The 55,773-nt window shown below is 71.2% G+C and carries 52 protein-coding genes, 1 tRNA gene and 3 pseudogenes (2 of these 56 only partly in view); 34 read left to right on the top strand and 22 right to left on the bottom strand.

All coding sequences use genetic code 11. The features are described from left to right. Window positions 1-98: the 5' end (the start) of a response regulator gene (locus tag ACZ5VC_RS08260; protein ID WP_469119292.1), read on the bottom strand. The gene continues 436 nt to the left of window position 1, outside the view; only the first 98 of its 534 coding nucleotides appear in the window; its start codon is at window positions 96-98; its stop codon lies off the left edge, out of view. A 275-nt stretch (window positions 99-373) separates the two neighbouring features. Between ACZ5VC_RS08260 and ACZ5VC_RS08255 the strand changes: the two genes are divergently transcribed. Further along, a tRNA-Arg gene (locus ACZ5VC_RS08255) sits at window positions 374-445 on the top strand. Between the two features lie 206 nt (window positions 446-651). Here ACZ5VC_RS08255 and ACZ5VC_RS08250 read toward each other — a convergent pair. After that, window positions 652-963 (bottom strand): annotated as a pseudogene (locus ACZ5VC_RS08250) (tyrosine-type recombinase/integrase); the annotation flags it as partial. Window positions 964-1,004: 41 nt separating this feature from the next. Between ACZ5VC_RS08250 and ACZ5VC_RS08245 the strand changes: the two are divergent. The 3 genes and pseudogenes from ACZ5VC_RS08245 to ACZ5VC_RS08235 form a co-directional block, all read left to right on the top strand. Continuing rightward, a pseudogene (locus ACZ5VC_RS08245) lies at window positions 1,005-1,664 on the top strand (IS481 family transposase); the annotation flags it as partial. A gap of 108 nt (window positions 1,665-1,772) precedes the next feature. Further along, a complete protein-coding gene (locus tag ACZ5VC_RS08240) occupies window positions 1,773-2,036 on the top strand; it encodes a CopG family transcriptional regulator (RefSeq protein ID WP_469119291.1) in 264 nt (87 codons plus the stop codon). Next, the gene (locus tag ACZ5VC_RS08235; protein ID WP_469119290.1) at window positions 2,033-2,446 is read left to right on the top strand and encodes a type II toxin-antitoxin system VapC family toxin; all 414 of its coding nucleotides are present in this window, start codon (window positions 2,033-2,035) and stop codon (window positions 2,444-2,446) included. The genes ACZ5VC_RS08240 and ACZ5VC_RS08235 overlap by 4 nt, the downstream gene beginning before the upstream one ends. Window positions 2,447-2,654: 208 nt before the next feature. Here ACZ5VC_RS08235 and ACZ5VC_RS08230 read toward each other — a convergent pair. Then, window positions 2,655-3,216: pseudogene (locus ACZ5VC_RS08230) on the bottom strand (IS701 family transposase); the annotation flags it as partial. Window positions 3,217-3,347: 131 nt separating this feature from the next. Between ACZ5VC_RS08230 and ACZ5VC_RS08225 the strand changes: the two are divergent. Continuing rightward, window positions 3,348-3,587 carry a hypothetical protein gene (locus ACZ5VC_RS08225; RefSeq protein WP_469119289.1) on the top strand — a complete coding sequence of 80 codons (240 nt, stop codon included), beginning with the start codon at window positions 3,348-3,350 and terminating at the stop codon, window positions 3,585-3,587. Window positions 3,588-4,264: 677 nt separating this feature from the next. On the opposite strand, the gene ACZ5VC_RS08220 is transcribed toward ACZ5VC_RS08225, so the two are convergent. Further along, window positions 4,265-5,050, bottom strand: coding sequence for a hypothetical protein (locus tag ACZ5VC_RS08220; protein WP_469119589.1), 786 nt, complete (start codon window positions 5,048-5,050; stop codon window positions 4,265-4,267). A gap of 176 nt (window positions 5,051-5,226) precedes the next feature. On the opposite strand from ACZ5VC_RS08220, the gene ACZ5VC_RS08215 reads away from it, so the two are divergent. The 7 genes from ACZ5VC_RS08215 (at window position 5,227) to ACZ5VC_RS08185 (ending at window position 9,122) form a co-directional block, all read left to right on the top strand. Further along, on the top strand, window positions 5,227-5,658 hold the full coding sequence (locus ACZ5VC_RS08215; protein ID WP_469119288.1) for an Asp23/Gls24 family envelope stress response protein: 432 nt from the start codon (window positions 5,227-5,229) through the stop codon (window positions 5,656-5,658). 38 nt (window positions 5,659-5,696) lie between these two features. Further along, the gene (locus ACZ5VC_RS08210; RefSeq protein ID WP_469119287.1) at window positions 5,697-5,924 is read left to right on the top strand and encodes a hypothetical protein; all 228 of its coding nucleotides are present in this window, start codon (window positions 5,697-5,699) and stop codon (window positions 5,922-5,924) included. Further along, complete coding sequence (locus tag ACZ5VC_RS08205; RefSeq protein ID WP_469119286.1) at window positions 5,921-6,373, top strand: Asp23/Gls24 family envelope stress response protein; 453 nt, start codon at window positions 5,921-5,923, stop codon at window positions 6,371-6,373. The genes ACZ5VC_RS08210 and ACZ5VC_RS08205 overlap by 4 nt, the downstream gene beginning before the upstream one ends. After that, window positions 6,370-7,050, top strand: coding sequence for a DUF6286 domain-containing protein (locus tag ACZ5VC_RS08200; protein WP_469119285.1), 681 nt, complete (start codon window positions 6,370-6,372; stop codon window positions 7,048-7,050). Before ACZ5VC_RS08205 ends, ACZ5VC_RS08200 begins: the two co-directional genes overlap by 4 nt. A 10-nt stretch (window positions 7,051-7,060) precedes the next feature. Further along, the gene (gene amaP, locus ACZ5VC_RS08195; protein ID WP_469119284.1) at window positions 7,061-7,657 is read left to right on the top strand and encodes an alkaline shock response membrane anchor protein AmaP; all 597 of its coding nucleotides are present in this window, start codon (window positions 7,061-7,063) and stop codon (window positions 7,655-7,657) included. Between the two features lie 120 nt (window positions 7,658-7,777). Further along, window positions 7,778-7,933, top strand: a complete 156-nt coding sequence (locus ACZ5VC_RS08190; protein ID WP_469119283.1) for a DUF6131 family protein — start codon at window positions 7,778-7,780, stop codon at window positions 7,931-7,933. 373 nt (window positions 7,934-8,306) lie between these two features. Continuing rightward, a complete protein-coding gene (locus ACZ5VC_RS08185; RefSeq protein ID WP_469119588.1) occupies window positions 8,307-9,122 on the top strand; it encodes an ATP-grasp domain-containing protein in 816 nt (271 codons plus the stop codon). Window positions 9,123-9,191: 69 nt separating this feature from the next. On the opposite strand, the gene ku is transcribed toward ACZ5VC_RS08185, so the two are convergent. Next, window positions 9,192-10,244, bottom strand: coding sequence for a non-homologous end joining protein Ku (gene ku, locus ACZ5VC_RS08180; protein WP_469119282.1), 1,053 nt, complete (start codon window positions 10,242-10,244; stop codon window positions 9,192-9,194). 50 nt (window positions 10,245-10,294) lie between these two features. On the opposite strand from ku, the gene ligD reads away from it, so the two are divergent. The 5 genes from ligD (at window position 10,295) to ACZ5VC_RS08155 (ending at window position 16,840) form a co-directional block, all read left to right on the top strand. Next, window positions 10,295-11,179: a non-homologous end-joining DNA ligase gene (gene ligD, locus ACZ5VC_RS08175; protein ID WP_469119281.1), complete on the top strand. Its 885-nt coding sequence runs from the start codon at window positions 10,295-10,297 to the stop codon at window positions 11,177-11,179. Continuing rightward, the gene (locus tag ACZ5VC_RS08170; RefSeq protein WP_469119280.1) at window positions 11,176-12,273 is read left to right on the top strand and encodes an ATP-dependent DNA ligase; all 1,098 of its coding nucleotides are present in this window, start codon (window positions 11,176-11,178) and stop codon (window positions 12,271-12,273) included. Before ligD ends, ACZ5VC_RS08170 begins: the two co-directional genes overlap by 4 nt. 108 nt (window positions 12,274-12,381) lie before the next feature. Then, window positions 12,382-14,490: a HEAT repeat domain-containing protein gene (locus ACZ5VC_RS08165; protein WP_469119279.1), complete on the top strand. Its 2,109-nt coding sequence runs from the start codon at window positions 12,382-12,384 to the stop codon at window positions 14,488-14,490. Window positions 14,491-14,744: 254 nt separating this feature from the next. Further along, the gene (locus tag ACZ5VC_RS08160) at window positions 14,745-15,473 is read left to right on the top strand and encodes a hypothetical protein (protein WP_469119278.1); all 729 of its coding nucleotides are present in this window, start codon (window positions 14,745-14,747) and stop codon (window positions 15,471-15,473) included. Between the two features lie 152 nt (window positions 15,474-15,625). Next, window positions 15,626-16,840 carry an ATP-binding protein gene (locus ACZ5VC_RS08155; RefSeq protein ID WP_469119277.1) on the top strand — a complete coding sequence of 405 codons (1,215 nt, stop codon included), beginning with the start codon at window positions 15,626-15,628 and terminating at the stop codon, window positions 16,838-16,840. Window positions 16,841-16,976: 136 nt separating this feature from the next. On the opposite strand, the gene ACZ5VC_RS08150 is transcribed toward ACZ5VC_RS08155, so the two are convergent. From ACZ5VC_RS08150 to ACZ5VC_RS08125, 6 genes are all read right to left on the bottom strand, one after another. Beyond that, window positions 16,977-18,221, bottom strand: a complete 1,245-nt coding sequence (locus ACZ5VC_RS08150) for a hypothetical protein (RefSeq protein WP_469119276.1) — start codon at window positions 18,219-18,221, stop codon at window positions 16,977-16,979. Window positions 18,222-18,672: 451 nt separating this feature from the next. Next, window positions 18,673-19,953, bottom strand: a complete 1,281-nt coding sequence (locus tag ACZ5VC_RS08145) for an NlpC/P60 family protein (protein WP_469119275.1) — start codon at window positions 19,951-19,953, stop codon at window positions 18,673-18,675. A gap of 67 nt (window positions 19,954-20,020) precedes the next feature. Then, window positions 20,021-20,866 (bottom strand): hypothetical protein, encoded by an 846-nt coding sequence (locus ACZ5VC_RS08140; protein ID WP_469119274.1) that lies wholly within the window; start codon window positions 20,864-20,866, stop codon window positions 20,021-20,023. Between the two features lie 253 nt (window positions 20,867-21,119). Continuing rightward, a complete protein-coding gene (locus ACZ5VC_RS08135) occupies window positions 21,120-21,437 on the bottom strand; it encodes a hypothetical protein (RefSeq protein ID WP_469119273.1) in 318 nt (105 codons plus the stop codon). A 10-nt stretch (window positions 21,438-21,447) separates the two neighbouring features. Continuing rightward, complete coding sequence (locus ACZ5VC_RS08130) at window positions 21,448-21,630, bottom strand: hypothetical protein (RefSeq protein ID WP_469119272.1); 183 nt, start codon at window positions 21,628-21,630, stop codon at window positions 21,448-21,450. A gap of 1,189 nt (window positions 21,631-22,819) precedes the next feature. Continuing rightward, window positions 22,820-23,791 (bottom strand): helix-turn-helix transcriptional regulator, encoded by a 972-nt coding sequence (locus ACZ5VC_RS08125; RefSeq protein WP_469119271.1) that lies wholly within the window; start codon window positions 23,789-23,791, stop codon window positions 22,820-22,822. A gap of 215 nt (window positions 23,792-24,006) precedes the next feature. On the opposite strand from ACZ5VC_RS08125, the gene ACZ5VC_RS08120 reads away from it, so the two are divergent. The 3 genes from ACZ5VC_RS08120 (at window position 24,007) to ACZ5VC_RS08110 (ending at window position 28,399) form a co-directional block, all read left to right on the top strand. Then, entirely contained in the window at window positions 24,007-25,062 is a 1,056-nt protein-coding gene (locus ACZ5VC_RS08120; RefSeq protein WP_469119270.1) for a helix-turn-helix domain-containing protein, read from the top strand. A 500-nt stretch (window positions 25,063-25,562) separates the two neighbouring features. After that, window positions 25,563-26,939, top strand: a complete 1,377-nt coding sequence (locus ACZ5VC_RS08115) for an FtsW/RodA/SpoVE family cell cycle protein (RefSeq protein ID WP_469119269.1) — start codon at window positions 25,563-25,565, stop codon at window positions 26,937-26,939. Beyond that, window positions 26,936-28,399: a penicillin-binding transpeptidase domain-containing protein gene (locus ACZ5VC_RS08110; RefSeq protein WP_469119268.1), complete on the top strand. Its 1,464-nt coding sequence runs from the start codon at window positions 26,936-26,938 to the stop codon at window positions 28,397-28,399. The genes ACZ5VC_RS08115 and ACZ5VC_RS08110 overlap by 4 nt, the downstream gene beginning before the upstream one ends. 157 nt (window positions 28,400-28,556) lie before the next feature. On the opposite strand, the gene ACZ5VC_RS08105 is transcribed toward ACZ5VC_RS08110, so the two are convergent. Together ACZ5VC_RS08105 and ACZ5VC_RS08100 are read right to left on the bottom strand one after the other, a co-directional pair. Continuing rightward, entirely contained in the window at window positions 28,557-29,438 is an 882-nt protein-coding gene (locus tag ACZ5VC_RS08105; RefSeq protein ID WP_469119267.1) for a hypothetical protein, read from the bottom strand. A 64-nt stretch (window positions 29,439-29,502) separates the two neighbouring features. Next, complete coding sequence (locus ACZ5VC_RS08100) at window positions 29,503-30,438, bottom strand: ADP-ribosylglycohydrolase family protein (RefSeq protein ID WP_469119266.1); 936 nt, start codon at window positions 30,436-30,438, stop codon at window positions 29,503-29,505. A gap of 82 nt (window positions 30,439-30,520) precedes the next feature. Between ACZ5VC_RS08100 and ACZ5VC_RS08095 the strand changes: the two genes are divergently transcribed. Further along, a complete protein-coding gene (locus tag ACZ5VC_RS08095; protein ID WP_469119265.1) occupies window positions 30,521-31,246 on the top strand; it encodes a FadR/GntR family transcriptional regulator in 726 nt (241 codons plus the stop codon). Window positions 31,247-31,412: 166 nt separating this feature from the next. Here the strand turns inward: ACZ5VC_RS08095 and ACZ5VC_RS08090 are convergent, their stop codons facing one another. Next, window positions 31,413-32,522: a ferritin-like domain-containing protein gene (locus ACZ5VC_RS08090; RefSeq protein WP_469119264.1), complete on the bottom strand. Its 1,110-nt coding sequence runs from the start codon at window positions 32,520-32,522 to the stop codon at window positions 31,413-31,415. Window positions 32,523-32,693: 171 nt separating this feature from the next. On the opposite strand from ACZ5VC_RS08090, the gene ACZ5VC_RS08085 reads away from it, so the two are divergent. The 5 genes from ACZ5VC_RS08085 to ACZ5VC_RS08065 all read left to right on the top strand — a co-directional run bounded on the left by ACZ5VC_RS08085 (window position 32,694) and on the right by ACZ5VC_RS08065 (window position 38,861). Then, window positions 32,694-33,629 (top strand): AurF N-oxygenase family protein, encoded by a 936-nt coding sequence (locus tag ACZ5VC_RS08085; protein ID WP_469119263.1) that lies wholly within the window; start codon window positions 32,694-32,696, stop codon window positions 33,627-33,629. A 30-nt stretch (window positions 33,630-33,659) separates the two neighbouring features. After that, window positions 33,660-34,394, top strand: coding sequence for a TetR/AcrR family transcriptional regulator (locus tag ACZ5VC_RS08080; protein WP_469119262.1), 735 nt, complete (start codon window positions 33,660-33,662; stop codon window positions 34,392-34,394). Between the two features lie 31 nt (window positions 34,395-34,425). Next, on the top strand, window positions 34,426-34,701 hold the full coding sequence (locus ACZ5VC_RS08075) for a hypothetical protein (protein ID WP_469119261.1): 276 nt from the start codon (window positions 34,426-34,428) through the stop codon (window positions 34,699-34,701). Window positions 34,702-34,736: 35 nt separating this feature from the next. Continuing rightward, the gene (locus tag ACZ5VC_RS08070; protein WP_469119260.1) at window positions 34,737-37,421 is read left to right on the top strand and encodes an outer membrane protein assembly factor BamB family protein; all 2,685 of its coding nucleotides are present in this window, start codon (window positions 34,737-34,739) and stop codon (window positions 37,419-37,421) included. Window positions 37,422-37,574: 153 nt separating this feature from the next. Beyond that, complete coding sequence (locus ACZ5VC_RS08065; RefSeq protein WP_469119259.1) at window positions 37,575-38,861, top strand: C40 family peptidase; 1,287 nt, start codon at window positions 37,575-37,577, stop codon at window positions 38,859-38,861. 31 nt (window positions 38,862-38,892) lie between these two features. On the opposite strand, the gene ACZ5VC_RS08060 is transcribed toward ACZ5VC_RS08065, so the two are convergent. From ACZ5VC_RS08060 to ACZ5VC_RS08040, 5 genes are all read right to left on the bottom strand, one after another. Further along, a complete protein-coding gene (locus tag ACZ5VC_RS08060) occupies window positions 38,893-40,128 on the bottom strand; it encodes a styrene monooxygenase/indole monooxygenase family protein (protein WP_469119258.1) in 1,236 nt (411 codons plus the stop codon). 81 nt (window positions 40,129-40,209) lie between these two features. Continuing rightward, entirely contained in the window at window positions 40,210-40,833 is a 624-nt protein-coding gene (locus ACZ5VC_RS08055) for a GTP-binding protein (RefSeq protein ID WP_469119257.1), read from the bottom strand. Further along, window positions 40,814-41,227 (bottom strand): DUF742 domain-containing protein, encoded by a 414-nt coding sequence (locus tag ACZ5VC_RS08050; protein WP_469119256.1) that lies wholly within the window; start codon window positions 41,225-41,227, stop codon window positions 40,814-40,816. The genes ACZ5VC_RS08055 and ACZ5VC_RS08050 overlap by 20 nt, the downstream gene beginning before the upstream one ends. Continuing rightward, entirely contained in the window at window positions 41,224-41,706 is a 483-nt protein-coding gene (locus tag ACZ5VC_RS08045; RefSeq protein WP_469119255.1) for a roadblock/LC7 domain-containing protein, read from the bottom strand. Before ACZ5VC_RS08045 ends, ACZ5VC_RS08050 begins: the two co-directional genes overlap by 4 nt. Beyond that, on the bottom strand, window positions 41,703-44,663 hold the full coding sequence (locus ACZ5VC_RS08040; RefSeq protein ID WP_469119254.1) for a nitrate- and nitrite sensing domain-containing protein: 2,961 nt from the start codon (window positions 44,661-44,663) through the stop codon (window positions 41,703-41,705). Before ACZ5VC_RS08040 ends, ACZ5VC_RS08045 begins: the two co-directional genes overlap by 4 nt. Window positions 44,664-45,028: 365 nt before the next feature. On the opposite strand from ACZ5VC_RS08040, the gene ACZ5VC_RS08035 reads away from it, so the two are divergent. From ACZ5VC_RS08035 to ACZ5VC_RS08025, 3 genes are all read left to right on the top strand, one after another. Next, window positions 45,029-45,811, top strand: a complete 783-nt coding sequence (locus ACZ5VC_RS08035) for a hypothetical protein (RefSeq protein WP_469119253.1) — start codon at window positions 45,029-45,031, stop codon at window positions 45,809-45,811. Between the two features lie 84 nt (window positions 45,812-45,895). Beyond that, entirely contained in the window at window positions 45,896-47,119 is a 1,224-nt protein-coding gene (locus ACZ5VC_RS08030; protein ID WP_469119252.1) for a cytochrome P450, read from the top strand. Between the two features lie 29 nt (window positions 47,120-47,148). Then, window positions 47,149-47,703, top strand: coding sequence for a cupin domain-containing protein (locus tag ACZ5VC_RS08025; RefSeq protein ID WP_469119587.1), 555 nt, complete (start codon window positions 47,149-47,151; stop codon window positions 47,701-47,703). An 86-nt stretch (window positions 47,704-47,789) separates the two neighbouring features. Here ACZ5VC_RS08025 and ACZ5VC_RS08020 read toward each other — a convergent pair whose 3' ends face one another. After that, window positions 47,790-48,275 carry a MarR family winged helix-turn-helix transcriptional regulator gene (locus ACZ5VC_RS08020; RefSeq protein WP_469119251.1) on the bottom strand — a complete coding sequence of 162 codons (486 nt, stop codon included), beginning with the start codon at window positions 48,273-48,275 and terminating at the stop codon, window positions 47,790-47,792. Between the two features lie 220 nt (window positions 48,276-48,495). Here ACZ5VC_RS08020 and ACZ5VC_RS08015 point away from each other — a divergent pair, with 220 nt between their 5' ends. Next, window positions 48,496-49,311, top strand: a complete 816-nt coding sequence (locus ACZ5VC_RS08015; protein WP_469119250.1) for a lysozyme — start codon at window positions 48,496-48,498, stop codon at window positions 49,309-49,311. A gap of 98 nt (window positions 49,312-49,409) precedes the next feature. Then, window positions 49,410-50,195, top strand: a complete 786-nt coding sequence (locus tag ACZ5VC_RS08010; RefSeq protein WP_469119249.1) for a trypsin-like serine peptidase — start codon at window positions 49,410-49,412, stop codon at window positions 50,193-50,195. A 72-nt stretch (window positions 50,196-50,267) separates the two neighbouring features. Here ACZ5VC_RS08010 and lon read toward each other — a convergent pair whose 3' ends face one another. After that, the gene (gene lon, locus ACZ5VC_RS08005; RefSeq protein WP_469119248.1) at window positions 50,268-52,676 is read right to left on the bottom strand and encodes an endopeptidase La; all 2,409 of its coding nucleotides are present in this window, start codon (window positions 52,674-52,676) and stop codon (window positions 50,268-50,270) included. Between the two features lie 166 nt (window positions 52,677-52,842). Between lon and ACZ5VC_RS08000 the strand changes: the two genes are divergently transcribed. Beyond that, window positions 52,843-53,379, top strand: coding sequence for a hypothetical protein (locus ACZ5VC_RS08000; RefSeq protein WP_469119247.1), 537 nt, complete (start codon window positions 52,843-52,845; stop codon window positions 53,377-53,379). On the opposite strand, the gene ACZ5VC_RS07995 is transcribed toward ACZ5VC_RS08000, so the two are convergent. Next, entirely contained in the window at window positions 53,297-54,064 is a 768-nt protein-coding gene (locus ACZ5VC_RS07995) for a rhomboid-like protein (protein ID WP_469119246.1), read from the bottom strand. The genes ACZ5VC_RS08000 and ACZ5VC_RS07995 overlap by 83 nt on opposite strands. Before the next feature lie 273 nt (window positions 54,065-54,337). On the opposite strand from ACZ5VC_RS07995, the gene ACZ5VC_RS07990 reads away from it, so the two are divergent. Both ACZ5VC_RS07990 and ACZ5VC_RS07985 read left to right on the top strand, forming a co-directional pair. Next, the gene (locus ACZ5VC_RS07990) at window positions 54,338-55,003 is read left to right on the top strand and encodes a spermidine synthase family protein (RefSeq protein WP_469119245.1); all 666 of its coding nucleotides are present in this window, start codon (window positions 54,338-54,340) and stop codon (window positions 55,001-55,003) included. Window positions 55,004-55,116: 113 nt separating this feature from the next. After that, window positions 55,117-55,773, top strand: the 5' portion of a protein-coding gene (locus ACZ5VC_RS07985) for a response regulator transcription factor (protein WP_468707138.1). 87 nt of this gene lie beyond the right edge of the window; the window shows 657 of its 744 coding nt (coding positions 1-657); it begins with the start codon at window positions 55,117-55,119; the stop codon falls past the right edge of the window.

Below are 55,773 nucleotides of genomic sequence, written 5' to 3'. Positions count from 1 at the left end.
CGGTTGTCATCGACAACGAGCACCCGCCCGGACGCGCCTGACACCCCTCGAGAGTAGGTCGAGGGAAGTGGCTGCGTCCGGGTTTTCCCCACTTCCACCCCGTGCGGGGGACGAGGGAGGGGCCGGGCGGGGGAAGGGGGTGGCGGAGGGGGTGGGGGAAGGGCGGGTGGGGTGGCGCAGCGGTCCTCCTCGCACCTCCCTCCCAGAGCAACCCAGCCAGGCAGACACCCACCGTCCACGAGCGCCCGCGTCGCACGGAACCGGCACAAATGGAGGAGCCCCCGGCCCGGCGTGGAACCGGCGTAAATACCTGTTCACGGCCACCCTGCGGGAGCTGGTAGGGTTCTACCCGTCGCCGCCGAAAGCGGCGGACGCCCCCGTAGCTCAGGGGATAGAGCAACGGCCTCCGGAGCCGTGTGCGCAGGTTCGAATCCTGCCGGGGGCACTTCGCAGGAAGTGCCCAAAGACCCCGCCACCAGCGCTTTCGCTGAGGACGGGGTCTTGGCGTATGTGCAGCCGTGTGCGGCTCGGAGCAGCCGTATGTCGGAGTCCGTGGACTATTCGTGGACAGGATCTTGCGGCATCGACGCAGGCAGTCCCGGAGAACGGCGAAGGCCTCCGATCAGGTCCAGGGGCCGTGGAGGGTAACGCTCAACAGGTCTCACAGGTACTCGTGAGCAGGTCTTCGATACGCCGATTCGCCACTTCCTGACGGCCATCGAGGCACTTGGCGTACCAACGCGGCAGCACCTCCACGCTGTTACCTGCCCGCTAGGCGACCTCGGTCGGGTCCACACCGGCGTTGAGCCGTGTGGAGAGCGCCGAGTGCCGCAGGTCGTACGGTCGTGGGGCGAGCGGGGAGGCGAACGCGGCCGGCGGGAGCGCGAGTGTTCGGGCTTCCTGCCAGGCGCGGTAGGACGTCGAGGAGGAGACCACTCCCCCGTCCTCGCTGAAGAACAGCCGGCACGGACCTTGATGATGCGGCGTTCGGTGCGGGTCGGTGTCCGGCGCGGGCAGTTCACCGCGTCCTGACCCGCTTCGGGCTGGCCCGCCTGAGCCACCTGGACCGGGCCACCGGCCGCGTCATACGCCGCTACGAACGCGACAAGCCGGGTGAGCTCGTGCACGTGGACATCAAGAAGCTCGGCAACATCCCCGACGGCGGCGGCCACAAGACCCTCGGCCGCCAGGCCGGCCGCAAGAACCGTGCCAATGCCGGCTACAGCTACATCCACACCGCCGTCGACGACCACTCCCGCCTCGCCTACAGCGAGATCCACGCCGACGAGAAGAAGGAAACCGCCACCGCCTTCTGGCACCGCGCGCATGCCTACTTCACCAGCGCCGGGATCACCGTCGAACGTGTCCTGACCGACAACGGCGCCTGCTACCGCTCCCGCGACTGGCGCGACGCCCTGGCAGCATCCGGGATCGCACACAAGCGAACCCGGCCCTACCGGCCCCAGACGAACGGCAAGGTCGAACGGCTGAACCGGACCCTGCTGGACGAGTGGGCCTACGCCCGCCCCTACCGCTCAGAACAGGAACGACGCGACGCCTTCCCCGGCTGGCTGCACACCTACAATCACCACCGCGGACACACCGCCCTCGCAGGCAAACCACCCGCCAGCCGCGTCCCCAACCTCACAGGGCAATACACCTAGGGCTCCCGCTGCTGGGCGGCGCGGCATTCCGGCGCGGACCCGGCGAAGAGCTCCGAGGGTCGTCGAGTACCCGACGGGACATGGCGGATTCTGGGTAGGATAAGTAGCATGAGTGAGCCTACCGGCAAGTACTCGATCACCATGCCGCGCGACATCGCCGAAGCCGCCAAGGCCCGCAGCGGCCCCTCGGGCCTGTCTGCATATGTGGCTGCGGCCGTCGCTCGCCAGATTGAGCGGGACAACCTCAACGAGCTGATCCAGGTGGCCGAGGCCGAACACGGTCCCATCGCGGATGAAGAGGTCCAGTCCCTACGCGATCAGCTCGCTCAGGCACGACACGAGCAGACGCGGGGCGGAGCGAGCGCCGCGTGACTCGCTTCCCCGCCAAGCCCGGCGGCACCCTCGTCCTCGACAGCGAAGGGCTGGCCAAGGCCGTCCTGCGCGACCGCACCGTCACCGGCTGGCTCGCCTTGGCCCGCGCCGACGACCTGCGCGTAATCACCTCAGCAGCCACTTTGGTCGAAGTCGTTCACCCTCGCATCAACCGCCCGGCCCTGGAGTGGGCGCTCTCCCGGCTGGTTGTCGAACCGGTCACCGAACCGCTCGCTCGGCACGCCGCCACCCTCCTCGCCGATGCCGGCCTTCACGGCCACAAGTACGCCATCGACTCAATGCTCGCCGCAACTGCCCTGGCCGTCCCGGGACCGGTCACGATCCTGACTTCGGACCCCGAAGACCTCACCGCTCTGTGCCACGGACGCGCCACCATGATCAAGATCTGACCAGATCCTCGTCGCTCCGCCTCAGCCATGCCAAGGTCAGATCCTCAAACGCTTCCCGTCCAATCACTGCGACGACAACTAGCTGGACCAGTAAGGGCTTTGTTAAGTGGTGTCGTAGGGCCGCCAGGGGTGGGTTGTCGGCAGGTGGGGCAGGTGCCGGTCCAGGTGGCCAGTAGGTGTCGCAGGAGGTCCAGGGCCTGGTAGAGGGTCAGGCCCTGGCAGCGGCTTTTGGGCAGGTCCGCTGCTCGGTCGGGAACAGGTGGGCGGCGGTGACCAGGGTGACGTGCCGATGCCAGCCGGTGAACGAGCGGCCTTCGAAGTGGTCGAGGCCAAGGGTGGTCTTCAGTTCGCGGTAGTCGTGCTCGATGCGCCACAGCAGGTTCGCGATGCGGACCAGATCGCGGGCGGGGATGTTGGCGGGCAGGTTGGATTATCCAGTACATGACCGGCTCGTCCTGGCCTTCGGGCCACTGGGCGATCAGCCAGGTCAGCCGGATCGTGCCGTCGGCGGCGGGTTTGGGGCGGCGGCCGGCGAGCCGGACCCGCAAAGGAACGAAGTGCGAGCTCATCGCCGCTTTGGAACCCTTGCGCCAGGTCATGGGCCCGTCCCTGACGTCGTCCCGCGGCCAGCACGTGGTCCCGCATGGTCACCGGACGGGTGCGGCAACGGGGAAGAGGCCTTGCCCAGGCTGCCATAGGCAGTGGTGGGGTTCGGCATCCTCACCGTGGGCAGTCATCTCGGCCTTGGCCTGCAGGACACAGGCCACGCCGATCGGGACGTATGGGGATGCGACGGGGTCCGGTTGAGGTCGAGGAAGTGCTTGCGTGCCGCGTCATACACAGGCACGGGGAACTGGATACGGATCAGCTTCTTCGCGACCCACAGCCTGTTTATGACGTCTTGGGTCGTGAGGAGCCAGGCCGCTTCACCGCCGGCCCGGCCTGGGAGGGCATCCGGCCCATCGTCGACGAGTGGACCAAGGCAACGCTGGAGGCTGACGCCTCAGACATCCTCCGCATCCCGCGCGCACGGCAGGCGGTCGAGAATCTGGGCCTGGCCCTTGTTCCGCTCGACGGTGGACCAGCGATCAAAGGCTTTCTCTTGCACGTCGAGGGTGGTACGGCTCGCTTCCACTACTGACCACCTGCGACGCCGGGCCAGCTCTCCGGCGTCCGTCTCAGTTTCCGTCTCGTTCAGCCCGGTTGGCGGCCGTCCAGACGAGACCGAAGCCGGTAGCCGCACCCGCGGCCGACCGCTCGTGAACGTAGGTGAACGGCCTGGTTCGCGGCCCAGGGCCGCCAACACGGCTGGAAATTCCGGTGCGTTCTCTGTTCACCGAGACTCCGCGAACTGTCCGTATTGAGGCATTTTGAGCAGTTCATCTAGCCTGATTGAACGTACTGGACTCCGCGGCACTTTGCACCGAGACGGGGTCAGACACGGCCCGAGAGGGCAAGCCTGGGAAGGAACAGAAATGGAAGTTCCCCTCGCGCAAGATGAGCCCCAACGTGACGAAGTGTCCCGCCTCATCAAAGTGACGGCCACGATCATGATGGGGGTGGGTTCGCTCCTCATGGGTATAGGCGCGGTCATCGCTGCCTTGAGGTGAGCGCTGCTGTACAGCAGCGCGATACGCAAGGCTCAGGAACCGGCAACCGCGCCGTCACTGGAGAGCCCGTTACGGGGAATCTCGTACGGCGGGTTCGGAGGGGGCCGTGCGGAAAAGAACCTGCAGGGGAGTCCGGGTTCCTCCTCGAGTAGGACTCGGAGTCCCAAGGCCGGCGGTTTGGTTTTTCCAGCGTTGAGCTGCCTTACAGCTAGGCCGCGGTTTCTGTGACGAGGACGGCGGCGGTGACCGGGCCCGGGGTGTCCCTCGTGGCTGCGTCGGTTACCGCTGCCCGGACGGCGCGGGCGACTTCCAGTGGATGGTGCCCGTGGGCGACCGCGAGCTGGACCTCAATGCGCCGGCCGGGGGGATGGTCATGGTGCTCCACCTTGACCGGACGGCTTCCCAGCACGGGGGTGAGGCGGGCGACGCCCGGAACAGCCGCCGCGACGTCGGCCAACTCCCCGATGAACCCCCGCATGGGTGCTGTTCCGGTTGTTGAAGGCGAGCGTTCGGCGACTGCGGCTTCCGGCGGGGGCATGGCCCTCTCCGCGGTTTGCGAGCTGACGCCTGTCTCCGGGCCGCCGAGGAGATCGGTGACGCGCAGATCAACTGCCACGGTGGCCAGGCCGAGCCGTTCACTGGCCACGTTGAGCAGTGTGCTTCTCAACTGTTCGGCGGTTTGAGGCAGTGGCTGCCCCATGGTTGCGGTGAAGGACGCCTCGATCCTGAGCGGGCCGGGCGGTAGTGCGCTGGCCGGCGGGCGGACGGTCGGCTCGGAGACAGGCCCAAACGGTGCCAGCCCGATGCGCAGGCTCTCCAGCCGAGCACCGGGAATCTCAGCGGCCGTGCGCCTGAGGGCCCGGACGGCCGCTTGCTCGGTGATCCACGTCCCGTCGTCGGGCCCGCCCAGCGGGAGCAGCCGGCCCAGGTCGAGCTGGCGCCGTACTGCCTGCATCCACGCCTCAGTCTTCACCGGCCTCTCGCCCCCTTCCATGGCCGCGATTCTCTTCATGCCGCACCGTGCCCGAAGTGCCGCAGGGGCTCCGGGCGGAGGCGCTCGTGCCACTCGTCCGATCCTCCGGCCAGGTCCGCATCTCGGTACATCACTTACTAATTCGAATATAATTCGAATGAAGGGCTAGGTGAACTCGTTCAGGGAGGAATGGCCCGATGACTGAGAACACCGGCGTGAAGCACGGTGGTGCGCCCGGCTCTCGCGGCAGGACGGCCGTCGCCGATGTGGTGGTGGAGAAGATCGCCGGGATGGCGACACGCGACGTGCTCGGCGTCCATGCCCTGGGCAGTGGATTCGCGCGCTCAATGGGAGCCATGCGGGAGCGGATGCCCGGCGCCGGTAGCGGCAAATCCGCCACGCGTGGGGTCAGCGTCGAGGTCGGAGAGGTACAGACGGCCATCGATCTGGAGATCATCGTCGACTACGGCGTCTCGATCACGGACGTGGCCAGTGACGTACGCGAGCACGTGATCTCCGCGGTGGAGCGGATGGCGGGCCTGGAAGTCGTGGAAGTCAACATCGCGGTCAGCGATGTGAAGCTGCCCGACGAGGAGGACGAAGAGGACCAGCGGCAGCGGGTCCAGTAGCCGGGGCCGAGTCGGCTGCTTGAGTGAAGGAGCGCGTGATGAGCAAGGCCGTGGTCGGCTTGATTGCCGGAATGGCACTGGGTTTCGCCGCGTATTTCGGTGACTTCTGGGCTTTCCTGCTGGTGCTGGTCCTGGGCGCCGTCGGACTTGTGGTCGGACTCTTGATGGAGGGTGATCTCGAACCGGGTGACTTCTTCCGCCGCCGTGACGACCACCAGCGGATCCGCGATGACCAGCGACGGGTTCGAGGGGACTGGCGGCAGTGACCAGCGAGGCCGATCGCCGCCCGGGCATTCCCGGTGGGGAGCAGGAGCGGGGTGCGACCACAGTCGCCGACCGGGTCGTTGCCAAGATCGCTTCCCAGGTGACCCGCGAGGCGCTGAGCCGATTCACCGAGTCGGCCGGCCGCGTACCGCCCGGCCGTCGGACGCCACGCGTGACGACATCCGTGCGGAGGGCACCCGAGCGGAACGACACACGGCGGGACGGCGAGTCTGCCGCCGGACGGTCGGCCGTACTCGGCGAAGCACGGATGGGCATCGCCGTGGAGCTGGGCTATCCGTCCGACATCGGGGCGCAGTGCGCCGCGGTCCGCCGAGAGGTCACCGAACAGCTCCGGAGATGGGCCGGCATGGACATCTACGAGCTCGCGGTGTCGGTCGAGAGGCTGCACTCGGCGCACTCGCGGCACACAGACCGAGGGAGGGTGAGATGAGCGCCGACACCCGGTGGCAACCGACCGGCGACAGCGACCTCCCCTCCGATCCTGGACAGGCAGCTTCCTCCGGTGACCCCCCGGACAAGGGCGCGACGACAGGGGCCCATGAACCCGGCCGGTCGGCCCACCGATTCTGGTCCGCGCGGCGGATCCCCGCGGCCGTTGTGGCCCTGCTGGCCGTCGCGGGTACCGGACTGCTCCTGTACGACGTGGTCTCGGTGCGGGCAGGCCAGCCCGGGATGCGCTGGCGACGGCAGCTCGCCGACGAGCTGGCCACACGACCCTTGGACGACATCTGGGTGATCGTCGGAGCCGCAGTGGCAATGGCCCTCGGCCTGTGGCTCCTCCTGCTGGCGTTCACACCGGGACTGCGCAGACTGCTGCCCATGCGGCAACCCATCGGTACCCGAGGACCAGGGGAGGTCCGCGCCGGACTCGACCGCCGCGCAGCCGCCCTGCTCCTGCGCGACCGGGCCATGCGGGTGTCCGGTGTCCAATCGGCACGGGTCGATGTCGGCCGCCGGAAGGTCAAAGCCCAGGCACAGGCGCATTTCCGCGATCTCGACGAGGTCCGCGCAGACCTGGAAAGGGCGCTGGGCGAAGCCGTGCCGACCTTGGGTCTCGCCCGGCAACCCACGCTGGCCGTGCGTGTCCGGCGCCCGAAGAAGCGCTGAGGTGATCCCGATGCTCAAGACGGTTAACCGGGTCCTGCTGGGACTGCTCGGCCTTGGCCTGTTCGCCCTGGGCGGCGGCGTGCTCCTGGGCAGCCTGGATCTGCAGCGCCACTGGGGGTTCGACGTGCCGGGCTGGTGGCCCTTTCGCGGTCCGGCCGATGTAGTGCTGGGCGTCGGGGGACGCACCCGGTGGAGGGAAGAGGGCTGGTGGTGGCCGGCCGTCATCGCGGCGCTCTCCGTGCTGCTGGTGCTGCTGCTGTGGTGGCTTCTCGCGCAACTGCGTAAGGACCGGCTGGGCCAGCTCCTCGTCGACAGCGAAGACGGCACGGCGGCCCACCTCAACGGCCGCGCGCTGGAGGACGTGATCGAAGAAGAGTCACAGGCTCTGGACGGAGTCTCGCGGGCTCACGTGCAGCTGACAGGCCGGCGTACTGCTCCGGTCGCACGAGTGCGGCTGTGGCTGGAGCCTCACGCGGAACCAGAGCAGACCCTGGGCCGAGTCAGCCGGGAAACGCTCGCACGCGCACGAGACTCGGCAGGCCTGGACCGTCTCCCGTCGAACGTTCGCCTCCGGGAAGTCCGCCACGGCGCCCATCGCGTCGACTAGAAATCCGTCGCCGCACACCAGGACGGAATCTCGCCGAACCGTTCGCTCGGGGGCTGCCTGGCGACCACCACGAGTTGCGCCTACTCTGAGATCGAGGTACCCGCGAGGCCGGAGGTCATCATGATCATTCTCGGGGTCATCCTGCTCGTCATCGGGTTTGTGGCCAGCATTTCCATCCTGTGGACCATCGGGATCATCCTGCTCGTCATCGGAGTCATTCTGTGGATCCTCGGGGCGGTCGGTCACGCGGTCGGCGGACGCCGTCACTATTGGTAAACCGCTCGGCTCCCGTCCTGATGCAGCCCCATAGTCCCCTCGCGACCTGGTCGACGAGTCACAGTACGGCGAACAGGATGCCACTCCGCGCCCGCGCATCATCCTGATCCAGGTCGAACGCCTACCGGCACATGGGCGTCGGCGCCACGCTCATGCAGGCACTCGCGGACGACTTCGGGGGCCAGGTTGTCGACGAGTCCTGGTCAGTCCCTAATTTGTGGACCCTATTTGTGGACCCAACTTGCGGACACAGTCGCGGGCGAGGGAGCAATGGGTTCCGCAGCTGTCACAGGGCTGCCGGTCCGTAGGGTCTAGGGGTCGGCAGTGGGGAGAGAGGGAAGCGGTGGGTGGCGTGGTGGGTAAGGGTGGGCGGTTGCTCTATGTGACCGATCTTGGGTATCAGGCCAAGGGGCGGCGCTACTGCGACGAGGACATCTGGTTGAGCGGGCGGTTGCGTGAGGAGTTCGATGTCGCGCTCTGTCATCCGCTCGATGCCGTCGCGCTCATGGGTGCCTTCGACGGGGTGGTCGTGAGGAACAGCGGACCCGTCATCGAGTACCCGAAGGCGTATCAGGAGTTCAGGGCGGCGGCGCGGGCGGGCGGCGTGGCCGTGTTCAATCCGCTGGACGGTAAGGGGGACATGGCCGGGAAGGGGTATCTGCCGGCCCTGTTCCGCGAGGGGTTTCCGGTGATTCCGACCGTGGAGCGGCAAGCGGATCTGGGTCTGCTTCCGGAAGTGGACGAGTACGTCGTCAAGCCGGTGCTCGGGGCGGATTCCGTGGGGATGGAGTTCGTGGGGCGGGAGCGGATCGGGGAGGTGGAGTGGGAAGGGATGCTGGTGCAGCCGCGCGTGGACTTCGCGTACGAGGTGTCCTTCTACTTCATCGGGCGGGAATTCCAGTACGCGCTGTACGCGCCGCGGCCCGAGGCGCGGTGGGAGTTGGAGCCGTATCGGGCGAGCGCCGAGGATGTGGCGTTCGCGCGGCGGTTCGTCGACTGGAACTGCCTCGAGTACGGGATCCAGCGGGTCGACGCGTGCCGCGCGCGGAGCGGGGAGTTGCTGCTCGTGGAGCTCGAGGACCTGAATCCGTATCTCTCGCTCGGTCTGCTGCCGGAGAAGGAACGGGACGCGTTCGTGGTGGACCTGAAGCGGTCGCTCCGCGCGTGGGTGGGGTCTCGGGCGCGGTAGGCATCGCGGCGCCAGGCGCCCGGTTCGGACACGCGGGTGCGGACTACGACGGCGGTGCCCGCGCCCCCCTTACGCCGAACGCTTTCTCGGCGTTGCCTTCTTCGCCGTCGTCTTCTTCGCCGGCTGCTTCTTCGCAGCCGCCGTGGTCTTCCTGGCCGTCGTCTTCTTCGCCGCCGCCTTCTTCTCGGTCGCCTTCGTTGTCGACTTGCGGGCCTGCGCCGTCGTCTTCTTCGCGGCCGTCTTCGCCGTCGACTTCTTTCCGCCGCTCTCCTTGGGCACCGCCGCCGCGCTGCGCGGGCGTCGCGCCAGCTCGGTGACCTCCGCGACCCCGCCCGGCTCCTCGCCCCTGGCTTCCTTCGCCGCGCGCACGCTGTTCTCCAGGGCCGCCATCAGGTCGATCACCTGGCCGCCCGGCGCCGCAGCGGTGGTGGGTGCCTCGACCTCGCCGCCCTCCGCCTTCGCGGCGATCATCGCCTCGACGGCGGCGCGGTAGTCGTCGTGCAGCGACTCGATGTCGACCTCGCCGAGGGTGTCCATCAGCGCGTCGGCGAGGTCCAGTTCGGCGTCCCGTACGGTCACGGCGGTTTCCGGGGCGACGCCTTCCGTCGACCGGATCTCGTCGGGCCAGAGCAGACCGTGCATGGCGATGACGTCGTCGACGACCCGCAGCATGCCGAGCCGCTCCCGCCCCCGCAGCGCGAACTTCGCGACGGCGACCTTCTCGCTGCGCTTGAGCGCCTCGCGGAGCAGGGTGTACGGCTTGGCGGCGGGCACGCCGTTCGCGGAGAGGTAGTACGCGGCGTCCATCTGGAGCGGGTCGATCTCGTTGGCCTGCACGAAGGCCACGATCTCGATGGTCTTGGCGGTCGGCAGGGGAAGCGACGCGAGGTCCTCGTCCGTGATCGGGATCATCGTCCCGTCGGCCTCTTCGTACGCCTTGCCGATCTCCGCGTTGGAGACCTCGTCGCCGTCCAGCTCGCAGACCTTGCGGTAGCGGATCCGGCCGCCGTCCTCGGTGTGGATCTGGCGGAAGGAGATGGACCGGTTCTCGGTCGCGTTGACCAGCTTGATCGGGATGCTGACCAGCCCGAACGAGATCGCGCCGTTCCAAATGGATCGCACGGTTCATCCCTTTCATCCGTTACAGGCGAGATGTATGGGATTCTCATCGTATGACGCCGATCACAGAGGTGGAGGGCCGGCGGCTGCCCCTCAGCAACCTGGACAAGGTCCTGCACCCCGCCACCGGCACCACCAAGGGCGAGATCCTGCACTACTACGCCGTCACGGGCGGCGCGATCCTGCCCCATCTGCACAACCGCCCCGTCTCCTTCCTGCGCTATCCGGACGGCCCCGACGGGCAGCTGTTCTTCACCAAGAACCCCCCGCCCGGCACCCCCGCGTGGGTGAAGATCGCGCCCGTTCCCCGGTCGGACGACCCTTCCGCCAGCCAGGTGATGATCCAGGACCTTCCCTCGCTGATGTGGGCGGCGAATCTGGTGGTGGAGTTCCATACGCCGCAGTGGCAGGCGGACGCCCCGGCGCAGGCCGACCGGCTGGTCTTCGACCTCGACCCGGGGCCGCCCGCGACCATCGTCCACTGCTGCCGGGTGGCGCTGTGGCTGCGGGAGCGGCTCGCCGCCGACGGGCTCGACGCGTACGCGAAGACGTCGGGCTCCAAGGGACTGCATCTGCTCGTACCGCTCAAGCGCACCCCGTCGGAGCAGGTCTCGGCGTACGCGAAGCAGCTCGCCGTGGAGGCCGAGGCGGACATGCCCGCCCTGGTCGTCCACCGGATGGCCCGCGCCCTGCGTCCCGGGAAGGTCTTCGTGGACCACAGCCAGAACGCGGCGGCGAAGACCACGGCCACTCCCTACACCCTGCGGGCCCGCCGCGAGCCGACCGTGTCGGCGCCGGTGACCTGGACGGAGGTGGAGGCCTGCGCGGATCCTGGGCAACTGGTGTTCCTCATGGGCGACGTCGCGCCACGGCTCCAGCGGTTCGGTGACCTGCTCGAGCCGCTGACCGTCCCGGACGGGGGCGGAACCCTGCCATGAGCTCCGGGGACGTCTCTCGCGGAGGCGTACGGCCGCCGGTACGGGTCGCGCTCGCCGAGTCGGTGGGCACGCTGCCGCGCGGGCGGGGGCTCGCGTACGAGCCGAAGTTCGACGGCCACCGGGTGGTGATCTTCCGGTACGGCGACGAGGTCGTCCTCCAGGCCCGTTCGGGCCGGATCATCACCGCCGCGTTCCCCGATCTGGTGGAGGCGGCACGGCGGCTGCCGGACGGTACGGTCCTCGACGGCGAGGTCGTCGTCTGGACCGACGGCAGGACCGACTTCGCCGCCGTCCAGGGCCGGGCGGCGGCCACCCGGGCGCGCGCCGAGGTGCTGGCCGTTCGGCTGCCCGCTTCGTACGCCGCCTTCGACCTGCTGGCGGAGGAGGGCAAGGACCTGCGGCCCGTGCGGTACGAGCGGCGCCGCGAGCGGCTCGTCGCGGTGCTCGGGCCCCTGGGGCCGCCGCTCCAGCCGGTGCCGATGACGCCCGATCCGGAGCTGGCCGAGGTCTGGTACGAGACGCTGCCCGCGATCGGGGTCGAAGGACTGGTCGTCAAGCGGCTCGACCAGCCGTACCGGGGTGGCACGCGCGCATGGCGCAAGCTACGGCACACGGACACCCGGGACGCGCTGGTGGTCGGCTACACCGGCGGTCGTGAACGGCCCAACGCGCTGGCGCTCGTCCTGCCGGACGACGACCTTCCGATCATTTCCAGCCCGCTGGCGCCGGCCCTCCGGGTGCAGGCGGGCGAGGCGCTGGCGGCGTCGGCGGCGCCACGGGGAGCAGCGGCGGGAGGGCCGGCGGATGCAGCGGCGGTGGATGCCGGGCCGGGGGCGGGTACGGCCGCGGGTCCGGGGGCCGGTGCGACCGCCATGGCGCCCGGCCTGGGCGAGGTCGCCTACCAGCCTGTACGGGCCGGGCTCATGGCCGAGGTCGCCCAGGGCACCACCCGGCACAGCCTGATCACGGTGCTGCGGCTGCGCGACGACCCTCGCGCGGAGGAAAGTGCCGCCGCCAGTGCCACCGTCACCGAGCCCGCCCACCCCGGCGGCGACGGTGACGACAACAGCGGGGACAGCGGCTCCGACGGCTGAGCCGTGGCGCAAGAGCGCCGCGCAACCGCGTCCGATTGCCGGGTCCTGCTTGTCGGCGCTGTGGTGCACACTTGCCCCCAAGTGCGGTGTTCAACGGGGAGGCGGGGCATGTTGACGGGGATCGAGGAGGTCGACTGGGCCTCGATGAGGCATGCCTACGGGCCCGCCGACGATGTGCCGGTCATGCTGCGCGGGCTGGCGTCCCACGACGCGGCGGAGCGCGAGATCGCGCTCGACGGGATGTACGGCGCGGTCCACCACCAGGGCGACGTCTACGACTGCACGCTCGCCTGCATCCCCTTTCTGCTGGAACTGGTCAGGGACCCGAAGGTCCAGGACCGGGGCGGCATCGTGGAGTTACTCACCAGCATCGGCGGTATCGATCTGAGCGGTGACGACGAGCTGGACGAACTCGACCCGGACGACGAGGAGTTCGAGGACGCCGCGAACTACGCGATGGCGGCGGCCGCCGTCGCCGCGGGCGCCGACGCGTTCATCGCGCTGCTCGACGACCCGGACCCCGAGGTGCGGCTGGCCGCTCCGTGCGCGCTCGCCTCCCTGCACGGCGACCCCGCGCGCGTACTCGATCTGTTGCGGGAGCGGTTGACCGTGGAGACGGACACCCAGGTGCGCCTCTCCCTGGTGCAGGCCGTGGGCCGGATCGCCCTGCGGCACGAGTCGCTGCGCGAGGAGACCGTCGACTGGCTGGGCTGGCTCGCGGGCGCGGCGCAGGCTCCCGGCCTGCGGCTCGCCGCCCTCGCCCAGCTGGCCCGGTGCGCGCCGGCGCGGCTGCCCGGGGACGTCGTGGCGACGGTGGCCTGGCTGCTCGAGGAGATACGGAACGAGCCACCGGCCGGCTCGGGCGTGGAGGCCGGCGGGCTCGAGGGTGGCGGCGGGGACGCAGGGCGGCCGGCCACGCCGACGCTCGTGGGCCAGTTGCGGGAGCTGCGCGAGGAGCAGTCGGCGGGCCGGCGCACCCCGTGGACGGACGAGCTGCTGCGCACGCTGCACGCCGCGCTTGGCGACCGTGTCGGCGACCGGATCGCGCTCGTCACCGCCCAGTTGCGCAGCCCCGACTGGGGCCAGCGGGCCGACGCGATCTGGATGTGCGGTGGTCTGGTCCAGGGCTGGCGCGGTGGCTACGAGGAGGTGGTGCGGCTGGTCGGCGAGCAGTTGGCGGATCCCGAGCCCCGTCTGCGGGAGGCCGCCGCGAGCCGGCTCGAGGGCCTCTTCGAACTGGCCCGGCCCGCCGCCGACGCGCTGGCGGCCAGGGTGGCGGCAGAGCCGAGACCGTGGATCCAGGAGCGGCTCGACGGCCGGATCGCCCTGGGAAGCGCCCTGCTGGCGCTGGCCCGCTGCGGCGACGCCCGCGCGGTCCCGGCGCTCGGCGAGGCCCTGGAGTGCGGCGAGATACGGGACCAACTGACGTACGCGATCGGGCAACTGGGGGCGGCTGCCGCGCCGCTCGGGCCGGTGCTGCGGCGCCGGCTCGCCGAGGTGGAGCTGGACGACCAGCTGTACGACCGGGCGGCGCCGCTGCTTTCCGGGCTGGCGTCGGCGCGGGCGACCGACGCCCTGCCGGAGGTGCTGCGAGTGCTGCGTGGCGCGCCGGCCTACCGCAGGGACTGGGTGCTCGAAGCGGCGCTGCGGACGCTGACCGCGTTCGGCCGCGCCGCGCGCCCGGCGATCCCGGATCTGCGCCGGCTCCTCGGCAGCGACGCGGCGGCGGTCGCGACCGCCGCGGCCCGCGCGTTGTGGGAGGTCGAGGGCGACGCGGGTGCCGTGCTGCCCACGCTGGACGCCTGGCTGCGGGCGCGGAACACGAGCGAGCGGCGGTCGGCGGCCAAGGCGCTCGGCGCGATCGGGCCGGCCGCGGCGCAGGCCGCGCCCGCGCTGCGGGCCTGCCTGACCGCCCGGGACCTGTGGCTGCGGGTGGAGGCGGCGGCCGCGCTGTGGCGGGTCACCGGAGAGGCTGAGGAAGCCCTGCCGGTGCTGATGGGGGCCTGGCGGGAGAACCGCTACGCACGCGTGGAGATCGCCGAGTGCCTGGCGGGCATGGGCCCGGCGGCTCGGGACGCCGCGCCGGAGCTCCACGCGGAGCTGGCCCGGCGGTGCCGGCACAACGTGGTGGAGGGCGGTTCGGGCAGCCATGACATCCACCAGGACGAGAAGCTGCTGACGCTCTGCCGTACGGCACTGGAGCGGATGGACCAATGATCGGGCGCGGGCGGGCGCGGCGGGCGCGGGCGGACGCGCTGCGGCGCGGGGCCCGGGGTCCCACCCGGGTGACACGGCCGGGCAGCCGGGCTGGTACACAGGGAGGAGTGACAAAGCCGACTTCCCTTTGAATCCCTTTGAATCTCGTTGAATCCCCATGAATCCCTTTGAAGAGCCATAAGTAAGGCCTATACGGCCCTATGGGACGGACGTCGGCCCGCCCGACTGAGGACCCCGCCCGATCGAGGAGAACCTTGAGCACGACCAGCCGCATCGTCCGCGCCGCGCTGCTGCTGGCCCTTGCCGTGCCCGTACTCACCGGCTGCGGTGACCAGGGCGGACTGGAGAGCGCGGGCGCGACGCCCACGGCCACCGGGCCGGTGCGGCTCTGGCCCGATCTGCCGCCCGCCACCGACCCGCCGCTCGACTACGGCGAGAGCGACACCGAGCGCGTCCCCGGCATCAAGGCGCCGGGCAACGATGTCCACAGGGTGGACCCGGTGGCGGTCGTCCGAGCCGAGGTGAACGCGCACCCCGACACGTACACCGGCAGTGACGGCGTCTACGAGGAGACCGTCCAGCAGCTGCGCGACTGCGGGAAGAAGCCGAAGGTCTGCCCGGTCCTGAAGCCGTACTACCGCGATCTCACCGGCAACGGCAGTGACGAGCTGATCGTGGGGATCCGCATGCCCGACCAGCAGGTGGGCGTGCGGGTCTATCTGGCCGAGGGCGGGGGCCTGACACGGATCATGTCCACCGTGGACCAGGTCATCAGCGTGGACCTGGCCGGGCGGGACCTGATTCTGCGGGTGAGCTCGGCCGGGATTCCCGGATACGAGTACCGCACGGCCTGGTCCTGGGACGACCAGCAGCGGACGATGCTGCCCACCCGGGACGAGATCGTCCGGGTCAAGCCGTCCCCGCCGTACCCCTCGCGGTCGCCCGAGGCGCCGTCCAGGACTCCGAGCGCGGCCTCCCGATGAGACTCCCGCGACGATCCCGACCCGGGTCCGGGCCGCGGCTCCGGGCCCGTACCGAACCACGCTCCGGGCCGCGACGACGGCCCGCGCGGCGGCTGCGGTTTCCCGCCTGGACCGCCACGCTCACCTGGAAGGCCGCCGTCTTCATCGCGGTCATGTGCTGCGCGCTCGCGGCGCTGCTCGGCGTCCTCGTCCATGTGTCGGTGACCCGGCAGACCGTCGACGCGGCCCGCGAGAAGGCGCTGGGCCGGCTGGTCGAGGTCACCCGCGCCTACGAGTCGGGCGAGCCGTTGCCCCGTTTCGCCGGGGTGGACCCCGAGGGCCTCCCTCCGTCGCTGCGCGCGCTCGCCCTGCGCGGGCAGCGCGGCACCCTGGTCGCCGACCACGACGGCCGGCCCACGATGTGGGCGGCCGGCCCCGCCGACGGCCGCGCGATCGCCGTCCGGGTCGACTACTCGCTGAGCGTCGGGACGATCATGGGGCTCGACCGGTCGATCCTCGGCTCCTCCGTGCTCGCGATCGGCGCGACGCTGCTCGTCGGCGCGTTCGCCGTGACCCGGGTGACGCGGCGGCTGCATCTCACCGCGACCGTGGCGCGCCGGATCAGCGCGGGCGATCTGGACGCGCGCGTCAACGACCCACGGACCAAGGACCCTTCACGCCCCGAGGACGAAGTGGCCACGGTCTCGGGGGCCCTGGACACGATGGCGTCATCGTTGCAGCGCAAGCTGCTGAGCGAGCAGCGCTTCACCGCCGATGTGGCGCACGAGCTGCGCACCCCGCTGACCGGGCTCTCGGCGGCGGCCGAACTGCTGCCGCCCGGCCGCCCGTCCGAGCTCGTACAGGACCGGGTGCGGGCGATGCGGGCGCTCACCGAGGACCTGCTGGAGATCTCCCGCCTCGACGCCCGCAACGAGAAGGTCGATCTGGCCATGCACGCGCTGGGGCCGCTGGTCGAGGGCGTGGTGCGGCACTCGGGTACGCGGACCGAGGTGCGGGTCGTACGCGACGCGACCGTCGAGACCGACAGGCGGCGCCTCGAGCGGGTGCTCGGCAATCTCGTCGTCAACGCGCACAAGCACGGCGCGCCTCCGGTGGTCCTGACCGTGGACGGGCCGGTGGTCGTCGTGCGCGATCACGGCGCGGGCTATCCGCAGTACCTGCTGGACAGCGGGCCGCAGCGGTTCCGCACGGAGAGCGGCAGCAAGGGGCACGGCCTCGGGCTGACGATCGCGGTGGGCCAGACGTCGGTGATCGGCGCGGAGCTGGTCTTCACCAACGCGCCGGAGGGCGGGGCGGAGGCGCGGCTGACGCTGCCGGAGTACGTACGGTTCACGCCGCCCGAGGAGGACGACCCGCCCGCCGCCTGAGTCGGGCGATGGATCCGCTGGTCCGTCCAGGTGGCGGTGGCCGTCTGCGTCCCGACGGTTGTGTCCGACGCCGAGCGCCTGCCCGTCGTGCCCGGCGCGCCTCTGGTGGACGTGCCGGACACGGGCTGAGCAAGAACTACCTGGGCTGTCCCCAGTCGAGGGTGGTCAGGGTGCCGTTGTCGTTGCGGAGGTGGAAGCGGGCCTCGGAGGGACGCCAGATACCGATGTTGGCGGCGGGGCTGCCGTTGCCGCCGTCCCAGTTCGCGGCGACGGGAAGGTCCCCGTTCTGACCCCAGTCGAGGATCTTCAGGCTGCCGTCGTCCATGCGGAGGTGGAACTGGCCGGTGGAGGGGCGGAAGACACCCACATTGTCGGCGCCCGTACCGTCCCAGTTACCGGAGACGGGCACGTCCCCGGCCTGACCCCAGTCGACGTAGGTGATGGTGCCGTTGTCGTTGCGCAGGTGGAACTTCCCGTCCCGCCAGACGCCGACGTTGGCTGCCGCACCACCGTCCCAGTTTCCTGCGACAGGGGCGTCGCCGGCCTGGCCCCAGTCGATGATCACCAGGCTGCCGTCGTCCCTCCGGAGGTGGAACTGACCGGTGGACGGACGGAAGACACCCACATTGTCCGGTCCAGCACCATCCCAGTTGGCGGAAACCGGCAGGTCACCGGCCTGGCCCCAGTCGACATAGGCAACGGACCCGTCGTCGTAGCGCAGGTGGAACTTCCCCTCGCGCCAGACACCCACATTGCCGGCCGCACCACCATCCCAGTTCCCCGCCACCGGCACATCCCCGTTAGTCGCAGGACTGTTCCAGAGGGCGCTGACGATGCTCTGGGCGTCGGCGGCTTGGGGCTGGTAGGCGTCGGGGAAGGCCGAGACCTGGACCTTCTGACAGACGACGCCTATCTGCTGGCTCTGCCAGGAGTTGTTGGGGTAGAGCTTGAGCATCGCGTCGAGGAAGGCATTGGTGGAGTAGGCGGGGTCAAGCCGTTCCTCGAAGCTCCCCCACCATTCCTGCTGCTGGAACAGGCCGACGCTGGTGTGGTCCACCATGTTCGGGTTGTTCTCCAGCACGGATTCGACGATGGCTGTCGTGATGGCGATGACGGCGGCTCTCTCCGGCAGCCCGCGGGAACGTGTGGCGTCGACTATCGCCCGCGCACAGGAGAGACGGTAGGCGGTCATCGCGCCCCGCAGCTTGCCCGTGAGTACCTTGTTGAGGTTCGCGGCGGTCGTGCTGTCGGCGGCGGCGATGGTTCCGCAGGATCGGTTGGGGAGAGCCGCGTGGGCGGGGCCCGCGGCGAGGACCATCGGCGTGGTGAGAGCGACAGTTATGACGGCTGCCGGGAGGATACGCCGGGTGTGGTTCTTCATCAGGGATTCGTCTTCCTTGGCAATGTGAGGATGGGGGTGGGGCACGGGGATCGGGCCGACCCGCTGCGGCTTACCGCGATCCGGGACTGCGCTGTTTGGTCGCGGGGGCGCAGGTGGACCTGGTAGGCGGTCAGGTAGCCGCGCAGGCTCCGCTGGGCTTGCACTTGAGCCGGTGGGGGAGGGGGCATGGCCGAGGGCGTTTTGCGTGCCGCAGGGGTTGTCCCGGTTCGTTGGTACAGCGGCACGGGTGGAGGAGTCGGCGCCTGTCGCGTGGGGCAGGCGGAGGCTGGGCGAGGAGAGCGCGGCCAGCCCGGTGTGATGGTGAAGGCGGCCAGATGCCGGCGCATGAATCGCTCACAGTGAGCGTTCCGGACGCGTTCGACGGCATGGCGCTGATGGCTGGTCAGGCAAGCGGGCCCGGGGGTGCGGCCGACCGCACCCCCGGTAGGGCTTACCTGGGCTGTCCCCAGTCGAGGGTGGTCAGGGTGCCGTTGTCGTTGCGGAGGTGGAAGCGGGCCTCGGAGGGACGCCAGATACCGATGTTGGCGGCGGGGCTGCCGTTGCCGCCGTCCCAGTTCGCGGCCACGGGAAGGTCCCCGTTCTGACCCCAGTCGAGGATCTTCAGGCTGCCGTCGTCCATGCGGAGGTGGAACTGGCCGGTGGACGGCCGGAAGACACCCACATTGTCGGTGCCCGTACCGTCCCAGTTACCGGAGACGGGCACGTCCCCGGCCTGACCCCAGTCGACGTAGGTGATGGTGCCGTTGTCGTTGCGCAGGTGGAACTTCCCGTCCCGCCAGACGCCGACGTTGGCTGCCGCACCACCATCCCAGTTTCCTGCGACAGGGGCGTCGCCGGCCTGGCCCCAGTCGATGATCACCAGGCTGCCGTCGTCCTTCCGGAGGTGGAACTGACCGGTGGACGGACGGAAGACACCCACATTGTCCGGTCCAGCACCATCCCAGTTGGCGGAAACCGGCAGGTCACCGGCCTGGCCCCAGTCGACATAGGCAACGGACCCGTCGTCGTAGCGCAGGTGGAACTTCCCCTCGCGCCAGACACCCACATTGCCGGCCGCACCACCATCCCAGTTCCCCGCCACCGGCACATCCCCGTTGGTCGCGACGTCGTCGGTGATGTTCTTGTAGCGCAGGGCGGAGTAGCTGCTGGTGGGGTGTGACGCGAGGGTGGAGCCGTAAAGGTTGCCGTCGGTGTTGTAGTTCGTCGGTCTGCTGCGGCTGCTCTCCTGGTAGTAGTTGAAGGTGCCCGCGGTCTTGTCGCGCCAGCCGGCGAACAGGACGACATGGTCGTTGCTGTTGAGGATGTCGCCCGGCTTGAGGTCCCACTTGCTGATCGCCGTGGAGACATCGGGCAAGTCATACGTCGTGCGGCTGTAGGAGAGCTGCCAGGCCATGGATACGAAGCCGGAGCAGTCCTGCCGGTAGCGGCCGCCGGTGCGGCTGTCGGCCCACCAGCTGTAGGGGGAGTTGAGGCCGTTGGCGCTGTACGGAACCTGCTCGTCCACCCACACCTGGGCTCGGGATATGGCCTGGCTGCGGGAGACCTTGCCGCCGGGGGCAGCCTCGTTGCCCAGCGATCCGGTGGACGTGACGGAGGAACTCGAGGCCTGGATGCTGTCGGCATGAGCGGGCACGACGGACAGGACGAGCGAGGCGGCACATGCCGCGGTGACAATGCTCGCGGTGCGGAAGGCCGAGGTGTGGACGGACAAGGCAACTCCTAGTGAATTGGAAAGTGGAAGGAAGGTCAGCTGGGTCGTTCGTGGCTCCGCGGCGCTCTCAGCTCTGGGCGCTGAGTTGGGCGAGCGCGCCGAGTACGGCGGCGTCAGTGCCGGTGTCGTGCGGTGGTGCGGGACGCTCGGCCAGCTCGTCGAACTGGAAGAGCGTGAGGTGTTCGCCCTGGCGGACGACGTAGAGGTGGTTGGTCTGCACGTCGCGAGCCGACATCCCGCCCACACCCGTCCAGTGCCGCGACCAGGCGATGCCGTCCTTGACCGTGGCGGTGGTGGAGACGACAGCGTCCTGCGGTGCCCCCTCCCGGGCCTGGAGTTGGCGGGAAGTGGTCTGGCACTTGTTCATGTCGGCGACGAGCCGGTCATAGGCGCTGCTGGCGGATGAAGTATTGGGGAAGGAGAACAGCTGCTGCCCAGCGGCATTTCTTGCCGAGCTCAGGTATCCCTGCTGCTGCCAGAGGGTGGCGCCGGCGACGGTCGCGCACTCGTTCAGCGTGATCTTCTGTCCGCGCAGTTCCTGGCTGCTCAGAGGACCGTCCGGCTTCCAGCCGAGGGCCTTCTCGACGGGCAGCTTCGCGAGGCCTTCCGGTAGGACGGCCACGGTGCGCGCCTGGTTTCTCTTCCGCTGTGCGGCGTTTCCACTCGGTGGCTGGGAGGCCTTCGGAGCCGAGGACTCCTTGTTGGCCTTCGGACTCGCTGACTCCTTGCCTTGCGGGGATGCGCTCAGCGAGGTGTCGGGGGCCCGGGAGGCGGCGGCCGGGGCTTCGTGGGCCGCGGCCGCCGACGCGGTTCCGGTGTCGGCGCGACCACAACCGGCCGTGGCCGTAGCCACTGCGCACATGGCGAGGGCCACCGAGACGGCGCTGAAGGTGGATCGGTTCAGTCTGGGCATGACGGCTCCCCGTGTGGTGAAGGGCATGACGGGAAATGGGTTTTGAAGCAGCCGACGGCGTGCTTGGACGAACTCGCTCAGCGGATGGGGCCCACCCGCACCCAAGTACGGCAAGGTCCTGGAACAGCTCGTCGGCTCCGGTCTGCTCACACCGCCCAGGGAGCTGCCGGGTGGTGGGGGGCAGCCGCCGCCTCACGTCGCTGCGGTCAGCGGCGGCGCGGTCGGATGGCGCTGCGGTCGTACAGCGTCGTGGTCACCAGGCGGAGTGGCCGGTGTGCTCCGTGAGCGGCTTTGGGGGCAGATAGCGCCGGTTGAGCAGCGGTGAGGTCTGCTGGCTGCGGGTGAGCAGGGCGTGAGCGCGGCAGAGGGCGCTGGGGGCGCCCGGGGAACTGGAGCTCATGAGGTACATCAGGAAATCGAGTCGGCCGGACTGGGAACGCGCGCTGACGTGCTGGAGTCCGACGTGGGGCAGGGCATGGGCCCACATGGCGTCCACGGCCTGGGCCACTTCGTTCGCCTCAGCGACCTCGCCCGGCTGCCTGCATGTCAGGCTGGCATAAACGATTTCCATCGCCGGCTCATCAGCCCCAGCCCAGGCTGTTGGACGAGGGCTGTACGCCCCAGCCGAGACTGTCGGAGATCGCGGCGGTGGCCAAGGCGGGCGTCTTCGCCGCGGCGGCCGCGGCGGTGCCGGGCATGAGGGTGATCGCGGTGAGGGAGACAACGGCAACCGCGGTGGCCTGGGTGATACAAGTGCGGATCACTACGAAAGTCCTTAGCTACTGATGGGAAGTCTGTCCTGCACCGTTCGGGCGTCCCGCGGGTGACGCTTTGTCCGGTCGCCGTCCTGGGGCGTTTCCCTGGCGGCGATGACCAGCTTCGTCGCTCGCCGACAGCACCGGAAGACCTTGAGGGTGTCGCCTACCAGCCTGTCGGGATCCGGCCATGAAGACATGGACATGTCAAGATCGGGCTCACTCGACCCCCACGGAGGACGGACGTTCTCGACTCTCCGGTGAAAGCGAAGTGGTGCGGGACGCAGTCCTCGCACGCGCACCCCGAGATCACGCATGGGCCCCGGCGTCTGCCTGGCCGTCCTTGGCCACCGCGGACGTGGCTGGCCACTCAGCAAGCCTCACGCCGCAGCGCCGGCCAGCCGCTGCGACTCCTCCGGCAGTGCCGCCCAGGAGTTCGTCTGCCGCCCCAGATCATCGCCCTCGCACAGCACGCGGTCGGCAGGACACACGTCGGCGTCGACCAGGCCGGGCGAAGACCTTGCAGCGCTGCCGGTCCACCGGCCATGGGCATCCCCCCAGCCCTGGTGTCGGCGTACAGCGGATTGTGCCCAGCCAGGTACACAAGTGGGGGCTCTGTCGCTGATCCTGTGAGGCGCGAGGTGGAAATCAGGCCGATGGTGGAGTCGGCGAGGTGCTCCCTCCGGGCATGAGCTCGGCCTCGGCTTCACTCCACACCGCGCCCTGCCTTGGGGCGAGGTGACGTGTGCGTGCCGTTAGCAGCGCAGCGCCGCGAGTTCGTCTCCCGGACTTCCTCGCCTGATCCCCAGAAGATTCCAGCCGGCGCGTCGAGGAGTTTCCCGCGCCGTTCCTCCAGTTCGCCGTTGCTCCAGCACCTCGCGCTACTCGTGGACGCAGAGCCCGAGCGGGAAGTGCCGGGTGACGCCGACTTCGGTGTCGGTGTCGTCGGACAGGGAGCGCAGGCCGGTGATGCCGTTGTCCTGGCGTCAGCGGCGAGTGCCTGGGAGCCCTCGAGCCATACCAAGGACGCCGCCCGGTAGTTCCGGGTCCGCAGGTACGCCACGATGGTGGCGCGTCGCGCGGGTCGGAGAAGTGTCGCAGCGCCGGTTCCATGGCGCCCTCGGTGCCGCGCTGCTGCTCCTCGTCATGGCCCCCAGCCTGACCGATGCCACTGCTCCCCCGCGGCGACCCTCGTGAATCAGAGCCAGCCCTTCTGGGCGGCTTTGATCCCGGCTTCGAAGCGGCTGCTGGCGCCCAGGCGTTCCATGATGGAGGACATGTGACGTCCGATGGTGCGCGAGGAAATTCCGAGGCGCTGCCCCACGGCGTCGTCGGTGAGACCAGCGCCGAGCAGACGCAGGATCTCGCGTTCGGTGGGGGTGAGGCTGGTGTGGGGGTCCTCGGGGCGGGTGGCGCCGAGGGGAACGGCCGTGTTCCAGGACTGCTCGAAGAAGTCGAGCAGCGCGGCGAGGATGCCTGGTTCGGTGACGTGCAGGGCGCCCTTGCGGGTGTCGGCGGGGTCGATGGGGACCAGGGCTTGGACACGATCGACGACGACCATGCGCTGGGGGATCGCGGGGGCGGTACGGACCTCGCTGCCCTGGCTGAGCAGCCATTGGGCGTAGGCGGTGATGTGGGGTTGGTTGCGAGTGGCGTCCTGGTAGAGGGTTCGCATCCTGATGCCGCGGCCGAGGGCCTCGCTGTCAGCGGGGCGGCTGGCGACGAGGTCTTCGGGGCGCTGGTTGCCGGGCTGGCTGCTGAGGACTTCGGTGGCGGCAGAGCGGCCCATGTGTTCCAGGCGGCTGTGTATGGCGTCCATACCGCGCAGGCGCTCGCCGTGGTTCGTGCGGTGCTCGGCGCGTTCCGCGACCATGCGGGAGACGGCGGCACGTGAGGCGGCCAGCCGCGCCTGGCGTGCGGCGAGTTCGGCCTCCTGGCCGGCGAGCAGGTCGGCCAGGCCGATCTCCGGGCTCACCGCGCGCATCTGGCCGGGCCGCTCGGCGGAGGCCCGCACGAGGGTGAGGCGGCTCAACTCGTCGAGGTGATCGTGTGCCTGGACGGGTGTCAGGGCGCAGTGCGCGGCGATTTCGTCCAGGCTGTAGCCGGGATGGTCCAGCATGGCCTGGTACACCGTCGCGGCCGCGGCGGTCAGCCCCAGTACCTCCAACATCGGATCCCCCCGGATCATCGGCCCTATCTCGCGCCGGTCGAACGCGCTCAGTGATCGCCACGTTATGGCCGGGAAGACCACTCGGCCGAGGACATCACACGCCACCCAGGGGACCATGCGTGCCACAGGGGAACCCTCCACGCCATGAAGGGGGACACCAGGCGCCGAACTCCGGCACTGACCTGGCACTTCGCGCTCCTCTATGCTCAACCCCCGTGGTCTCACATGCACATCAGGGGACGATCTCCTCCGCCCTCACCCGACTGAGCGTCAATACCGCACGCCTGCTCGGCGTACCCCCGGACGGATACGCGCACCTGCTGGGCCTGGCATCCGAGCACCTGACCGACGACCGGTGGCGGACACCCGCTGCCACCAGCATCCGCCTCGCGGAACTGAGTACCGGCCACGCTCCCTGGACTGAGGTGTCCGTGGTGTTGGCGCAGCAGTCGAGCCTCGGCACCCTCGGGGTCTGGGACTACCTGATCACCTCCGCGCCCACTCCGCTCGAAGGGATCCGAGAGGCCTCGGCGTACTTCGCCACGGTCGCCGACGTCGGCACGGACACCCTCCGGATCACCGAGGACGGCGAGCAGATCGCCATCAGCCACGTCAACGAGGCCGAGCTGACCTACGAGGCGGCGTGCGCCATCCGCGCCTACGCGCTCGGCCTGTACCAGCGGCGCCTCAGCGAAGCCGCGCAGCGGCGCCTCGTTCCCCTCCACGTCGCCCTGGCAGCCAAAGCCCCTCGCCGGCGGGACGCCTTGTACGAGATGTATGGCACCCGCACCGTCGACTTCGAGGCACCGGCCAGCTCGATCACGTTCCTCGCCTCCGAGCTGAACGCACCGGCCCCCCACGCCCAGCCCGGCCTGTCGACCGTGCTACGAAGACACGCCGAGCAGACCCTCGCCGCCGCGATACCACTGCGCAGCTGGCTGGACCTCTTCCGCACCGCCCTGGCCTCCGTGCATGACGAGGCCACTCCGACGCTGTCCACGGTGGCGCGACGTATGGCGGTCAGCGCGCGAACCCTCCAACGCCACCTCGACGAACACGGCACCACGTGGAGCCATGAGGTCGAAACCCTGCGCCGAGCACACATCTCCCGGCTCCTCCACAGCACCGACCTCAGCATCGACGCCATAGCCGCGCGCAGCGGCTACGCGGACGCCCGCACACTGCGCCGAGCGGTCAAACGCTGGTACGGACACACACCCGCCGCCCTCCGCCGCACCGGCCACCCACACGCCAGTCAGGATGGCGACTGACCGCGTACCTCCGGCCTACCAGGCCGGGGTGGTGCCAGCCGTTTCCACGCCCCCTCCTTCGTCGATTCAGCGTCTGATGGGCAGGGACGCCCGGGCGCGGCCCTCGCCGCCGGGCAGGCCCAAGGCATAGGCGGGAACGAGATACCTGGGTACGAGACCGTGCTGGTGTTCATCCCCGATGCCCCCGAGAAAGACATCGGCACGCCGGGCCGGGTCCGAGTCGTCGAAGGCGGCATCACCTTCGAGCGACGGGCGGGAGCGACCGCTAGGCCTGTGGGCCGAGACCGGTAGAGAATCTCCGCCGGATCGTCCCACTGCTTGGCCCGGACGCTTCGACGGCACGAGGCGGCGAACACGGCCTCCGACGACGGGTCGACGGCACGTCGGCCCGTCGAAGCGGCACCCCCGATGCCCGTCCGCCGCGCCGCCGTTGAGCACCGGCCGACGGCACACCGTCACATAAAGGGACATAAGGCTAGCCGCTTGCTACGTTGCGGTTCATGACCGCAACGACGGCGGAAGCTCCACCGCCCGGCCTACGCCTCCCCAAGCGGCGGGGCGTGGAACTCTCGCTCCTCGTCTGCGCCGTCCTCATCTCCGTCTTCGGCTACACCACCGTCGGCCTCGCCAGGAACGGAGCCGTCCCCCCGGATGTCGCCCGGTACGGCGCCGGGCTCGGCCTGCTCGCCCTCGTCGCGCATCTCGCCGTGCGTTTCCGCGCCGCGTACGCCGATCCGCTGCTCCTGCCGATCGCGGTCCTGCTCAACGGCCTCGGGCTCGTCCTGATCAACCGGCTGGACCTGGAGACTCCGCAGGACCGGGCGGCGTCCGCCCAGCTGATCTGGTCGACGCTCGGCGTGGCCCTGTTCATCGGCGTGGTCGTCGTCCTGCGCGACCACCGGCTGCTCCAGCGGTACGCGTACCTCTCGGTCGCCACCGCCCTGGTCCTGATGCTCGTGCCCATCTTCTTCCCCGCCGTGAACGGCGCCAAGATCTGGATCCGGATCGGCGGACTCTCCTTCCAGCCGGGCGAGTTCGCCAAGATCCTGCTGGCCGTCTTCTTCGCCGCGTACCTCTCGGCCAACCGCAACGCCCTCGCCTACACCGGTCGCAGGATCTGGCGGCTCCAGCTCCCCACCGGCCGCGTCCTCGGCCCGATCGTCACCATCTGGCTCCTCAGCGTCGGCGTCCTGATCCTGGAGCGGGACCTCGGCACCTCGCTGCTCTTCTTCGGACTGTTCGTGATCATGCTGTACGTGGCGACCGGGCGGACCGGATGGATCGCCGTCGGCCTGCTGCTCGCCGGCGTCGGCGCCTTCGCCGTCGGGTCCCTCGAACCTCATGTGCACAGCCGGGTCGAGGACTGGCTGAACCCCTTCGCGTCCATCGAGGCCGGCGAGGGCCCCGGCCAGCTCGCCCAGTCACTGTTCGCCTTCGCCTCCGGCGGGATGCTCGGGGCGGGCCTCGGCGGCGGCCACTCCATCCTCATCGGCTTCGCCGCCAAGTCGGACTTCATTCTCGCCACCGCCGGGGAGGAGCTCGGACTGGTCGGCATGACCGGGCTGTTCCTGCTGTACGCGCTGCTCGTCGCGCGCGGCTACCGGACGGGCCTGGCCCTGCGCGACCCCTTCGGGCGGCTGCTCGCGACCGGTCTCGCGTCGATCCTGGCGCTCCAGGTCTTCGTGATCGCCGGTGGAGTGACGGGGCTGATCCCGCTGACCGGCATGGCGATGCCGTTCCTCGCCCAGGGGGGTTCCTCGGTCGTCACCAACTGGATCATCGTGGCGCTGCTGATCCGGCTCAGCGACTCGGCACGCGCGCCCCTGCCGGACACGGCGGAGACCGGCGTCATCGCCCCGGCCGAGGAGGCCGGGTGATCCCGTACATCCGGCGCGCGGCGGCGCTGTGTCTGCTGCTGCTGGCGGCCCTGCTGGTGAACACCGCCAGGATCCAGGTCTTCGAGGCGGAGTCGCTGGACAAGAACCCGGCCAACCGCCGCCAGGCGATCGTCCGCTACGCACAGCCGCGCGGCGACATCGTCGTCGACGGGAAGCCGGTCACCGGGTCCAGGGACAGCGGCCAGCAGCTCCGCTACGAGCGCACCTACACCGACGGCCCGCTGTACGCGCCGGTCACGGGCTACGCCTCCCAGACGTACGGCACGACCCTCCTCGAGAACGCCGAGGACGACGTCCTGTCGGGTACGGATCCAATGCTCGCCCTCCTCCCCTTCTGGAACGACATCACCCGCAGCCGGCAGCCCGGAGGCGATGTCGTCACCACCCTCAGGGCGTCGATGCAGCGCGCCGCGTATCGGGGGCTCGGCGGAAGACGGGGCGCGGTCGCCGCCGTCGAACCGTCCAGCGGCCGGATCCTGGCGCTGGTCAGCAGCCCCTCGTACGACCCCGGGGTGCTCTCCGGCACGGGAAAGCCGGTCGCCGGCGCCTGGGCGCGCCTGAACTCCGCCGCGGCCAGGCCGATGCTCAACCGGGCGATCCGGCAGACGTATCCGCCCGGTTCCGCCTTCAAGATCGTGACGGCGGCGGCCGCGCTGGACGCGGGGGTCGTGGACGACGTCGACGCGCCGACCGACACCCCCGACCCGTTCGTCCTGCCCGGTACCCGCACCGTGCTGCCCAACGCGACACCGGGCTGCGGCGACGCCTCGCTGTCGTACGCGATCCGCTGGTCGTGCAACACCGTGATGGCGGGGCTCGGGGTGAAGGTCGGCCTGGAGGGGATGGTGGACGCGGTGGAGAGGTTCGGCTTCAACGACGGCGGGCTGCGGATTCCGGCGGCGGTGGCGAAGTCCACCTTCGACACGAGGATGACCGAGGACCAGCTGGCGCTCTCGTCCATCGGGCAGTTCGACACGGCGGCCACGCCGCTGCAGATGGCGATGGTCGCGGCGGCGGTCGCCAACAACGGGGAGATCGCCCATCCGCAGCTGGTGGACCGGACGATGACCTCCGACGGGGACACGGTCCACCAGAGCGGGCGGGAGACCTACCGCCAGGCGATGGAGGCGTCGACGGCCCTGCGGTTGCAGCAGATGATGGTGGACGCGGTGGAGGACGGCACCGGCACCAACGCGGCCATCGCGGGGGCGCGGGTGGGGGGCAAGACCGGCACCGCGCAGCACGGTGTCGACAACACGGGCACTCCGTACGCCTGGTTCATCGCCTGGGCGCAGGCCGACGGTTCACCGCAGCCGGCGGTGGCCGTCGCGGTGGTCGTCGAGGACGCGGCGGCGGACCGTACGGACATCAGCGGGGGCGGCAGCGCGGCGCCGATCGCCCGGGCGGTGATGGAGGAGGCGCTGAAAGCGGGGCGGTGACGAGGGCGCGGGGCGGGGACGTCGTTCCCGGCCGGCGGGTCCGCCTCGTCGGCCGGACCCGGCGGCCGGACCCGGCGGGGCGGACCCGCCGACCGGATCGGGCGGGGCGGGCAGCAGGACGGGCCGGCTGGGCGGGCAGGGCCCGCTCGCTCCGGGGTCAGCCGATCGGCTTGCGCATCTCGGCGCGGACCTTCGCCGTCGTCTCGGCGAGCTCGGCCAGGTCGACCTTCTCCGGGGCCATGGTGGCGCTCTCCGGGGTGACGACCGCCACGAACGACGCGGTGTTGTCGTCGCCCCAGGCGCACATCGGCAGCGTGCTCGTCCCGTCCGTGTCCGTGGACCGGGTCACCTGGCAGGTGACGGTCACGTCCGAGCCCTCGGGCTTGAAGTCCTTGGGCCGTACGACCACCTTGATGCCCTTCTCCTTGGCGGCGCCCTTGAGAATCATGTCGCGGGTGTAGTCGGGGCTCTTCAGCCGGCCGTGGAAGCCGGACACGACGAGGACCGCGCCGGGCTCGCCGGTGTACTGGGCGATGGCGGCCTTCGCGTCGCGGACGCTCGGGTCGTAGGTGTCCTCCACCTCCTTGCCCTCGGTTTTGGACGCGTCGTTGAGCAGTTTGTACTCGCCGTCGAGCAGCGTCTTCGGAACCGTCAGCCGGTACTTCGCCTCCGGGAAGGCCCTGGTGGCCCCCGAGGCGTCCACCAGGGCCTTGGCGGCGTACCCGAGCCCCCCGATCACGACGAGCGAGCCGAGGACGATGCCGACGATCAGTCCGGTACGGCTCTTCTTCGGCGGCGGTCCCATGGGAGGGCCGCCCCAGGCCGCCGGGCCGGGGCCCGGTCCCGGGTGGGGGCCGGGGTACTGCTGCGGGAAGGGCTGCTGCGGGGGGCCGTACGGTCCGGGGCCGGCGTACGGCCCCTGGGGACCCGGGCCTTGGGGGACCGGGCCCTGGGGGTAGCCCTGCGGCTGCGGAGGACCGTAGGGCTGGGGCTGGGGCTGGTGCGAGGGATCGTGCGGCGGCTGCGGCGGCGTCGTCATCCCCGCACGCTACGACAGCCCCCGGGCCCACCACCCGGCCAGGGTGCGCGAGATCACGCCCGCGTCACGCCCAGGTCGCTCCGATCGGTTCCCGCCGCTGGAGCCAGAGGTCCGGTACGTCCCCCACTCCGATGCCGGCCGCGACGATCCCTCCGGTGATCGCACAGGTGGTGTCGACGTCGCCGAACCCCTCGGCCGTGGCCCACAGCGCGTCCACGAGGTCGTCGGTGTGCCGGGCGGCGGTCCACACCGCGAAGGGGACCGTGTCGTCGGCCCGGATGCGCTGCCCGTTGCCGAGGATGTCCGCCGCCTTCCACGGCTCGGTGGCCAAGGGCAGTTCGGCGGCCCTGAACAACCCGTCCCGTACGGCCCCTTCGGGGGTGCGGGAGGCGACCTCGGCGAGGGAAAGCCTGCCCTGCACCGAGAGGGCGGCCGCGACGGCGACGGCCACCGCCCCCGCCACGCCCTGCGGGTGCGCGTGGGTGACGCGGGCGGACAACTCGGCCTGCCGGGTGGCCTCGTCGAGGTCGTCCGCGAACCAGGCGCCGAGCGGTCCGACGCGCATGGCGGCGCCGTTGCCGAGGCTGCCGCCGTCGAACAGCCGGGGGGCGAGCGTGCGCCACTCCTCGGGCGCGGCGAGCAGGCGCGGCAGCAGCATGTGCATCCCGTGGCCGTAACCGCGCCCCTGGTCGGCGTCGAAGGTCAGCGCGAAGCAGGCAGCCAGCCGGTCCTGGTCGACGGTGCCGTGCTCGTCGAGGACGCGCAGCAGCGCGAGGGCCATGGCCGTGTCGTCGGTCCAGTGCCAGTCGTGCTCTTCGGGTACGCGGCGGTCCCTGATCTCCTCGAACGCCTGGCCGCGCTCGCGGAACAAGGGGAACCAGCGCTCGCCGAAGGCGTCTCCGAGGGAGAGCCCCTGGATGCTGCGGCGGGCGGCTTCGCGGCGGGCGATCGGTGCGGCGGGCATCGGCGGGTCGGGTATCGGTGCGTCAGGCACGGTCATGGACCCATGCTGCCGTCCACGCCGTAGTGTGACAATCGACAAACGCACCGTAGGGGCGGTGACGGGGGACGGGGAGCACGGCGTGGAACTGCAGGGCCTGCACGGGCACGTGGTCGACAGGATCGGCTGGTCGCTCCTGGCGGACGAGCTCCGCGCGGGCGATGTACTGCGCCTCGAGGACCTCCAGGCGCGCTACGCGGTCTCCCGGACGGTGGCCCGCGAGGCCGTCCGCGTTCTGGAGTCGAAGCGGGTGGTGACCTCGCGACCGCGGGTCGGCATCACCGTACGGCCGATGAGCGAGTGGAATCTGTACGACCCGCATGTCATCCGCTGGCGCCTCTCCTCGCCGCGCCGGCGCAGGCAGCTGCGCGAGCTGGCCGAACTGCGGGCGGCCGTGGAGCCGTCGGCGGCCGCGCTCGCGGCGTCGCGGGCCGACGACGAGACCCGTCGCGCGCTGCGCGTCCACACCGAGGCGATGGCGGCAGCCGTCGCATCCGGCGACGCGATGGCCTTCGTGGCGGCGGACGTGGCCTTCCACCGCGCCCTGTTGACGGCGTCGGGCAACGGGATGTTCGCGCAGCTCGCCGATGTGACGGAGGAACTGCTGTACGCGCGGCGGGAGTTCCGCCTCATGCCGGACACCATCGACATGGCGGCGGTGGACCGCCACCGGGCGGTCGCGACCGCCATCGCCGAGGGCCGCGCGGCGGACGCGTCCCACTCGGTGGCGACCCTGGTCGACGCGGCCCGCAGCGAGGTGGAGGAGCTCCTGACGAAGTGCGGCCCGGAGGAGGACCCGCAGGGCTGACGGGATTCGGCCCGACCCGGGCCACCGCGCGGCGGGCGTGTCCGCTGACGGGGACGGGGCCCGCGCGGTCAAGGCGAGCCGGGCCAACCCCGGGCCCGTACGGTCGGCGGGGCCGCCAACGGCACCCGGGCGGTCGGGGCGCTGACGACCCCCGGCCCCGGCCCCCTCAGCTCCCGTCCGCTCCGGCCGCGATCGCGTTTTCGACCTCCGTCACCCGCTCCGCCTCCTCCGCCGCGAAGCGCTCCCGGTCCAGTTGTTCCGCGATCTCCTCGTCCTGGGTCATCAGCAGATCCAGGTTCGAGTCGCCCAACTCGAACACGCCCATGTCGACGTACGCCTTCTGGAGCCGCTCGCCCCACAGCCCGATGTCCTTCACGCACGGCACGATCCGGCTGAACAGCAGCTTCCGGAAGAGGTGCAGGAACTCCGACTGCTCCGAGAACTCCTCCGCCTCCTTCTTCGGGATGCCGAAGTTCTCCAGTACCTCGATCCCCCGCAGCCGGTCCCTCATCAAGTAGCAGCCCTCGATGACGAATTCCTCGCGCTCGCGCAGCTCCGCGTCGCTCAGCTGCTTGTAGTAGTCGCGCAACGCCATCCGCCCGAAGGCCACATGCCGGGCCTCGTCCTGCATCACATACGCCAGGATCTGCTTCGGCAGCGGCTTGTCGGTCGTGTCCCGGATCATGCCGAACGCGGCGAGCGCCAGGCCCTCGATCAGTACCTGCATGCCCAGGTACGGCATGTCCCAGCGGGAGTCGCGCAGCGTGTCGCCCAGCAGGCCCTGGAGGTTGTCGTTGATCGGGTAGAGCATCCCGATCTTCTCGTGGAGGAAGCGGCCGTAGATCTCCGCGTGGCGCGCCTCGTCCATCGTCTGCGTGGCGGAGTAGAACTTGGCGTCGAGGTCGGGCACGGACTCGACGATCCGCGCCGCGCAGACCATCGCGCCCTGCTCACCGTGCAGGAACTGGCTGAACTGCCAGGACGCGTAGTGCTTGCGCAGCTCGCCCTTGTCCCTCTGCGTCATCTTCGCCCAGTAGCGGGTTCCGTAGAGCGTGAGGACGTCGTCCGGAGTGCCGAGCGGGTCGTACGGATCGACTTCCAGGTCCCAGTCGATCCGGGTCGCGCCGTCCCACTGCTTGTCCTTGCCCTTCTGGTACAGCGCCAGAAGACGGTCACGGCCGTCGTCGTAATCCCAGCTGAAGCGGGCAGAGCCGGAGGCGGGCACCTGCCAGACCGGTTCTCCGGGGTCCTTCGTGTAGAGGTCGTGCGTCGACACTGACGGCTCCTTCTCCTCACGGACTTCCGCGTACGTTCGGCTCCTTGGCAGGCTCACACGTTGGTAGACGGCGGGTCAACAAGTCGCGCGCAAGGGATTGACGACCTTACTGACAAGCAGTCTTATAAGACCTGACCCCGGTAACTCGACCCGCAAAGGTGGGCGCCGCCAATGACGACCGTGACCAACCCCGACTTCAGCGTCCTGCGGGACGCCCTGGGGCCGCTGCGCGACCGCGAACAGGTCGCCGAGCGGCTTCTCGAGTCCTCCGCGAAGCACTCCTTCGACCCCGACAAGGAACTCGACTGGGAGGCCCCGGTCGAGGAGGGCAAGTGGTTCTGGCCGCCGGAGCTGGTCTCCCTCTACGACACCCCGCTGTGGCGCAAGATGTCCGAGGAACAGCGGATGGACCTCTCCCGTCACGAAGCCGCCTCCCTCGCCTCGCTGGGCATCTGGTTCGAGATCATCCTGATGCAGCTGCTCGTCCGGCACATCTACGACAAGTCGGTGACCAGCAACCACGTCCGCTACGCGCTCACCGAGATCGCCGACGAATGCCGGCACTCAATGATGTTCGCCAAGATGATCCAGAAGGGTGGCGCGCCGACGTACCCGGTGCCGCGGCTCTACCACAACCTGGCGCGCGTCCTGAAGACGGTCTCCACGACGCCCGGCTCCTTCGCCGCGACGCTGCTCGGCGAGGAGATCCTCGACTGGATGCAGCGGCTGACCTTCCCGGACGAGCGCGTCCAGACCCTGGTGCGCGGCGTGACCCGCATCCATGTGGTCGAGGAGGCCCGCCATGTGCGGTACGCCCGCGAGGAGTTGCGGCGCCAGATGGTGACCGCGCCGCGCTGGGAGCAGGAGTTCACCCGGCTGAGCTGCGGCCAGGCCGCGCGCGTCTTCTCCACCTGTTTCGTGAACCCGGCCGTGTACGAGAACGTCGGGCTCGACCGGCGTGAGGCGGTCGCCCAGGTGAAGGCGAGCGGCCACCGCAGGGAGGTCATGCAGTCGGGCGCGAAGCGGCTGACTGACTTCCTGGACGACATAGGCGTACTGCGGGGCGCGGGGCGCAGGCTCTGGAAGTCCTCCGGTCTCCTCGCCTGACGCAGGGGTGACGGAGTTACGCTGCGAGGCATGACCACTCCCGCCACGCCCGCGTACCGCCGGCTCAGTGTCGAGGAGCGCCGTGCGCAGCTCCTCCGCGCGGCCCTGACGCTCTTCGCGCACCGGGCGCCGGAGGAGGTCTCCCTCGACGACGTCGCCGAGGTGGCCGGCGTGTCGCGTCCGCTCGTCTACCGCTACTTCCCCGGCGGGAAGCAGCAGCTGTACGAGGCCGCGCTGCGCTCGGCCGCCGACGAGCTGGAGCTGTGCTTCGCCGAGCCGACCGACGGGCCGCCGACCGAGCGGCTCGCCCGTGTCCTCGACCGCTATCTCGTCTTCGTCGACGGGCACGACGCCGGGTTCAGCGCGCTGCTGCGTGGGGGCAGCGTCGCCGAGACGTCCCGTACGACCGCGATCGTCGACGAGGTGCGGCGGGCCGCGGCCGAGCAGATCCTCGTCCACCTCGGGGCGCACCGGCCCGGGCCGCGCATGCGGATGATGGTGCGGACCTGGATCGCGGCGGTGGAGGCGGCGTCGCTGATCTGGCTGGACGAGGAGAAGCAGCCGCCCGCCCCCGAGCTGCGGGACTGGCTCGTCGACCATCTCGTCGCCCTGCTGACGGCGACGTCGGCGACCGACCCGGAGACGGCCGTCGCGATCGGCGGCCTGCTGGCCCTGGAGACGGCGCAGGGACCGGTGGGGACGCTCGCCCGGCGGGTCATCCCGGTGGTGAGCGAGGCGGCGCACCTGCTGGCGCCGGAGGACTGAGGCCCGGGCGCGTTTCGGCCACACTGGTGGCGTGAGAAGCGAGAACACCCCCTTTTACGGCGGGCCGCTGGACGGGCGGGTCCTGCCCGTCCTCGTCGGGCCCACCGGGCATCCGCCCAAGTGGTACGAGGTGCCGGTGCCGGCCGCCGACGGCGGACCACCCACCGTGCACGCGTACCGGCGCGAGCCCGCCGGGCACACCAAGCGGCTGGGCCTCCAGCGCGGCTGGAAGTACGCGTACGCCCCCGACGGCCGCGAGCGCCCGGTGCGCAGGTGGCCCTGGTCGAAGCCGAACGGCGCGCCATAGGATCGATCACCGTGCCATGAGGGGGGAGGCTCGACGTGGAGCCGCTGGAGCAGAACGATCCGCGCCGTGTCGGTCCGTACGAGGTGCTGGCGCGCCTGCGGGGGACGGCGAGCGCCGTGCGGTACCTGGCGCAGGGGCCCGACGGGGTGACCGCGGTCGTCTCGGTGGCCCGCCCGGCACTCGCGGAACTGCCCGCGTTCCGGCGCCGTTTCCAGGCGGAGGCGCGTACGGCGGAGCGGCTGGCCGGGGGGTGGGTGCCGGAGCTGCTCGACTCTGGCGACACCTGGACGGCGACGCCGTACATCCCGGGGCTGACCCTCGCCGAGGCGATCGCCGCCGTGGGGCCGCTGCCGGAGCGGACGGTACGGATACTGGGCGCCGGACTGGCCGAAACCCTGTCCCGGGCGCACGCCGCCGGTACGGTCCTGCACGGCCTCTCCCCCGACTCGGTCCTTCTGGCCGCGGACGGGCCGCGTCTCACCGCCTTCGGCGCGGTGGGGGCGGCGGCCGCGGCGGAGGCGGGTCCGGGCGGAGGGCTGTCCGTACGGCTCGGATACCTCACCCCGGAACAGATCACCGGCGACGAACCGGGCACGGCGTCCGACGTCTTCGTCCTCGGCCTCCTCCTGGCGTACGCGTCCACGGGCACGACCCCGCTGACGGACGCGGCCTCCATCGCCACCGCCGACGCCGAACTCACCGCGGTCCCGGACTCCTTGCGCCCCCTGGTCGCCGAGTGCCTCTCCAAGCCCCCCTCCGCCCGCCCGACGGCGGGCCAGGTCGCGGCCACACTGGCCCTGGAAGGCGCGGCCTCCCTGGCGCGCGCGGGCTGGCTCCCGGAGCCGCTGCTCGAGTCGATCGCGGCGAAGGGGAGAGCGGCGGGCGCGCTGACGGACGAGTCGGTGCCGGAGGCCTCGCGGGCCGCGCGGGGGGCGAGCGGGGTCGCGACGGCGGGCGGGGTTGCCGGGTCGGAGCCTGCCGCGGCGGCCACGTCCCGGGAGGGATCCGCGCCTGCCGCAGCGAACGCGGCGGAGCCGACCGCCGTCGGCGCCGATGCCGACACACCGGGCTCCCCCGCGGCGGGACCCGAGGACGGCGCATCCCCCGTCGCCGCACCTGCGACAGCAAGCGCGGCGGAACCGACACCGGGCCTCCCGGCCCCGGCAGACCCGCCAACCGGGCCCGAACCCACCGACGCAGCCCCGTCCGGGGACACTCCCCCGGGGGCCGCAGCGAGCGCGATGGCGGGCTCCGCGACGGAACCCCAGGACGGCGCCGCCCCCCTCGCCCCGTTCGACCCCAGCGGTGGCACGCTCGCTCTGCGGGGTGAGGTGGCGCCCGGTCCCCGGGCGGCGGCGGAGACCTTGGCGTTGGCGCGGCCCGTGCCACGGGGGGACAGTGCGACCACGCAGTTGGTCGTTCCGCGGGTTCCGGCCCTGCCGCCGGCTCCGCCCGCTTCGGGCGGTCCGCAGGACGACGCCCGCCCGGCCTCGCGGCGGGCACTTCTCGCCGGGATTCTCGGGGGCGTGGCCGGGGTCGCGCTCGGGGCCGGGGGCGTCGCGGTGCTCGGGGCGGGGCGGGGTGGGGCGCCCGACGCCAAGCCGGTCGCGCCGCCGCGGAAGGTCGCGGTGGCCGGGGTGCCGCCCGAGGCGGTCTGGGCGTACGAGAGCGCGGTGACGCCCGAGGGGCGGCTCGAGGCCGTCGTGTGGCAGGACCGGATCCTGGTGCTGACGTCCGACGCGCAGGCCACCGCGGTGGACCTGAGGACGGGACGGCGCCTCTGGCAGAGCGCCGCCGCCGCGTCCGCCGCGCGGGCGATGCCCGGCGGGCCCGACCTGTTGTTCGTCGTTGGCAAGGACGCCTTCCTCTGGGTCTCCTCCAAGGACGGCTCGGTCCGCCACCGCGCCGCACCCGGTCTCGTCGTGTCCGCGGTCACCGGCCAGGAAGGGCCCGTCGTCTGGCTGACGGGAACCCTGGCCGCCCAGACCTGTTTCGTCGCCTACGACGTCGTCCGCCGCAAGGAGCTCTGGCGCACGCTCGTCCCCAACGGCCGCCCTCCGCGCGTCCCCGCCTACCGGCTGATCTCCGTACGCGCCGACGGCGTCGTCGTCCAGCAGGACCCGGCGTCGCTCACGGTGGCCCAGCAGGCCGCCGCGAAGGGCCTGGCGGTCTTCCACTCGTACGACCGGGTCACCGGAAAGATCCAGTGGTCGGGGCCGTACGCGGGGGTGCTGCCGAGCGCGCCGGCGGTCGGTGACGCGACGGGGCGGCTGTTCGCGTCCGTCGGGAACGACCTCCAGGCGTTCCACCCGAGCAGCCGCGCCCTGCTGTGGCGCCAGCCCGCCCTGGGGCCGGGCGGTTTCGGGACGGGGCTGCCGCACGCCGACACGCTCTACGCGGCGACGCGTTCGCAGACCGTCTACGCCTTGGATCCGGCGACCGGCAAGCCGCGTTGGCAACGGCCGACGGAGGCGACGGCGGCCGCCGCCACCGCTCACGCGCCGCAGGTCACGCTCGGCGGCAGCACCCTGCTGGTCGCCGACGGCACCCAGGTCACGGCGTTCGGCGCGGGCGACGGCCGGCGGCTGTGGAAATTCCAGACCGCGGGCACCCAGGACCCGCGGGGCAAGGAGATCACCGCGCCGTACCGGACTCTGGCGGCCGGCCGGACGGTGGTCGTACGCCGCGACCGGGCCTTCTACGCACTGCCCCTGGCCTGAAATCCCGCAGGCGCGCGGACCGATTTTCGTACTCCGCCCTCACGGGTGACCGCGTTGGGCCGACCTGGCCACCCGTGAGGTGATCCCGCCGTTCGCCGCCCATCATCGCCGTGGGCTCGGCCAGGGCCCGTTCCCGCACGCGGAGGTGATGACGTGTCAGGAAGGTTGCTGCGCTCCATCTGTATGGCGGCGATCGCGACGGCGACGATGGTCGCGGCCGTACCCGCCTGCCCGGCGGCGGCCGTACCCGTCGATCCCCCACCGGTGTCCGAGCCGTCGGACGGGTCGCGGGAGGCCGTCGTGGAGCCCGACCCGCAGCTCGAAGCCGATCCTGCCCCTGAGCCCGGCCCGGGCCTCGACACGGACACCGGCGAAGAGGCCGAGGGAGAGTCCGGCGCCCCGGGCGCCCCCGGCTCCGTCCCCCAGCTCCTCGGCCGCCTCCAGAGCCTCTACCAGCAGGCCGAGGCAGCCACCGAGAGCTACAACGCCACCGCCGCATCGCTCGCCCAGCAGCTCGCCCGGACCAAGCAGCTCCACACCGGGCTCGCCGCCGCCCGCAACTCCCTCGCCCGCAGCCGCGACGAGCTCGGGCGGCTCGCCCGCGAGCAGTACCAGGGCCACAGCGATTTCTCCTCGTACGCCCGGCTCCTCCTCGCCCCCGACCCCGAGCACGCCCTCGACCAGCGCCACCTCATGGCCCGCGCCGCCCGCGCGCGGGCGGCGACCGTCGCGCGGCTGGAGGGCGGCGAGAAGCGGGCGCACGCGCTGGCGGTCGCGGCCCGCAAGGCTCTGGACCGGCAGCAGCAGCTGGCCGCGCGCCAGAAGAAGCAGCGCGACACGGTCCGGGCCCGGCTGGCGGAGGTGGAGGAGCTGCTCGCGTCGCTCTCACCCGAGCAGATCGCCGAGCTGACCGAGCGGGAGCGCGTCACGACGGCCGGCGCGCAGAGCGAACTGGTCGGCTCTGGGGTGCTGGACGGCACGCGCACGCCGTCCGAGCAGGGCGGGGAGGCGCTGCGGTACGCGATGAGGCAGGTCGGCAAGCCGTATGTGTGGGGAGCCGAGGGGCCGGAGTCGTTCGACTGCTCCGGTCTGACGTCCCAGGCGTGGGCGAGCGCGGGCCGTACGATCCCGCGCACCAGCCAGGAGCAGTGGCGCACCCTGCCGAAGGTGCCCCTGGCCGAGCTGCGTCCCGGCGATCTGGTGATCTACTTCCCCGGGGCCACCCATGTGGCGATCTATCTCGGCGAGGGCATGGTGGTCCAGGCGCCGCGTCCCGGTGCGCGGGTCAAGGTCTCCCCGATCGCCGCGAACCCCCTGCTGGGGGCCGTCCGTCCGGACCCGTCGGCCGAGCCGCTCCCCTCGTACACTCCGCCGCCGCTGCCCGAGGGCGCGACGGACGGGGCGCACGAGGGGTTCGACGAGGAGTCCGTCACAGAGTGAACAGAGTGGGTGGAGTGAGCCGGGTGAGGGGTCAGGGCCCCGAGACCGAGGCCAGGTAGGCGTTCGTCTTCTCCGGGTCGTAGAAGTAGTTCTCGAAGTCGGCCGGGTTGTTGAACCCGTTCGCGAAGCGGTCGGCGACCGGCTGGAGCCGGCCCGCCGCGCCGATCAGGTTGAGGACGTGCTCCGGCGGGACGCCCAGCATGGCGTTGGTCCACTTGGTGACGTGCTGGGCGGTGTCCCAGTAGCGGTCGAACGTGGACTGCATCCACTCCTCGTCGAAGGGCTTGTCACCGTGCTCGACGATCGAGGAGAGGTACGAGGCGGCGCACTTGGACGCCGAGTTGGAGCCCTGGCCGGTGATGGGGTCGTTGGCGACGACGACATCGGCGACACCGAGGACCAGGCCGCCCCCGGGGAGCCGGCCGATGGGGTTGCGGACCGTCGGCGCGTAGCGGCCCGCCAGGGTCGCGTTGGCGTCGGTGAGTTCGGCCTTGGTGGCGCGCGCGTACTCCCAGGGCGTGAACTTCTCCATCAGCTCCAGCGTCAGCGCCAGGTGCTCGGAGGGGTCCTTGACGCCCTGGAAGACGTCGAGGGGCCCGCCGGGGATGCCCTCCCAGAAGAGGATGTCGGCGCGACCGCTGGTCGTCAGGGTCGGCATGACGAAGAGCTCGCCGACGCCCGGGACCAGGTTGCAGCGAACGGCGTCGTAGTCCGGGTGCTCCGGGCGGGGGCCGAGGCCGTGGACATAGGCCACGGCGAGGGCGCGCTGCGGCTCGCTGTAAGGGGAGCGGGAGGCGTCCCGGCCGAACATGGAGACCAGCTCGCCCTTGCCCGCGGAGACCATGACGAGGTCGTAGGTGCGGGAGAAGTAGTCCAGGTCCGAAACGGCCGCGCCGTGGATGACCAGCTGGCCGCCGCGCTGGGCGAACGTCTCCATCCAGCCGGCCATCTTCACGCGCTGGTCGACGGACTGGGCATAGCCGTCGAGCCTGCCGACCCAGTCGATGGGCCGGGACGCGTCGGGGGCGGCGACGGAGACGCCGAGGCCCTCGATGCGGGGGGCCTGTGTCTCCCAGAAGTTGATGCCCAGGTCGCGCTCGTGCTGGAGGGCGGTGTGGAACATGCACTGGGTGGACATGACCCGGCCGGACCGGATCTCGTCCGCCGTGCGGTTGGACATCAGGGTGACTTCGTACCCCTGCGACTGCAGCCCGAGGGCGAGCTGGAGACCGGACTGACCGGCTCCGACGATGAGTATCTTCGGCATCGAGGCTTCTCTTTCGGCTATCCGACTGTCCGGCTCTTCGGCCGGCCGGCTGCTCTGCTGACCGGCTCTTCGACCGACCGGTTATTCGGGGGTGACTTCGAGGGCGTGGGCGACCATCGCGAGCAGGGACTCGATGACGGAGACCCGGCTGCGCGCGTCCATGATCACCACTGGTACGTGCGCGGGCACTGTCAGGGCCTCGCGGACGTCCTCGGCGGCGAACAGCTCGGTGCCCTCGAAGTGGTTGACGGCCACGATGTACGGCAGTCCGCAGCTCTCGAAGTAGTCGAGCGCCGGGAAGCAGTCGCCGAGCCGCCGGGTGTCGGCGAGCACGATCGCGCCGATCGCGCCGCGCACCAGGTCGTCCCACATGAACCAGAAACGCTGCTGGCCGGGGGTCCCGAAGACGTACAGCACCAGGTCGTCGTCGAGCGTGATCCGGCCGAAGTCCATGGCGACGGTCGTGGTCAGCTTGTCGGGCGTCGCGCTGAGGTCGTCGGTGTCCTCGCTCGCCTGCGTCATCAGCGCCTCGGTCTGCAGAGGCGTGATCTCGGAGACCGATCCGACGAAGGTCGTCTTGCCCACCCCGAAGCCGCCCGCGACGACCACCTTGGTGGCGATGGGGGCACGGGTGTGGTCGAGCTGCCAGGCCTGTTCGTTCTCGTCCTTCTCGACGGTGAGCAGGTCAGAGACGGCGGAGTCCACTCAGCACCCTTTCGAGCAGCGCGCGGTCGGGCTGGCCGATGCCGTGCCCCGTCCCGTACACGCGGATCTTTCCCTGGTCCGCCAGGTCGCTGAGCAGCACCCGGACGACCCCCAGCGGCATCCTCAGCAGCGCCGAGATCTCGGCGACGGTACGCATCCGGCGACAGAGCTCGACGATGGCCCCCATCTCCGGCATGAGCCGGGAGACGAGACCTCCGTTGGACAGTTCCCTGCGCTCCTCGGACGCCTCCAGCGCGGCGACGAACGTCTCCACGAGCAGGACGTGCCCGAAGCGGGTGCGACCGCCGGTGAGCGAGTAGGGGCGGACCCGGGCGGGGCGTTTGCCCTCGCCCCGGACGGGGAGCCTGCGGAAGGATTCGGCGGCGGACGTCACTGGGCGCTCTCCATCGATTTGCGCAGCTCGCTGCGGAGTTCGGGGGTGAGTACGTGTCCGGCACGGCCGACGAAGAGCGCCATGTGGTAAGCGACGACGCTCATGTCGCAGTCCGGCGTGGCGTGCACGCCGAGCAGGGAGCCGTCGCTGATCGACATCACGAGGACGCTGCACTGGTCCATCGCGACCATCGTCTGCTTGACTCCGCCGCCGTCCATCAGCTTGGCGGCGCCGAGGGTGAGGCTGCCGATGCCGGAGACGATGGTGGCCAGGTCGGCACTGGAGCCCTTGGGGCCCTGGGGGCGGCCGGTGGGGGCCCGGCCGGTGTTCTGGGCGGGGTCGGAGGAGAGCAGCAGGAGTCCGTCGGACGAGACGACGGCGACGGAACGGACGCCGGGCACCTCCTCGACGAGGTTGCCCAGAAGCCAGTGAAGATTACGGGCTTCGCTGCTCAGTCCGAATGTGCCGGTCGCAGTCAACTGCGTGCCTCCTCGACTGTGTCCCCCGTCTTCTCGTCTGTGCGTACTGCTTCCGTCCGCTGGGTGGTCTCGGCGTCCTCCGCCAGGTCGGCGATCTCGGCCTCGACGTCACGGCGGCCGTTCTCGGCTCCCAGGTGGAAGCCACCGAGCCTGCGGCGCAGGGCCTCGGCGTCGATGCCGCTCCCGCGCTGCGGCCCGGGAGCCGACACCGGGGTGACGATCTTCGGCGTGCGCTTGGGCAGGCCCTTGTCGGTCAGGCGCTCGGCCGGCTCCTCGGCGCGCTCGTGGGCGTCGGGGCCGATGGCGTACGGGTCGGGCGCCGGGACCTCGTCGGCGGCCTCCGGCTCCTCGGTCCGCGTCTCGGGGTCCTTCGGCCGCTCGGAGGCGTCGGAGCCCGGCTCGGCGGTCCCGGGCTCGGCGGCGATTCCGGACTCCTGGGCGGTCGAGGGCTCTCCGGCGGACTCGGTTCGCGGATCGGGGATCCGCACCTGGAGCGTCGTCTCGGGGCCGGCTTCCTCGGCGGCGGGCTCCTCCGCGTCGCGGATCGCCTGTTCGGCGGCCGCCACCAGCGGGTCGACCGGTGCCGCCGGGTCGACCGGTGCCGCCGGGTCGGCCGGTGCCTCCGGGTCGGCCGGTGCCTCCGGGTCGGCCGGTGCCTCCGGGTCGGCCGGTGCCTCCGGGTCGGCCGGTTCGGTGCGCCCGATCTCCCGGGCGCGGCTCGGCAGTGCGTTGGAGTTCGCCTCGGCGACCGACCCCGGCAGGTTGAGCGTGGGCGCGGTTCCGGCGACCGACACGGCGGGCGGGACGGCGGTCGGCGGGGCCGCCGGCAGCAGCGCCTGCGGCAGGACGACCACGGCCGCGATCCCGCCCTGCTTCTGCTCGCGCAGCTGGACCCGGACGCCGTGGCGGGCGGCCAGCAGCGCGGTGACCCGGATGCCGAGGCCCTCGCCCTCCATGTCGGCGGGTTCCGCCTCCGGGTCGCCGCCCGGACCGGCCAGGCGCGCGTTGAGCTCGCCGAGACGGTTCTCGGTCATCCCTATGCCCTCGTCCTGGACGGAGAGCATGATCTCGCCGCTCTCCAGGAGCCAGCCGGAGAGCTGGACCTGGGCGTCGGGCGGGGAGAACGAGGTGGCGTTCTCGAGCAGTTCGGCGACCAGGTGCGAGAGGTCGTCGGCGGCGAATCCGGCAATGTGGGAGTGCGGCGGCAGGGACTGGATGGTGACCCGCTCGTACCGCTCGATCTCGCTGACGGCGGCGCGCAGGACGTCGACCAGCGGGACGGGGCCGTGGTGGGCGTGGCCGTGCTCGGAGCCGGCGAGGATCAGCAGGTTCTCGCTGTGTCGGCGCATGACCGTGGCCATGTGGTCGAGCTTGAAGAGGGTGGCGAGCCGCTCCGGGTCCTGCTCGCGCTCCTCCAGCTTCTCGATGACGGCGAGCTGACGCTCGACCAGTCCGAGGCTGCGCAGGGCGAGATTGACGAAGGTGTGGTGGACGGTGTGGTTCAGCCGCTGCAGCTCGGCGGTGAGCCGCGCGGTCTGCTCCTGGAGCTCGGCGCGGCGCGCGGCGAGTTCGTCGGTGAGGGCCTCGCGGGCGCCCATGAGGTCGGCCCGGTCGCCGTCGAGCTTCTCGACCCGTACGCCCAGGGTGCGCAGCTTGCCGTGCAGGGCGTTGAGGGAGCGGACGACCTGGGCGAACTCGTCGTTGCGCCCGGTGAAGCGGATGGGTTCCTCGGTGTCCGGCGCGGCGGCCAGCCGGGCGGCGCCGATGCGGAGCACGGCGAGCGGGCGGGTCAGGGTGCGGGCGACGGCGGTGGAGATGCCGACGGCGACCAGCAGGCAGCCGCCGAGGAGGGCGACGCGCAGTTCGAGGGCGGTGACGTCGTCGTCCCTGACCTGGGCGAGCCGCTCGACCTGACCGGCGGCGAGGGCGGACTCGACGCCGCGCATCTGCTCGATCCGGGCGGAGAGCGCGGACTCCAGGGCCTCGCGGTCGGTCTTGCGCTCGGTCTTGGAGAGTTCGGGCCGGTCGGTGAGGCGCGCGAGCTGGTTCTCGGCGCTCTTGACGTCGGGGCCGGTGACGGTGGCGGCGAGGGAGTCGCGGGCGGAGGAGCCGGCCGCCTGGTCGAAGTCGGCGAGGGCGGCCAGTTCACGGACGCGGGACTGCTGGGCGGCGGCGCTGAGCGCGTTGCGGGTGCGCGCGGCCTCTTCGGCGGGGTCGGAGCCCTCGGTGTTCCCCGTGTCCCTGGGGGTGGGGACGGAGAGGGCGGCCAGGAGCAGGCCACGGGTGGCCGAAGCCTGCTCGACGGCGAGGCCGAGGGCGGCGGGGGCGCGGGTGGCCTCGGCGGCCCGGGCCGGGGTGCGCTCGGCGAGCTGGTCGGCGAGGGCCTGCAGCTTGGCGATGATGTCGGTGTACGCCTTGTACGCCTCCAGGGCGGTGCCCTTGCCCGTGAGGGCCGTACGCCGTACGGAGGGGACGCCGGCGAGGTCGCGCCGCAGTTCGGTGGGGGCGGCCTCGCGGATCTCGTCGATCTGGCGGTCGACCCGGGCGCTGCGGGTGGCGGAGATCTGCCGCTTGCCGCGGCCCTTGTCGCCCTCCTCGCCGGCCTGTTCGTCGCGTCCGGCGGCGACATAGGCGGTGACCTCGTCGCGCTCGTCGGCGAGGGAGTGGGCGAGGGTGACGGCCTGCCGGTTGAGTTCGGCGAGGGTGACCAGTCGCTGGGAGTCGGTCAGTTCGCCGGAGGCGGTGAGGACCGCGGGGGCGCCCGCCGCGACGACGGTGAGGCCTACGAGGGCGACACCGGCGACGAGCCGGCTGCGGACCCGTACGGGACGGCGCCCGGATTCGGGGGTCTCCGGAGTCTCGAGGACCTGTGGGCTCTGCGCGGGCTGCGGGGACTCCGGGCTACCGAGGGTCTCCTTGCGCGTGCCGCTGTTGCTCCGAGGCCGCTTCTTCTGCACCGGTGCTCGCATCCTTGACTCGTCCACCCATGAAGCAGAGGTGACAACCGGTCACACAAGAGAGCGCCCCCACCCCTGGTACGGCTTTCGACCATTCCAGCGCTTTTGGGAAGGGGACGCGCATCGGCCGCTCCGCCACCCGAACGAGTGAACAACACTCCCGAGTTGACAAACAACCTGCCCGGACGGGAGCGGCGGGGGCGCCGGAACCGTCGGCTGGAACTTCCGCGCGGCCTTTGGCAGGATGCGCGCCCGCAGCTTCTCGGAGTCACCGATTCCGCCTGTGGTGCATGCTCTGACCTGCTGGTACAGGCCAATTTCGGCCATTCGGCGGTGATGTGAAGGAGTCATGCAGACTGGCTCCCATGCGCACCGCACTCGCCACCGTCCCCGGCAGCCCCGAACGCCCCAACGAGGACTGGGCCGCCGTGGCCCTTCCCGCGTCGGGCCAGGGCGGAGTGCTGGTGCTGCTGGACGGGGTGACCCCACCCCGGGGAGATGACGGTTGTGTGCACACCGTCCCCTGGTTCACGGCCCGGCTCGGTGGCGCCCTGACCGAACTGTCCGGTTCGCGGCGGGAGATGCCCCTGGCCGAGATCCTGTCGCTGGCAATCCGGCGCACCGCGGACGCCCATCGCGACACCTGTGACCTTTCTCACGTACGTACGCCGCAGGCGACCGTGGTGATGGCGCGCTGGGACGACGTCTCGGTCGAACATCTGGTCCTGTCCGACTCCGCTCTGCTGCTCGCCTCACCCACCGGGGCGGTGCATGCGGTCCTCGACGACCGGCTCGACCGGATTCCGCCGGAGATCCTGCGCTCGCTGGAGGCCACGGACGCGCTGCGCAACGCCGAGGGCGGCTTCCACACCGCGGCGGCCGACCCGTCGGTGGCGGGGCTCGCCGTGACCGGGGTGACGCCACGCGCGGAGGTACGGGCCCTGGCGGCACTCACGGACGGCGCGTCGCGCTGGGTGGAGCTGTTCGAGGAGGGCAGCTGGACGGACCTGTTCCTTCTCGTCGAGAAGGAGGGGCCGGACGGCCTGATCGACCGGGTGCGGGCGAGGGAGTCCCGGGACGCGGAGGCGGGCGGCTTCCGCCGCTGGAAGACGCACGACGACGCGACGGCCGTACACGTGGAGCTGTGAGCCCGGCGCTCCACCCCCTCGTGCAATTGAGTGTGTTTGTCAGACTTTGGCGAACTTCGCTCGGAAACCGGGGAGGGAGGGAACATGACCCAAGCCATGCCGCCCGCCGCACCACCCTCCCCCGAGGTGCACTTCTGGGCCGTCCCCGATCTGACCGGTCTGGACTTCGACCCGCTGCTCGCCCGGCTGCTGCACGACGAGCCGATCACCCGCATCCGCCTGCCGCACGGTGAGGGCCATGCCTGGCTCGTCACGCGGTACGAGGACGTGAAGTTCGTGACCGTGGACCCCCGGTTCAGCCGGCAGGCCGTGTTCGGTCGCTCCGTCACCCGGCTCGCCCCGCACTTCATCCCGACGGACGACGCGGTCGGGTTCGCCGATCCGCCCGACCACACCCGGATGCGGCGCGTCGTGGCGAAGGCGTTCAGCGCCCGCGCGCTCAAGGCCCTGCGGGAGCACGCCCAGGAGGCGATGAACGGTCTGCTGGACGCGCTGGAGGAGCATGGTCAGCCGGCCGACCTCATGGAGATGGTCAACCGCCCCTTCCCGCTGATCATGGTCACCGAGCTGATGGGCGTACCGGCCGAGGACCGGCATCTGATGGCCCACTGGTCCGACACCATCATCTCCGCCGCGGCCGGCCGGGAGGTCAGCGAGCAGGCCAAGAACGAGATGTCCGAGTACTTCCGTACGCTCATCGGCCGCAGCCACGGCTCCGAGAGCGACGCGCTGACCGCGGTACTGGCCGAGGCCGTCGGCGAAGGGGTGCTCACCGAGACCGAAGCGATCGGCCTCGCCGTACTGATCCAGATCGGCGGCGCCCACGCCGTCCGCAACAACAGCGCCAACATGGTCTACGCGCTGCTCACGCACCCGGAGCAGCTCGCCAGGCTGCGCGCCCAGCCGGAGCTGCTGCCGCAGGCCGTCGAGGAGCTGCTGCGCTACATCCCGCACCGCAACGCCGTCGGCCTGTCCCGGATCGCGATGGAGGACGTCGAGGTCGCCGGGGTGGTGATCCCCGAGGGCGAGGCGATCTACGTGTCGTACCTGACGGCGAACCGGGACCCGTCGGTGTTCGCCGACCCGAACGCGCTGGACTTCGACCGCGCCTACAACCCCCACGTCGCCTTCGGTCACGGACCGCACTACTGTCCCGGCGCCGCGCTCGCCCGGATGGAGTCGGAGATTCTGCTGGCGACGCTGTGGGACCGCTTCCCCGGCCTGCGGCTCGCCGTCCCCGAGGAGGAGGTCCAGTGGCAGCGCGGTGCGCTGATCCGCGGCCCCGAGTCCCTGCCGGTGGCCTGGTGACCGCGCACCATGCCAAGGCGGGTCTGGCGATGACGGCGGTCCGGGCGGGCAGCGGAGTGATCGTGCCGCCGGGCGGGGGCAAGACCCTGACGACCGCGGCGCAGCAGGTGACCTTCAAGGTGGCCGGCGGGCAGTCCCTGACCGCGTCGACGTTCGAGGTGGTGGTGCCGCCGGGGTTCGACGTCGGCGCCCACGCCCACAAGAACAGCGAGGAGTTGTTCTATGTGCTGGAGGGCGAGCTGGACGTGCTCGCCTTCGAGCCGAGAATCCGCACGCCCGACTCCTGGCGCGAGTGGGAGTCCCCGTCCGGGGAGCGGACCGTCCGGGCGAGGGCGGGCACGCTGATGCTCGTACCCCCGGGGTGTCCGCACGCGTTCGCCAATCCGACGGGCGAGCCCGCGCGGGTCCTCTTCCAGGCCGCGCCTCCGCCGGACCACGAGAAGTACTTCGAGGAGCTGATGGAGATTCTCGGCTCGGGCGGCCCGGTCGACCACGCGGCCGTCGCCGCGCTGCGGACCCGCTACGACATCGAACAGCTGACGCCGCTGCGGCACGGGCCGCCGCTTGGGGGCGCGGCTTCATGAGCGCCGCCGCGAGGTTCGTGGTGGGGGCGGGTGCGCGAGCGTGCGCGCCAGGCGTCGGCGGGTGGACGGGACGTCGCGGACTCGGGCTAGGGGCTCTCGGCTCGGGTGTTGAGCTGGTGCAGCAGCCGCGCCAGTTCGGCGATCTCACCGCGGTCCCAGCCGGCCAGCTTGCGTACGTAACGCTCCCGGCGGGCGTCGCGGACGTGCCGGAAGCGGTCGCGGCCCTCGTCGGTGATCCGGACGAGGGAGGCGCGGCCGTCGGCGGGGTCGGGGGCGCGGGTGACGAGCCCGAGGTCCTCCAGGGCGCGGAGCTGACGGCTCATGGTCGCCTTGCCGACGCCGAAGTAGCCGGCCAGGTCCGTGGCGCGCTGACTTCCGGCCTCGTCAAGACGGACGAGGAGTCCATAGGCGGCGGGCTCCAGGTCCGGATGGACCTCGCGGGCCATTTCGCCGGAGGAGGCACGGGCGCGGCGCAGAAAGACAGCCAATTCGCGCTCCAGGGCCAGGAATTCGTGGTCCACACCACTTGTCCCCCGGGAGTCCTCTTCGCTCCCCGTACCGCTTCCCTGCACGTCAGCACCCCTCGCGCGCTTTCCGGAATCTGAAAGTTTCCGCCACCGGCGGCCGTTGCCGCAGCTCCGCCAGTATTTCGCAGGCGTAGACCAACGGCAGCATCCTGTCCCCCTTCCGCGCGGGCGGTCTACGTGCGTAGCGTCAACAGTGACATGTCCACACCATGGACTTGTCGACATCGGATCCCCCCCACCACCGAGGCTCTTTCGGAGGCACGCAATGCCCGTGCACAGATCCGGCACGTCCCGCTTCTCCCCCGCCGCCGCGCTCCTCGCGGTCCTGGCTCTCCTCCTCACTCTCCCCGGCGCGGCCACCGCCGCCGACAAGCCGGTCCGCGGCGAGGCCCACATGGGTATGGGCGTCGCCACCCACGACGGCGTGGGCGGTCTCCCGCGCGACTCACGCAACGTCCAGACCGAAGGCGTGGACGTCTCCAGCCACCAGGGCAACGTCGCCTGGTCCACGCTCTGGAACAGCGGTGTGAAGTGGGCCTATGTGAAGGCCACCGAGGGGACGTATTACAAGAACCCCTACTTCGGGCAGCAGTACAACGGCTCCTACGGCGTCGGGATGATCCGCGGGGCGTACCACTTCGCCACCCCCGACACCACGAACGGCGCGACCCAGGCCGACTACTTCGTCAACAACGGCGGTGGCTGGTCCCGCGACGGCAGGACCCTGCCGGGCGCGCTGGACATCGAGTGGAATCCCTACGGCGCGGCCTGCTACGGCAAGACCGCGTCCGGCATGGTCACCTGGATCCGTGACTTCGTGAACCGCTACAAGGCCCGCACCGGCCGCGCCCCGCTCATCTACACGGCCACCTCCTGGTGGAAGCAGTGCACCGGCAACTACTCCGGTTTCGGCGCGGTCAATCCGCTGTGGATCGCCCGCTACGACACGACGGCGGGCGAACTCCCGGCCGGCTGGGCGTACTACACCATGTGGCAGTACACCTCGACGGGTCCGACGGTCGGCGACCACAGCAGGTTCAACGGCCCCTACGACCGCCTCCAGGCGCTGGCGTACGGCTGACGGCCGGCCTCACCGCCCACCCTGCGAAACCCCCGGCGCCGTCCGCGCCGGGGGTTTCCCCCTGCCCCGCGGCCCGGAGGTGAGTAAGGATGGGGCGTATGTACGTGCACGGGAAGAGGCTGTTGCTGTGGTGCGTCGCCGCCGTCCTCACCGGAGCCACCGCGTGCGCCGCGCCCGCACGCTCGGCGGCGCCGGCGCGGGCCCCCGCGCCCACCCCCGGAACCTCCGCGGCGCCCGGCGCGGGCCTGCCGTCGGTGGGCGTCCTGACCGGCGAGGACGGCCACTGGTGCACGGCGAGCGTGGTGGACAGCCCGAAGGGCGACGTCGTCGCGACGGCGGCGCACTGTGTGTTCACGGACGGGGAGTACATGAAGGACTTCTCGTTCGCCCCCGGCTTCCGCGGCCCGGGCGAGGGCACGGCCCCGTACGGCACCTGGAAGGTCCGGTCGGTCCAGGTCGACGACGGCTGGCGCGACGAGGGTGACGACGCCGTCGACTACGCCTTCCTCACCCTCGAGCCGGACGCGAAGGGCCGCAGCGTGCAGCAGGTCGTGGGCGGCGCGGCGCCCGACTGGTCGTCGCGGCCGGACCGCCGGGTGACCGTCGTCGGTTATCCGAACGCGGACCACAATCCGGGGAACACCCCGATCTCCTGCACCACGGACGCCACCGCCGACCCGGACCTGAAGGGCTCCATGGTGATGGAGTGCGCTGGCTTCTGGGACGGCACGAGCGGCAGCCCCTGGCTCGCCGACTACCGGGACGCGCGCCGTCCGGGCCGCCTGATCGGCGTTCTGAGCGGCGGCGACACGGACACCGAGTCGACGGCGGTGCTCTTCGGCGCGCGGGCGCGGACGCTCTACGAGAGGGCGGCCCGCGCGTAGGGCGCTCCCCCGCACGGAGGCCGGTCCCTCCCGCCCGTCCAGGGGCAGGAGGAACCGGCCTCGCGCCGGACGCTACGCCGCCGCCGTCACCAGCACCTCCGCCGGGGCGAGGGCGATCTCCAGGACCTGGCGGACGTCCGTCACCGGGTGGACCTCCAGCTTCTGAAGGATCTCGGCCGGGACGTCGTCCAGGTCGGCCTCGTTCCGCTTCGGGATGACCACGGTCGTGATGCCCGCCCGGTGCGCGGCCAGCAGCTTCTGCTTCAGACCGCCGATCGGCAGCACCCGCCCGGTCAGCGACACCTCACCGGTCATCGCCACGTCCGTACGGACCAGACGCCCGGAGAGCAGCGACGCCAGCGCGGTCGTCATCGTGATGCCCGCGCTCGGGCCGTCCTTGGGGACCGCGCCCGCCGGGAAGTGGATGTGCACGCCCCGGTCCTTCAGCCCGGTCACCGGCAGCTCCAGCTCCGCGCCGTGCGACCGCAGGAAGGAGAGCGCGATCCGCGCGGACTCCTTCATCACGTCACCGAGCTGTCCGGTGAGCGTGAGTCCCGCCGCGCCCGTCTCCGGGTCGGCCAGCGACGCCTCCACGAAGAGGACGTCGCCGCCGGCGCCGGTCACCGCCAGGCCGGTGGCCACACCGGGCACCGAGGTGCGCCGCTCGGCCGGGTCCTGCGCCGACTCGGGGACGTGGTGGGGCCGTCCGATGAGCGCCCGCAGATCGTCCGGGGAGATCGTGAACGGCAGTTCGCGGTCGCCCAGTTCGTGCTGCGCCGCCACCTTCCGCAGCAGGCGTGCGATCGAGCGCTCCAGGGTGCGGACGCCCGCCTCGCGGGTGTACTCGCCGGCCAGCTTGCGCAGCGACGCCTCCTCCAGGACGACCTCGCCCGGCTCCAGTCCCGCGCGCTCCAGCTGACGGGGCAGCAGGTGGTCGCGGGCGATGACGACCTTCTCGTCCTCGGTGTAGCCGTCGAGCCTGACCAGTTCCATACGGTCGAGCAGGGCCTCCGGGATCGCTTCCAGCACGTTGGCCGTGGCGAGGAAGACGACATCGCTGAGGTCGAGTTCGACCTCCAGGTAGTGGTCCCGGAAGGTGTGGTTCTGCGCCGGGTCGAGGACTTCGAGCAGCGCGGCGGCCGGGTCGCCGCGGAAGTCGGAACCGACCTTGTCGATCTCGTCGAGCAGGACCACCGGGTTCATGGACCCGGCCTCCTTGATGGCGCGGACGATACGGCCAGGCAGCGCGCCGACGTACGTACGCCGGTGGCCGCGGATCTCCGCCTCGTCCCGGACGCCGCCGAGCGCGACGCGGACGAACTCGCGGCCCATCGCGTGCGCGACGGACTCGCCCAGCGAGGTCTTGCCGACTCCGGGCGGGCCGACGAGCGCGAGCACGGCGCCGCCCCGGCGGCCGCCGACCACGCCGAGGCCCCGCTCGGCGCGCCGCTTGCGCACGGCCAGGTACTCGGTGATGCGTTCCTTCACGTCCTCCAGGCCCGCGTGCTCGGCGTCGAGGATCGCCTTGGCGCCCTGGATGTCGTACTCGTCCTCGGTGCGCTCGTTCCACGGCAGTTCGAGGACGGTGTCGAGCCAGGTGCGGATCCAGGAGCCCTCCGGGGACTGGTCGCTGGACCGCTCCAGCTTGTCGACCTCCTTGAGGGCGGCCTCCCGGACCTTCCCGGGAAGGTCGGCGGCCTCGACCCGGGCGCGGTAGTCGTCCGGCTCGTCCTCGGTGCCGCTCTCTCCGTTGAGTTCGCGCAGCTCCTTGCGGACGGCTTCCAGCTGACGCCGCAGCAGGAATTCGCGCTGCTGCTTGTCGACGCCCTCCTGGACGTCCTTGGCGATGGACTCGGCGACCTCCTGCTCGGCGAGGTGGCCGCGCAGCTGCTCGGTGGCGAGCCTGAGCCGGGCGACCGGGTCCTCGGTCTCCAGCAGTTCGACCTTCTGGCCGACCGTCAGGAACGGCGAGTAGCCGGCGTTGTCGGCGAGGGCCGAGACGTCGTCGATCTGCTGGACGCGGTCGACGACCTGCCAGGCTCCGCGCTTCTTCAGCCAGCTGGTGGCGAGCGCCTTGTACTCGGTGACCAGCTCGTTCACCGAGCCGGGGAGCGGGTCGGGGACCGTCTCCTCGACGGTGGCGCCCTCGACCCAGAGGGCCGCGCCCGGCCCTGTCGTGCCGGCACCGATCCTCACGCGGCCGCGGCCGCGGATCAGGGCACCGGGGTCGCCGTCGGAGAGCCGTCCCACCTGCTCCACGGTGCCGAGCACACCGGTACCGGCGTACGTCCCGTCGATCCGGGGCACCAGCAGCACCTTGGGCTTGCTGCCCGCCGCGGCAGCCTGCGCGGCCTCGACCGCGGCACGCACGTCGTTGTCGGACAGATCGAGCGGCACCACCATTCCGGGCAGCACGACCTCGTCGTCGAGCGGCAGCACAGGCAGAGTGAGCGTCGAGTACTCCGTGGACTCAGCAGCCATGATCTCCCCTTCAGCATTCAAGTTGAGCTATGCCGACTCAATGCTCGTGAGCGGAGGATTGTTCCCCGGCGACTGTTCGCTCTGAGCGATCACTTTCGGGGGGAGGGTCCGGACGGATGCGGCGGAGGGGTGGTCCTCTCCCGCCCGACCCGGCATGCTCGGGGCCATGACCATGCGGGGGTGCGGACGAGGTGCGTGGGGCGCGGGGCTGTTGCTGGCCGTCGCGCTCGGAGTGACCGGCTGCGGGACCTCGGGACCGCCGCCCCCGGACCGGCCCGCGCAGACCGGCGGCGGGGCGCCGTCACCACCCGCCGAGGGGCCTTCGGGCACTCCGGCGCCGCCGAAGGACACCCCCGACCCGGACGAGGTGCTCGTCCATGTGAACGTCAGCGGCGGTTTCGCGGGTGTCAGCAACGACCTGACCGTCCGTTACGACGGCCGCTACACCACCCGGTCGGGGACGAAGCCGGAGCGCACCGGCCGGATGTCCCCGGCCGACGTCGGGACGCTGCGCGAGGCCCTGGAGGACCCCGCCTACGCCAAGGTGCCCGCCCGGCCCACCGGGACGCCCGTCTTCGACGGCTTCCAGTATGTGATCGCGCATCAGCACCGGGTCGTCGTCACCGGGGACGGGGAGCGGCCGCCGGCTCTGGACCGGGTGTTCGCGGCGCTGCCCGACGACGCACGACTGACCAGCAAGTGACCCCCGCCAACAGCGCGAGTGGATGACCCCAGTTGCTGATCGGATCCTCGAACGCCAGCAGGTCGCGGACCAGTACGAGCGCGGTCCCGCCCAGGAGTGCTGTCCGCGCGGGCGCGCGGAGCAGGCCGGCGAGTGCGCCGACGCAGGCGAGCAGCCCGAAACTGATGCCGTAGTCGAGCCGGTGGAGCGACGACTCGGGCAGCCGCCCGGCGAGGACGGACAGTCCGACCGGCACCTCGGTGGCGAGGGTCGCCACGACGTGCCCGGCCAGGAAGACGCCCGCCGTGCGCACTCCGCCGACGCGGCGCTCCAGAGCGGTGAGGACGAGGACGAAGCCGAGGGCGTACGGAGAGGCGAGGCCGCCCGCGATCCACAGGGCGCTGGCGGCCAGGACGAGCAGCGGCGTGCGGGAGAGGTGGGCGGCGTCCGTACTGGACCCCCGGAGCAGCGCGGCGACCGTGTCCGGGTCGCCGAACCGCGTGTACAGGGAGGTCGCGACGAGGACGAGGGTGTAGCAGAAGGTGAAGGGGGTGCCCCGGGGTGTGGGCAGGAGAGCGCCGGCCCGGGGAACCGGGTAGCGGGCTCGGGACATGGCGGCGGTCCGCTGGGCCGGGACGGCGTTCAGCGGCGGGGCGCCTTCCTCGGGCGATGCGCTCGCACGCCCGTCGGACACTGTGCCGGACACCGTGGCCCCTTCGGCCGTTCCGGGCGGGGGAAGCCGGTGCACCGCGCCAGATCCCTCCGTCCGCTGCCTGTCGACACGTCCCCCGGCTCCACCCTGCCCCACACGCGGCGATCGCCACTCCCCGCGTCCCGTGACCTCCGTCACGCGGGGAGCGGCCCATGCGCTTGTCCCGACCCCTGCCGTACGGGGAGGATGGGCCGGCGGCGTCCGGGTACGCGAGACGTGTCCGGAACCGTCCGACACCTACCCGCACACGGCAGGAGGCTCCCCGCCATGTCCGCCCCCGTCACCCTCGACCGGCGCGAAGGACCGTACGGGGAGGTGGTACTGCGACGGGACGGGTCCCTCCTCCAGATCATCGCCAACGGCACGTTCCTGATGGACACGTCCGACGGCCGCTCGGAGCGTCTGCTCATCGACGCGGCCGCCCAGGCGCTCGGCGGCGCCCCGGGCCACTCCGTACTGATCGGCGGACTCGGCGTCGGGTTCTCCCTGGCACACGCGGCGTCCGACCCGGGCTGGTCGCGGATCGCGGTCGTCGAGCGCGAACAGGCGATCATCGACTGGCACCGTGAGGGGCCGCTCGCGGCGATCTCGGGGCAGGCCCTCGGCGATCCGCGCACCGTGATCCTTCACACGGACCTCGTGGAGTACCTCCACACCTCCCCGGACACCTACGACGCCCTCTGCCTGGACATCGACAACGGCCCGGACTGGACCGTCACCGAGGACAACGAGAACCTGTACTCCCCCGCGGGGCTGGCGGCCTGTTGGGACCGGCTGGCACCGGGCGGCGTGCTCGCCGTGTGGTCCGCCCAACCGTCGGAGAAATTCGAAGAGTCGTTGCGGAATGCCGGATTCAGCGGGGTAAGAACCGAAGAGATCCACGTTGCCCGGGGCGTTCCCGATGTGGTGCACCTCGGCATCCGGGCTGCGTAGCCGGGACGGCGCGACTGCCTTTACGCTGCTGACTCACACACGGATCACGGCCGGACGGAAACGGCCACACAGAACTACGTGCGGTGCGCGGACAGCGCGACAGGGGCGGGGCGATGGAGCAGACACACACCAGCCACAACGGTGCGGCGTCGTACCCGACGACCAGCGCCCAGCGACGGGTCCTGGTCGTCGAGGACGACACCACGATCGTGGACGCCATCGCCGCCCGGCTACGGGCCGAGGGTTTCCTGGTCCAGACGGCGACCGACGGCCCTGCCGCCGTCGACGCGGCGGAGGCCTGGCAGCCGGACCTGATGGTCCTCGACGTGATGCTGCCCGGCTTCGACGGGCTGGAGGTCTGCCGCCGCGTCCAGGCCCAGCGCCCGGTCCCGGTCCTGATGCTCACGGCGCGCGACGACGAGACCGACATGCTCGTGGGTCTCGGCGTCGGCGCCGACGACTACATGACCAAGCCGTTCTCGATGCGCGAGCTGGCGGCCCGGGTGCACGTCCTGCTGCGCAGAGTGGAGCGGGCGGCGCTTGCCGCCGTGACGCCACGCAGCGGCATCCTGCGCCTGGGCGAGCTGGAGATCGACCACGCTCAGCGACGGGTCCGGGTGCGCACCGAGGACGTGCACCTGACGCCGACCGAGTTCGACCTGCTCGTCTGCCTGGCGAACACGCCGCGCGCGGTGCTCTCCCGGGAGCAGCTGCTGGCCGAGGTGTGGGACTGGGCGGACGCCTCGGGCACCCGGACCGTCGACAGCCAC

Source organism: Streptomyces sp. NPDC033174 (genome assembly GCF_055577795.1).
This window is presented reverse-complemented; position numbering and strand designations above follow the sequence as displayed.

Excerpts from the sequence above, each read along its gene's own strand:
- ACZ5VC_RS08240 (WP_469119291.1), top strand. The coding sequence starts at position 1,773 with ATGAGTGAGCCTACCGGCAAGTACTCGATCACCATGCCGCGCGACATC.
- ACZ5VC_RS08220 (WP_469119589.1), bottom strand. The coding sequence starts at position 5,050 with ATGGAAGGGGGCGAGAGGCCGGTGAAGACTGAGGCGTGGATGCAGGCA.
- ACZ5VC_RS08215 (WP_469119288.1), top strand. The coding sequence starts at position 5,227 with ATGACTGAGAACACCGGCGTGAAGCACGGTGGTGCGCCCGGCTCTCGC.
- ACZ5VC_RS08210 (WP_469119287.1), top strand. The coding sequence starts at position 5,697 with ATGAGCAAGGCCGTGGTCGGCTTGATTGCCGGAATGGCACTGGGTTTC.
- ACZ5VC_RS08200 (WP_469119285.1), top strand. The coding sequence starts at position 6,370 with ATGAGCGCCGACACCCGGTGGCAACCGACCGGCGACAGCGACCTCCCC.
- amaP (WP_469119284.1), top strand. The coding sequence starts at position 7,061 with ATGCTCAAGACGGTTAACCGGGTCCTGCTGGGACTGCTCGGCCTTGGC.
- ACZ5VC_RS08190 (WP_469119283.1), top strand. The coding sequence starts at position 7,778 with ATGATCATTCTCGGGGTCATCCTGCTCGTCATCGGGTTTGTGGCCAGC.
- ligD (WP_469119281.1), top strand. The coding sequence starts at position 10,295 with ATGACGCCGATCACAGAGGTGGAGGGCCGGCGGCTGCCCCTCAGCAAC.
- ACZ5VC_RS08170 (WP_469119280.1), top strand. The coding sequence starts at position 11,176 with ATGAGCTCCGGGGACGTCTCTCGCGGAGGCGTACGGCCGCCGGTACGG.
- ACZ5VC_RS08165 (WP_469119279.1), top strand. The coding sequence starts at position 12,382 with ATGTTGACGGGGATCGAGGAGGTCGACTGGGCCTCGATGAGGCATGCC.
- ACZ5VC_RS08155 (WP_469119277.1), top strand. The coding sequence starts at position 15,626 with ATGTGCTGCGCGCTCGCGGCGCTGCTCGGCGTCCTCGTCCATGTGTCG.
- ACZ5VC_RS08150 (WP_469119276.1), bottom strand. The coding sequence starts at position 18,221 with ATGAAGAACCACACCCGGCGTATCCTCCCGGCAGCCGTCATAACTGTC.
- ACZ5VC_RS08140 (WP_469119274.1), bottom strand. The coding sequence starts at position 20,866 with ATGCCCAGACTGAACCGATCCACCTTCAGCGCCGTCTCGGTGGCCCTC.
- ACZ5VC_RS08135 (WP_469119273.1), bottom strand. The coding sequence starts at position 21,437 with ATGGAAATCGTTTATGCCAGCCTGACATGCAGGCAGCCGGGCGAGGTC.
- ACZ5VC_RS08125 (WP_469119271.1), bottom strand. The coding sequence starts at position 23,791 with ATGTTGGAGGTACTGGGGCTGACCGCCGCGGCCGCGACGGTGTACCAG.
- ACZ5VC_RS08115 (WP_469119269.1), top strand. The coding sequence starts at position 25,563 with ATGACCGCAACGACGGCGGAAGCTCCACCGCCCGGCCTACGCCTCCCC.
- ACZ5VC_RS08105 (WP_469119267.1), bottom strand. The coding sequence starts at position 29,438 with ATGACGACGCCGCCGCAGCCGCCGCACGATCCCTCGCACCAGCCCCAG.
- ACZ5VC_RS08100 (WP_469119266.1), bottom strand. The coding sequence starts at position 30,438 with ATGACCGTGCCTGACGCACCGATACCCGACCCGCCGATGCCCGCCGCA.
- ACZ5VC_RS08085 (WP_469119263.1), top strand. The coding sequence starts at position 32,694 with ATGACGACCGTGACCAACCCCGACTTCAGCGTCCTGCGGGACGCCCTG.
- ACZ5VC_RS08080 (WP_469119262.1), top strand. The coding sequence starts at position 33,660 with ATGACCACTCCCGCCACGCCCGCGTACCGCCGGCTCAGTGTCGAGGAG.
- ACZ5VC_RS08060 (WP_469119258.1), bottom strand. The coding sequence starts at position 40,128 with ATGCCGAAGATACTCATCGTCGGAGCCGGTCAGTCCGGTCTCCAGCTC.
- ACZ5VC_RS08035 (WP_469119253.1), top strand. The coding sequence starts at position 45,029 with ATGCGCACCGCACTCGCCACCGTCCCCGGCAGCCCCGAACGCCCCAAC.
- ACZ5VC_RS08030 (WP_469119252.1), top strand. The coding sequence starts at position 45,896 with ATGACCCAAGCCATGCCGCCCGCCGCACCACCCTCCCCCGAGGTGCAC.
- ACZ5VC_RS08025 (WP_469119587.1), top strand. The coding sequence starts at position 47,149 with ATGACGGCGGTCCGGGCGGGCAGCGGAGTGATCGTGCCGCCGGGCGGG.
- ACZ5VC_RS08015 (WP_469119250.1), top strand. The coding sequence starts at position 48,496 with ATGCCCGTGCACAGATCCGGCACGTCCCGCTTCTCCCCCGCCGCCGCG.
- ACZ5VC_RS08010 (WP_469119249.1), top strand. The coding sequence starts at position 49,410 with ATGTACGTGCACGGGAAGAGGCTGTTGCTGTGGTGCGTCGCCGCCGTC.
- lon (WP_469119248.1), bottom strand. The coding sequence starts at position 52,676 with ATGGCTGCTGAGTCCACGGAGTACTCGACGCTCACTCTGCCTGTGCTG.
- ACZ5VC_RS08000 (WP_469119247.1), top strand. The coding sequence starts at position 52,843 with ATGACCATGCGGGGGTGCGGACGAGGTGCGTGGGGCGCGGGGCTGTTG.
- ACZ5VC_RS07990 (WP_469119245.1), top strand. The coding sequence starts at position 54,338 with ATGTCCGCCCCCGTCACCCTCGACCGGCGCGAAGGACCGTACGGGGAG.